The organism is Siminovitchia fordii DSM 16014 = CIP 108821, assembly GCF_000374565.1.
Lineage (GTDB): Bacteria > Bacillota > Bacilli > Bacillales > Bacillaceae_C > Siminovitchia > Siminovitchia fordii.
In genome coordinates this window covers 1-54754 of the sequence record NZ_KB894707.1, presented here as the reverse complement: position 1 = coordinate 54754, position 54754 = coordinate 1, and the positions used below count along the sequence as shown (strand labels likewise).

The 54754-nt window shown below is 44.1% G+C and carries 49 protein-coding genes; 42 read left to right on the top strand and 7 right to left on the bottom strand.

What is annotated here, in order from left to right; all coding sequences use genetic code 11:
* Nucleotides 1-37: 37 nt before the first annotated feature.
* The 4 genes from C509_RS25760 to modA form a co-directional block, all read right to left on the bottom strand.
* A protein-coding gene (locus tag C509_RS25760) for an IS3 family transposase (RefSeq protein ID WP_154654392.1) occupies nucleotides 38-1398 on the bottom strand; the annotation gives its coding sequence in 2 pieces (ribosomal slippage) (nucleotides 38-942 and nucleotides 942-1398; 1362 coding nt in all).
* Nucleotides 1399-1481: 83 nt separating this feature from the next.
* Nucleotides 1482-2135, bottom strand: coding sequence for an ATP-binding cassette domain-containing protein (locus tag C509_RS0119895; protein ID WP_018708693.1), 654 nt, complete (start codon nucleotides 2133-2135; stop codon nucleotides 1482-1484).
* A 13-nt stretch (nucleotides 2136-2148) separates the two neighbouring features.
* A complete protein-coding gene (gene modB / locus C509_RS0119890) occupies nucleotides 2149-2823 on the bottom strand; it encodes a molybdate ABC transporter permease subunit (RefSeq protein WP_018708692.1) in 675 nt (224 codons plus the stop codon).
* A 23-nt stretch (nucleotides 2824-2846) separates the two neighbouring features.
* Complete coding sequence (modA, locus tag C509_RS0119885) at nucleotides 2847-3650, bottom strand: molybdate ABC transporter substrate-binding protein (RefSeq protein WP_018708691.1); 804 nt, start codon at nucleotides 3648-3650, stop codon at nucleotides 2847-2849.
* 123 nt (nucleotides 3651-3773) lie between these two features.
* On the opposite strand from modA, the gene C509_RS0119880 reads away from it, so the two are divergent.
* Entirely contained in the window at nucleotides 3774-4682 is a 909-nt protein-coding gene (locus tag C509_RS0119880; protein WP_018708690.1) for a helix-turn-helix transcriptional regulator, read from the top strand.
* A 14-nt stretch (nucleotides 4683-4696) separates the two neighbouring features.
* Nucleotides 4697-5566, top strand: coding sequence for a sulfite exporter TauE/SafE family protein (locus C509_RS0119875; protein WP_018708689.1), 870 nt, complete (start codon nucleotides 4697-4699; stop codon nucleotides 5564-5566).
* A gap of 152 nt (nucleotides 5567-5718) precedes the next feature.
* On the opposite strand, the gene C509_RS0119870 is transcribed toward C509_RS0119875, so the two are convergent.
* Nucleotides 5719-7002, bottom strand: coding sequence for a DUF4179 domain-containing protein (locus C509_RS0119870; RefSeq protein WP_018708688.1), 1284 nt, complete (start codon nucleotides 7000-7002; stop codon nucleotides 5719-5721).
* Entirely contained in the window at nucleotides 6995-7522 is a 528-nt protein-coding gene (locus C509_RS0119865) for an RNA polymerase sigma factor (RefSeq protein WP_018708687.1), read from the bottom strand. The genes C509_RS0119870 and C509_RS0119865 overlap by 8 nt, the downstream gene beginning before the upstream one ends.
* 522 nt (nucleotides 7523-8044) lie before the next feature.
* Between C509_RS0119865 and C509_RS0119860 the strand changes: the two genes are divergently transcribed.
* The 17 genes from C509_RS0119860 (at nucleotide 8045) to C509_RS0119780 (ending at nucleotide 24827) form a co-directional block, all read left to right on the top strand.
* The gene (locus tag C509_RS0119860) at nucleotides 8045-8914 is read left to right on the top strand and encodes a 5-oxoprolinase subunit B family protein (RefSeq protein ID WP_018708686.1); all 870 of its coding nucleotides are present in this window, start codon (nucleotides 8045-8047) and stop codon (nucleotides 8912-8914) included.
* The gene (locus C509_RS0119855; RefSeq protein ID WP_018708685.1) at nucleotides 8911-9900 is read left to right on the top strand and encodes a 5-oxoprolinase subunit C family protein; all 990 of its coding nucleotides are present in this window, start codon (nucleotides 8911-8913) and stop codon (nucleotides 9898-9900) included. The genes C509_RS0119860 and C509_RS0119855 overlap by 4 nt, the downstream gene beginning before the upstream one ends.
* A 2-nt stretch (nucleotides 9901-9902) precedes the next feature.
* A complete protein-coding gene (locus tag C509_RS0119850) occupies nucleotides 9903-10145 on the top strand; it encodes an acetyl-CoA carboxylase (protein ID WP_018708684.1) in 243 nt (80 codons plus the stop codon).
* A 33-nt stretch (nucleotides 10146-10178) separates the two neighbouring features.
* Nucleotides 10179-11528 carry an acetyl-CoA carboxylase biotin carboxylase subunit gene (locus tag C509_RS0119845; protein ID WP_018708683.1) on the top strand — a complete coding sequence of 450 codons (1350 nt, stop codon included), beginning with the start codon at nucleotides 10179-10181 and terminating at the stop codon, nucleotides 11526-11528.
* A 5-nt stretch (nucleotides 11529-11533) separates the two neighbouring features.
* Complete coding sequence (locus tag C509_RS0119840) at nucleotides 11534-12301, top strand: LamB/YcsF family protein (RefSeq protein WP_018708682.1); 768 nt, start codon at nucleotides 11534-11536, stop codon at nucleotides 12299-12301.
* 23 nt (nucleotides 12302-12324) lie between these two features.
* Nucleotides 12325-12777: an SRPBCC family protein gene (locus tag C509_RS0119835; RefSeq protein ID WP_018708681.1), complete on the top strand. Its 453-nt coding sequence runs from the start codon at nucleotides 12325-12327 to the stop codon at nucleotides 12775-12777.
* Between the two features lie 29 nt (nucleotides 12778-12806).
* Nucleotides 12807-13334, top strand: coding sequence for a (2Fe-2S)-binding protein (locus tag C509_RS0119830; RefSeq protein ID WP_018708680.1), 528 nt, complete (start codon nucleotides 12807-12809; stop codon nucleotides 13332-13334).
* Nucleotides 13334-15682 (top strand): xanthine dehydrogenase family protein molybdopterin-binding subunit, encoded by a 2349-nt coding sequence (locus C509_RS0119825; RefSeq protein ID WP_018708679.1) that lies wholly within the window; start codon nucleotides 13334-13336, stop codon nucleotides 15680-15682. Before C509_RS0119830 ends, C509_RS0119825 begins: the two co-directional genes overlap by 1 nt.
* Entirely contained in the window at nucleotides 15679-16536 is an 858-nt protein-coding gene (locus C509_RS0119820) for an FAD binding domain-containing protein (RefSeq protein WP_018708678.1), read from the top strand. The genes C509_RS0119825 and C509_RS0119820 overlap by 4 nt, the downstream gene beginning before the upstream one ends.
* Before the next feature lie 224 nt (nucleotides 16537-16760).
* Nucleotides 16761-17654: an AAA family ATPase gene (locus C509_RS0119815; protein ID WP_026319987.1), complete on the top strand. Its 894-nt coding sequence runs from the start codon at nucleotides 16761-16763 to the stop codon at nucleotides 17652-17654.
* A 14-nt stretch (nucleotides 17655-17668) separates the two neighbouring features.
* Entirely contained in the window at nucleotides 17669-18862 is a 1194-nt protein-coding gene (locus C509_RS0119810; protein WP_018708676.1) for a vWA domain-containing protein, read from the top strand.
* A 4-nt stretch (nucleotides 18863-18866) separates the two neighbouring features.
* On the top strand, nucleotides 18867-19979 hold the full coding sequence (locus C509_RS0119805; RefSeq protein ID WP_018708675.1) for an XdhC family protein: 1113 nt from the start codon (nucleotides 18867-18869) through the stop codon (nucleotides 19977-19979).
* Between the two features lie 15 nt (nucleotides 19980-19994).
* On the top strand, nucleotides 19995-20612 hold the full coding sequence (locus C509_RS0119800; protein ID WP_018708674.1) for a nucleotidyltransferase family protein: 618 nt from the start codon (nucleotides 19995-19997) through the stop codon (nucleotides 20610-20612).
* 53 nt (nucleotides 20613-20665) lie between these two features.
* Nucleotides 20666-22702, top strand: a complete 2037-nt coding sequence (locus tag C509_RS0119795) for a sigma 54-interacting transcriptional regulator (RefSeq protein WP_018708673.1) — start codon at nucleotides 20666-20668, stop codon at nucleotides 22700-22702.
* Between the two features lie 2 nt (nucleotides 22703-22704).
* A complete protein-coding gene (locus C509_RS0119790; RefSeq protein ID WP_033370404.1) occupies nucleotides 22705-23595 on the top strand; it encodes a 5-oxoprolinase subunit B family protein in 891 nt (296 codons plus the stop codon).
* A gap of 1 nt (nucleotide 23596) precedes the next feature.
* Nucleotides 23597-24574 (top strand): 5-oxoprolinase subunit C family protein, encoded by a 978-nt coding sequence (locus C509_RS0119785; protein WP_018708671.1) that lies wholly within the window; start codon nucleotides 23597-23599, stop codon nucleotides 24572-24574.
* 28 nt (nucleotides 24575-24602) lie between these two features.
* Nucleotides 24603-24827, top strand: coding sequence for a hypothetical protein (locus C509_RS0119780; RefSeq protein WP_018708670.1), 225 nt, complete (start codon nucleotides 24603-24605; stop codon nucleotides 24825-24827).
* A 102-nt stretch (nucleotides 24828-24929) separates the two neighbouring features.
* On the opposite strand, the gene C509_RS0119775 is transcribed toward C509_RS0119780, so the two are convergent.
* Nucleotides 24930-25841 (bottom strand): LysR family transcriptional regulator, encoded by a 912-nt coding sequence (locus tag C509_RS0119775; RefSeq protein WP_018708669.1) that lies wholly within the window; start codon nucleotides 25839-25841, stop codon nucleotides 24930-24932.
* A gap of 270 nt (nucleotides 25842-26111) precedes the next feature.
* Here C509_RS0119775 and C509_RS0119770 point away from each other — a divergent pair, with 270 nt between their 5' ends.
* The 23 genes from C509_RS0119770 to C509_RS0119650 all read left to right on the top strand — a co-directional run bounded on the left by C509_RS0119770 (nucleotide 26112) and on the right by C509_RS0119650 (nucleotide 54414).
* Entirely contained in the window at nucleotides 26112-27230 is a 1119-nt protein-coding gene (locus tag C509_RS0119770; RefSeq protein ID WP_018708668.1) for an ABC transporter ATP-binding protein, read from the top strand.
* Nucleotides 27227-28171, top strand: a complete 945-nt coding sequence (locus C509_RS0119765) for an ABC transporter permease (RefSeq protein WP_018708667.1) — start codon at nucleotides 27227-27229, stop codon at nucleotides 28169-28171. The genes C509_RS0119770 and C509_RS0119765 overlap by 4 nt, the downstream gene beginning before the upstream one ends.
* A 3-nt stretch (nucleotides 28172-28174) precedes the next feature.
* Nucleotides 28175-28954, top strand: a complete 780-nt coding sequence (locus tag C509_RS0119760; RefSeq protein WP_018708666.1) for an ABC transporter permease — start codon at nucleotides 28175-28177, stop codon at nucleotides 28952-28954.
* Nucleotides 28955-28980: 26 nt separating this feature from the next.
* Entirely contained in the window at nucleotides 28981-30051 is a 1071-nt protein-coding gene (locus C509_RS0119755) for an ABC transporter substrate-binding protein (protein WP_018708665.1), read from the top strand.
* Nucleotides 30052-30154: 103 nt separating this feature from the next.
* Nucleotides 30155-31309, top strand: coding sequence for an N-methyl-L-tryptophan oxidase (gene solA, locus C509_RS0119750; protein WP_018708664.1), 1155 nt, complete (start codon nucleotides 30155-30157; stop codon nucleotides 31307-31309).
* Nucleotides 31306-31956, top strand: coding sequence for a GNAT family N-acetyltransferase (locus tag C509_RS24330; protein WP_018708663.1), 651 nt, complete (start codon nucleotides 31306-31308; stop codon nucleotides 31954-31956). Before solA (C509_RS0119750) ends, C509_RS24330 begins: the two co-directional genes overlap by 4 nt.
* 60 nt (nucleotides 31957-32016) lie before the next feature.
* Nucleotides 32017-33294 (top strand): NAD(P)/FAD-dependent oxidoreductase, encoded by a 1278-nt coding sequence (locus C509_RS24325; protein WP_018708662.1) that lies wholly within the window; start codon nucleotides 32017-32019, stop codon nucleotides 33292-33294.
* A gap of 29 nt (nucleotides 33295-33323) precedes the next feature.
* The gene (locus C509_RS24920; RefSeq protein WP_018708661.1) at nucleotides 33324-34607 is read left to right on the top strand and encodes an NAD(P)/FAD-dependent oxidoreductase; all 1284 of its coding nucleotides are present in this window, start codon (nucleotides 33324-33326) and stop codon (nucleotides 34605-34607) included.
* Between the two features lie 178 nt (nucleotides 34608-34785).
* On the top strand, nucleotides 34786-35916 hold the full coding sequence (solA, locus tag C509_RS0119730; RefSeq protein ID WP_018708660.1) for an N-methyl-L-tryptophan oxidase: 1131 nt from the start codon (nucleotides 34786-34788) through the stop codon (nucleotides 35914-35916).
* Between the two features lie 596 nt (nucleotides 35917-36512).
* Nucleotides 36513-37604, top strand: a complete 1092-nt coding sequence (gene pdhA / locus C509_RS0119725; RefSeq protein ID WP_018708659.1) for a pyruvate dehydrogenase (acetyl-transferring) E1 component subunit alpha — start codon at nucleotides 36513-36515, stop codon at nucleotides 37602-37604.
* Nucleotide 37605: 1 nt separating this feature from the next.
* Nucleotides 37606-38598, top strand: a complete 993-nt coding sequence (locus tag C509_RS0119720; RefSeq protein ID WP_018708658.1) for an alpha-ketoacid dehydrogenase subunit beta — start codon at nucleotides 37606-37608, stop codon at nucleotides 38596-38598.
* Nucleotides 38599-38610: 12 nt separating this feature from the next.
* The gene (locus tag C509_RS0119715; protein ID WP_018708657.1) at nucleotides 38611-39861 is read left to right on the top strand and encodes a dihydrolipoamide acetyltransferase family protein; all 1251 of its coding nucleotides are present in this window, start codon (nucleotides 38611-38613) and stop codon (nucleotides 39859-39861) included.
* Nucleotides 39862-39882: 21 nt separating this feature from the next.
* Nucleotides 39883-41025 (top strand): Leu/Phe/Val dehydrogenase, encoded by a 1143-nt coding sequence (locus tag C509_RS0119710; RefSeq protein ID WP_018708656.1) that lies wholly within the window; start codon nucleotides 39883-39885, stop codon nucleotides 41023-41025.
* Nucleotides 41026-41658: 633 nt separating this feature from the next.
* On the top strand, nucleotides 41659-42078 hold the full coding sequence (locus C509_RS0119700; RefSeq protein WP_018708654.1) for a PaaI family thioesterase: 420 nt from the start codon (nucleotides 41659-41661) through the stop codon (nucleotides 42076-42078).
* A 105-nt stretch (nucleotides 42079-42183) separates the two neighbouring features.
* The gene (gene nhaC / locus C509_RS0119695) at nucleotides 42184-43623 is read left to right on the top strand and encodes a Na+/H+ antiporter NhaC (protein ID WP_018708653.1); all 1440 of its coding nucleotides are present in this window, start codon (nucleotides 42184-42186) and stop codon (nucleotides 43621-43623) included.
* A gap of 656 nt (nucleotides 43624-44279) precedes the next feature.
* Nucleotides 44280-45293: a hydroxyectoine utilization dehydratase EutB gene (gene eutB, locus C509_RS0119685; RefSeq protein ID WP_018708651.1), complete on the top strand. Its 1014-nt coding sequence runs from the start codon at nucleotides 44280-44282 to the stop codon at nucleotides 45291-45293.
* Nucleotides 45294-45314: 21 nt separating this feature from the next.
* A complete protein-coding gene (locus tag C509_RS0119680; protein WP_018708650.1) occupies nucleotides 45315-47012 on the top strand; it encodes a PucR family transcriptional regulator in 1698 nt (565 codons plus the stop codon).
* Between the two features lie 694 nt (nucleotides 47013-47706).
* Complete coding sequence (locus C509_RS0119675; protein WP_018708649.1) at nucleotides 47707-49665, top strand: DUF2207 domain-containing protein; 1959 nt, start codon at nucleotides 47707-47709, stop codon at nucleotides 49663-49665.
* Between the two features lie 367 nt (nucleotides 49666-50032).
* A complete protein-coding gene (gene ehuB, locus C509_RS0119670; RefSeq protein WP_018708648.1) occupies nucleotides 50033-50932 on the top strand; it encodes an ectoine/hydroxyectoine ABC transporter substrate-binding protein EhuB in 900 nt (299 codons plus the stop codon).
* A gap of 92 nt (nucleotides 50933-51024) precedes the next feature.
* Nucleotides 51025-51669 carry an ectoine/hydroxyectoine ABC transporter permease subunit EhuC gene (gene ehuC / locus C509_RS0119665; RefSeq protein WP_018708647.1) on the top strand — a complete coding sequence of 215 codons (645 nt, stop codon included), beginning with the start codon at nucleotides 51025-51027 and terminating at the stop codon, nucleotides 51667-51669.
* Nucleotides 51666-52364 carry an ectoine/hydroxyectoine ABC transporter permease subunit EhuD gene (gene ehuD / locus C509_RS0119660; protein WP_018708646.1) on the top strand — a complete coding sequence of 233 codons (699 nt, stop codon included), beginning with the start codon at nucleotides 51666-51668 and terminating at the stop codon, nucleotides 52362-52364. Before ehuC ends, ehuD begins: the two co-directional genes overlap by 4 nt.
* On the top strand, nucleotides 52364-53197 hold the full coding sequence (ehuA, locus tag C509_RS0119655) for an ectoine/hydroxyectoine ABC transporter ATP-binding protein EhuA (protein ID WP_018708645.1): 834 nt from the start codon (nucleotides 52364-52366) through the stop codon (nucleotides 53195-53197). The genes ehuD and ehuA overlap by 1 nt, the downstream gene beginning before the upstream one ends.
* Before the next feature lie 23 nt (nucleotides 53198-53220).
* Nucleotides 53221-54414: a M24 family metallopeptidase gene (locus tag C509_RS0119650; RefSeq protein WP_033370400.1), complete on the top strand. Its 1194-nt coding sequence runs from the start codon at nucleotides 53221-53223 to the stop codon at nucleotides 54412-54414.
* Nucleotides 54415-54754 lie beyond the last annotated feature (340 nt).

Genomic DNA, 54754 nt, shown 5'->3' with positions numbered 1-54754 from the left:
CTGAAGTGACCCCAAAAAGTTAGACACGGTTATTTCGTCAGGCGGCATGTTGGGCATGAACCCGGTATTGTATCGGGCTCATGCCTTTTAATTTGGCCTTAATCCGTTTGTGATTATAGTATTTTATATACTTTTCTAGTTCTAGTTTAAAGTGTTCCACACTTTCAAACTCCTTAAGATAAAGAAATTCAGACTTCAGGATACCGAAAAAGTTTTCAATAACGGCGTTGTCATAACAGTTGCCTTTACGTGACATACTTTGCGTAATCCCGCGTTTCTCTAGGGTATGCCGGTATTTTTTCATCTGATAATGCCATCCTTGATCTGAATGAAGCAGGAGTTCATCCTCTTCTGATAGTCGCTTAAATGCCTGATCCAGCATGGTGGAAACTAGTGAATAGGTTGGTCTTGGCCCGATTGTATAAGTGATGATTTCCCCATTAAACAAATCCAGTATGGGTGATAAATACAGCTTCTCCCCAAATAATTTAAATTCCGTAATATCGGTAACCCATTTCTCATTTGACTTTTCAGCCTGGAAGTTACGGTCTAAGATATTCGGCGCGATCTCACCAACCGTCCCTTTATAGGATTTATATTTTTTGATGCGGACTATACATTTAATCCCCAGTTCCTTCATGAGGCGCTGTACTTTTTTGTGGTTTACCTTATACCCACGATTTCTGAGTTCATCGCGTATACGGCGGTAACCAAAACGACCTTCATGTTCATCATAAATAGACTGAACCAATTGTTTCAGTTCTTTATCAGGGTCTGGCCGGCCAAAATTTTTTACGTTGTAATAATAAGTGCTGCGTGGAATACCTGCTAGTTTGATTAGTGCCTTTACCGGAAATTCATGCCTTAGTTCATAGACTACTTGTGCCTTGTCTTGTTTGGTGACTTTTCCTTGTTTTGAACTAAGGCGTTCAACTTTTTTAAATAAGCATTTTCCATACGCAAACGTTCTACTTCTGCCTGTAAAGATTCTACGGATCCTTCGGCTGAACGTTTTTTATTCAGTTGCTTTTCATCTTTTCTTTTCATGGCTGGACGCCCCTTTTTCTTTGGAATAAGGGCATCTATCCCACCAGACTCCAGGAGTTTTTTCCAGCTCCGTATCAAGTTGGTGGTAGGAAGGTTGAAAATCGCAGATGTTTCTCGGATAGACGTCCCGTGTTCATTTATATAGTTTAGTACGTCTAGTTTATAGTCTGCTGTATAGTTTGTATAGCTCTTTATAAATGCTTGTTCCCCATGGTACTCATAACGCTTAACCCAAAGACGAAAATCTCCACAATCAACTCCAAGAGAGTTTGAAATATCCTGATATGACTCCTTTCCTTCTAAATAGCGAAGAACAGCAGTATGTTTATTTGAATCTGATATTTTTACCATCTAAAAAAGCACCTCCAAATGTTCGAGTATGTGTCTAACATTCGGGGTGCAGTTCAAACCCGAGGGGCTTTCGTTTGGTTTCTTTATGGGAATACAAGTGTCCCTGAATCTTTTCTTGGGTTCTTCTCAACAATCTTGCCTTCCTTTAAATATAAAATCCGATTCCCCAGTTTTTCCGCCTCGTTATGGTTATGGGTGACCAGGATGATCGGAATCCTCCATAGCTGATGGACACGGAGCAGTTCTTCATGGCTTTTTTCCCTTGTATCATTATCCAATGCAGAAAAAGGTTCATCCAAAAGAAGGGCGGCGGGTTCAGTGGCGATGGCCCTAATCAGAGCAACACGCTGTTTTTCCCCTCCTGAAATTTCAGAGGGGTATTTCGCTGTTAGATGTTCAATCCGAAGTTCCTGTATCAAGTCCTTGGCAAATGCTTCATTTTTCATACCGTAGGCAATATTTTTCCAGACAGTCATGTGTGGAAAAAGGGCATATTCTTGAAACAAATATCCAATATTCCTATTTTGGATGGTTACGAGAGGCTTGCCGTCAAAAAAAGTAGTTTCGTTTAAGCGGATGACGCCTGAATCAGGTTGATCCAGTCCAGAGATACAATTAAGAATGGTAGTTTTACCCGAGCCGGAAGGACCGAACAGGACGATAATTTCATTGCTTGCCGAGAATTGTATATTCAGATAGAAGTGGGGCAGTTGTTTTTGAATATCGACGGTTAGCACAGACATACCTCCATCAGGATTTCGAATGTTTCATCATGTTCCTCTTACTCCACCAGTTCAGCCATAAGATGGCACTGAATCCGAGAGCGACGATAATGATGACCCAAAATTTTGCCAGTTCCATATTTCCAGATTCCACCGCAAAATAGATGGCAAGCGGAATCGTGTCGGTTACGTTCGGGATATAGCCGGCAATCATCAGCGTGGCACCGAATTCACCAAGGGCGCGGGCAAAGGAAAGGACGGTCCCTGCCAGCAACCCCGGCCAGGCAAGGGGAAAGGAGATTGTCCAGAATACTTTCCATTTCGAAGCGCCCATCGTGTAAGCCGCATTTTCAACGTTCGGATCATATTGTTTAAATGCAGCGGCAGCACTTTGGTACATTAATGGAAAAGAAACGAAAACAGCGGCAATGAGAACTCCATACCATGTAAAAACAATCTGGAAATCAAACCAGTCGAGCAATAGCTTTCCTATGAATCCGTTTTTCCCAAAAACATATAAGAGCCCAAAACCGATAACTGTAGGGGGAAGCACGAGCGGCAGCAAAATGATTGCTTCCACAACGCTTTTCCCATAAAAAGAGTTGCGCCCGATTATTCTTGCTAGGATAACCCCTGTAATAAAGACGATCACCGTTGAGATAGCAGCAGTTTTAAATGATAGTAACAGCGGAGAATAGTTCATACATCTATCATACCTTACAACAATTATTTCTTAAAACCGTATTTTTCCAAAATGCTCTGTGCTTCTTCAGTCCCCAGGAATTTCAGGAATTCTTCCGCCTCTTTTTCATGTTTTGTTTCAGCTAGAACGGCCCCCGGGTAAATGATCGGATCGTGCAGCGACTCATCGACAGTCGATAAAATCTTGATTTTATCGGAAGTCATCGCATCACTTTCATAGACAAGTCCGATGTCGGCGTTTCCAGTTTCAACATACGTCAATACTTGACGCACATCTTTCGCCATGACAAGCTTCTTTTCTTTTTCTAGCTCATCCCACTTTTTCAAGTTATGTAAAATTTCTTCCGAATATTGCCCTGCTGGAACACTTTCAGGATTGCCAATCGCGATTTGATCCACATCTGCCGCAGAGATTTCATCGATTGATTTATAACCGATTTTGGAGTCTGCCCCTGTGATCAAAACGATTTTATTGCCCGTGACATCTTCTCTTGTCGAGGTATCGACAAGGTCATCTTTTTCGAGAGTATCCATCCATTCCTGGTTGGCCGAAATAAAAATGTCCACTGGGGCACCTTGCTGAATCTGCTGGGCCAGTGTACCTGATCCACCTAGATTAAAGGTCAATTCTACAGGGTGTTCTTTTTCATACATTTCTTTAATCTCTTCCAATGCATCAGTCAAACTGACCGCAGCGGAAACGGTCAACGGGGTTTTTTCCTCAACCTTTTCTTCTGAATCCCGGTTGGTTTTACTGCTTGTATCATTGCTGCATCCCGCAAAAAGCAATGAAGCAATAGTCAACATGAAAATTGCAAATTTTTTCATCATCATCCCCCTAAAAACAGTTCTGATTATATCTAATTATAATTGGATATAACTAATTATAATTAGCCTGCTTGTTTAAGTAAATGATAAAATAGAATTATTAAGAATATTGAGGTGTTTTTCTTGGTATACAACGAATCTTTTACTACGGAAGAAATTGCCCAGCTTTTAAAAGTCTCCAAGCTAACAGTCTATGATTTAATCAAAAAGGGCGAGTTGAAGGCTTTCCGGGTTGGCAGGCAAATGCGGGTGGACGCAAAGGAACTGGAAAATTATAAGTCGCGGGGGCAGGAAGTGAGGAGTGTCCAAGGAACGGAATCTTCAGGAATGGCACGTCAAATCGTGATCAGCGGTCAGGACAGCAGTCTTGATATTTTGGCACGTCAGATTGAATCAAAAACTAGTGACTTGCGGCCGCTTCGCTCCTACAGTGGCAGTCTTGACAGTCTGATTGCGATGTATTTGGGAAAAGCGGATGTGGTGAGTACGCACCTGCTCGACGGGGATACGCTCCAATACAATATTCCATACATAAGGAAAATGTTGGTCAGTCAATCTTTTATAGTCATTCACATGCTCCAGCGGAAAGCGGGACTCTATGTGGCAAAAGGCAATCCACATGGATTTCAAACATGGAAGGATCTGGCCAAGCAGGGCATAAAGCTGATAAACCGTGAAAAAGGGGCAGGAGCGAGGGTCCTTTTGGATGAACAGCTGCGGATTAATGGGATCTCGAAAAATCAGCTGAATGGATATGAAGATATCCAAACAAGTCATCTGGGTGTGGCCAGCGTTGTTGCAAACGGCCGGGCTGATATCGGCGTCGGTATCGAACAGTCAGCAAAGGTGGCGAATATTGATTTCATCCCGCTCGTCACAGAAAGTTATGATTTGGTAATGTTGAAAAAAGAAGACAATGCTCGGCTTATCAATATGGTTTTGGAGATTTTAAATAGCGAAGAATTTAAAGAAGAATTGCGATCGCTTGGATATGGCGTGGAAAAAACAGGAGAAGTCCTGTACAAGCAATAGGTTGGAGGATTTGCATGTGGATTATAGCATTTTTGATCGGATTATTTTCAGGAATCATTTCCGGCATGGTGTCAGTTGGCGGAAGCATCATCGTTACGAGCATGCTGATTCTGATATCTGCTGTTTTTCAATTGAAACTGGATATGAAACAGATAGTAACGACAACTGCTTTTTACACACTGTTTACGACAATTTCAGGAGCGATCTATTTTTGGCTGCAAAAACTCGTTGTCAATAAGATTGTCCTATACTTTGGTATACCTGCAGTGATTTCCAGTTTCATTTCATCCTTGATGGCCAACTCATTCAACGACAATGTGCTGCAAGGAATTTTTGCTTTTTTTGCACTGCTGGCTGCGGTGGCGATCGTTTTACCGAGCCGTGGAAAGGAACTTGATGCGGAAAGCAAGTTTCCATATTTCACAGCAATTTTTCTCAGTATAATCGTTGGAGCAGTAGGAGGCATGATCGGTGTTGCAGCCGGATTTCTATACATGCCGATATTCCTGCGGCTATTCCGTTTAACTGTCAGGCAGGCCGTCGGCACCGGTATGGTTGTCGGAGGGATGCTGTGCGTAGGGACTATTTTGGGGAAGTTGAGCGGAGAATATATTCGGATGGATGTCATTGTGCCGCTTGGAATCAGCGGTGTTATAGGAGCGGTGATTGGCGGAAAATTAACAGCGTTGATCAGTGAAAAATCGCTGAGCCTCTTGATGTGCCTGATCATGGCTGCCATTGCCGTCCAGACAATTACTGTATTTCTGGCGGATTCATTAATGATTTCAATGCCGGTGCTCATTGTGGTTGCTTTGGCAATAACAGTGGCATTCGTTTGGCTTATTTTTGGGTTAAATAAAAAATATGTAAGGACAAAGACATAATTTGGCGGCTGGGCAACATGTTAAAAGTGAGGTAGTTTAATTTTCGAAAAATGCACAAACTTGGCCTAAACGAACTCAATCTGCAATTACACGAATCCCAAATGAATAAAGCCTGCTTTTTCCCCAAGGACAAAGCAGGTTTACCCGATTCTCTATTTTACCGGTATCTTAATTTTTTTGTTATAATCCTTTAGGTAATGCATTCCTTCTATCAGCAATAACTCCGGTTTGTCTTTCGTATCGAACAACAGGGTCCGTTCCTTCATGGTCCGGCCGTCTTCATTTTCGGAATCAACTTGGTTCACAGTGGTCAATAAGGGGATTTCTCCACTTTTTGTTTCAATTGATACACCATCGAGCATAATGTCCTCGTCAGTTGCAATGGTGATTTCCGTTCCTTCGGAAGTTAATGCTACGTTTTGGATGATCAAATCTTTGCCTCCCACTGTAAAATTTTTCTGGGAAGTAAGTTTTATTTTTTCCTCAAGTTTCTTATATCCCGCAAACTCTTTTACTACTAATTCCAGTGAATCAAGTTTTTTCGGCAACGCATCGAAGCGAAGGTCAAACTTCATACCGTTAATGGCTGACCGATGGCCGCTTCCAATTGTATCGACAGGCACTCCATTGGCGACTAATTCTATGCCATCCAATGCTGAAGGAACCCTGTCAAAGTTTCCAACATTAAGCTTTCCATCAATCACTGTCAAGGTTGGTGAGGCAGTGATTGATTTGAAGGAAATTGTCCCTTTATCGACTCTTACGTTCTTATATATTTTTTGTTTTAGCTCAGTCTGCATAGCTTTGTTTGGGTCGTAAGAAAAAGTGATACTTTCATCTTTCATTGTGCCACTCTCAACGGATTCCCAATAATGAAAGGTAAGTTTTTTGGAAAATGGACTGACGGGTTCGAAGTACAGCGTTCCTTTGATTTCGGTATTTTCATTGTTGGACATATAAATACTGCTTTCGAAATTTGATCTTGTTAAAAAACCAGTAATTTTAAGTGGCTGAAAACGGTCAATGGTTTCTTCATCTAGCCCTTTTGGATTGCTTAACGTGTAATACATGATCATCTGGTTTGAATCCGTCATGATTCCATCGATAGTAAGGACAGTTCCATCTATCAGGGTCGCTTTCTTTTCAATGGTTTGGCCCAACCCTTTATTGTTCAGATCCTGTAAGGTGCTGTTAATTATTTCATCGAACCCGAGCAGTTTTTTTCCGTAGTAGGCCAAGGCATTATATTGATATCCGGCTGCCACTATTAACACGAGGGCGACGGCCGCCAGCTTCATAAAAACTGAAGTCCTCCTGGGCCTTTTTTTCGGGGTAGTCTGTAAAGCACTCCTCAGCCTTGACTCCAGTTCTTCGGGCGCGGTGATGGAGCTCAGGCGTCTTTTTTCTTCATTCAGCTGTTTTTCAATATCATTCATTCGAATCACCCCCGAAAAGTTCCCTCAGTTTTTTCAAACCTTCGAAAATCCTCGATTTGGCTGTGCCAATTGAAACATCGGTAATTTCAGCTATTGTTTTGTAATCCAGATCATGTAAATATTTCAGTTGAATGGTTTCCCTTTGGTTTTCATTCAGATGGTCCAGCATTTGCTGGATATCCATACGCTGTTCGCTGATTAGATAGGGAGCCTGATACGAATTTTGACCGTCGGGCGCACTCTCCAGCAGGACCACTTTCTTTTGTTTGAGGAGCATGGATTTACAAAGGTTCACTAAAATCGTTTTGCTCCAGCTGTAAAAAGCATCAGCTTTTTTGAGATGATCAATTTTTTCGTACAATGTAAGGATCATTTCCTCCATGGCATCCATTGCATCATGCTCATTTTTCATGTAAGTAAAAGCAAGCCTATAATAAGCATCCTTTTCTGCCATGATCAACTGAAGCAATGCTTCCTTGTCTCCCTTTTTTGCCTTTTTTACCAACCGGCCTGCACCCATGGCCTCACCTCACTTATCTATAAGAGAAATCATAGATGAAAAAAGTTCATTTTTATATAAAATTTTATTATTTAAGATCACTATGTGAAGGCTCATAATGAATGAAAACTGTAAACATCATTCTAAAATGAAAAACACCCCAACCTCCATTCCCGCATATGATGCTTTATTCAAGAAGGTTCAGCCGTATTTTAGGGCACCATTTTTACTCGTCAGTAAACCTGAACTTAACTAAGCCCGAAGATCGATTTCCATCTCGGGCTACAAAAAAATCATTCAAATAATGGATTTTCGGGCAATTATTCGTTTTTTCGGTTCATTGTGTCAGGTTTCGGAAAATCCCGAGTTTTCATGATGCCATTAGAATCTCAATGTAAATTTCAAATACGAAAATAAAAATTTCATTTTTGAAATTTTTATTGGCAGATAATATTGAAAATACTAATGAATATCACTTTTTAATATTGGCATGGATATTGCAATATTAATTGGCATATAGAGTAAATGAGAGGTGAAGTGCTTATGGTCCGTTACGAATACGGTGGAGATGAGTTTATTTTTGTCGAACTGTCAGAAGAGATGAGCCTTGAAGTGAACTTTCAGGCAATGGCAATCACGAAACAATTAAAGGAAGAACAGATTCCAGGCATTTTGGACATTTGCCCATCGAATGCTTCCTACATGGTCCGGTTTGAACCTGAAAAAATCCATCCGGACAAGCTGATTTCAAAATTGAAAGATTTGGAACAAACGATTTCCATTGATGACTTCGAATTATCATCAAGAATGGTCGATGTTCCTGTTTTATTTGAAGATCCATGGACACATGAGGCATTGATGAGGTTCAGGGAACGGCATCAGGATCCAAATTCGACGGATTTGGAATACACCGCGCGAATCAATGGCTTTGATTCAACTGATGCATTGATTGATGCAATGACGGGGTCTCCGTATCTTGTCACAATGATCGGTTTTGTTCCAGGGCTACCATGGTGCTATCAAATGGTTCCGAGAGAGCAGCAGATTGAAGCACCGAAATATGTCCGGCCGAGGACTTTTACTCCTGAGCGGGCGTTTGGACTTGGTGGAGCATTCACCGTAATCTACCCTGTAGATGGAGCCGGGGGGTACCAATTATTCGGAATTGCTGCAGCTCCAATTTTTGAAAGAGACAGCAGGTTATACGACTTCCAGGAAACGATGACATTTCCGAAACAAGGTGACATTTTCAGATACCGGAGTGTGAGCAGGGAAGAATACGATTCAATCAGAAAAGAAGTGGAAGACGGGACTTTCCGTTATCTGACGAAGGAGATTACTTTTACTCCGAAACAAGTACTCGAAAATCCGAAAGCGTTTTCTGAAGAAGTGTTAAGGAGGTTGTACTCATGATTAAAGTGAAAAATCCCGGTTTGCAAACAACTGTGCAGGATGTTGGCCGGATTGGATATTATGAGGTCGGGATGCCGCCTTCCGGGGCAATGGACCAGTTCTCATACAAAGTGGGCAACCTTCTTGTTGGAAATGATGATGGAGCGACATCGTTGGAGATTACATATATGGGGCCTGTCCTTGAATTTGAAGAGGATGCAGTCATTGCGTTGACTGGAGGAGATATTCCTCCAAAAATTAACGGGGAACCTGTTCCCATGTGGGAAACATTATCAATCAAAGCTGGCGATTTATTGTCATTTGACTTTGTCAAAGGGGGAGCCAGGATCTATCTGGCCGTAAAGGGAGGAATCGATGTTCCTCCGATCATGGAATCACGATCAACTTATACATTATGTGGAATCGGAGGGGTGGATGGGCGTCCTCTTCAGGAAAATGACGAATTGAAACTCGGAAATGATGTCAAACAGCAGGTGAAAATCGGAACCCGCATTCCGGACGAATTAATCCCTGAATATACTAAGCATCATGAAATCCGAGTTATTATGGGCCTATGCAGTTACCGATTAACAGAAGAGAGCAAGAAACGTTTCTTTTCTTTGGACTGGACCATCACTCCAGAAGCAAACCGCGTCGGTTATCGTTTTAAAGGAGAGCGGTTGAATTTTGTGGAAAGAGAGCAGCCATTTGGCGCTGGAAGTAATCCATCAAATGTTGTGGACCTGGGCTACCCCATCGGTTCCATTCAGGTGCCGGACGGTGTCGAGCCGATCGCTTTGCTGAATGATGCTGTTACAGGTGGCGGGTATGCAACGATTGCTACGATCATTAGCACTGATTTGAACAAAATGGCTCAGGCAAAAACGAATGAAAAGGTGCGCTTTATCTCTTGCAATATTGATGAAGCACTTGAAGCAAGGAAAGCAGAAAGAGACAAAATAGAACAAATAAGAGAACAAATTCAGTCTCAACAACAGGAGGTCTAATCATGGAAGAGAAAAAAACAATTGTTTCGCCGATTCCGGGTGTATTTTATCGGAAACCGTCACCAGATAAAGAAGTTTACGTCAACGAAGGGGATGCGGTCAAAGCGGGTGATGTGATCGGGTTGGTCGAAGTCATGAAAAATTACTACGAGATCAAAGCCGAAGTTGATGGAGTGATCGAACGTTTCGTGTCGGACAATGAGCAGCTTGTGGACGCCGGACAGGAAGTTGCCATTTTGAAATAAACATTAACCTGTTTTTAAAAAGGAGAAATGCCTGTGCTTTTTAAACGAATATTAATTGCAAATAGAGGAGAAATTGCCCGGAGAGTCATACGTACATGCGAACGACTCGGAATTGAAACCGTTGCCGTTTATTCGGAGGCGGATGCCGGGATGCCGTTCGTCAAAGAAGCGACGACCGGTGTCTGTGTAGGACCGGCTCAAGCCAAGAAAAGCTATCTTGATATAGATAACATCATTCAGGCGGCCAAAGAGACAAATGCAGATGCTATCCACCCCGGATATGGATTTTTATCAGAGAACCCGGCATTTGTTCGTCGCTGCGAGGAAGAAGGGATCACCTTCATCGGACCAACTGCAAATGCAATTGAACTGATGGGGAGCAAGCTCGAAGCCCGAGCGCAGATGCAGGAGGCGGGAGTTCCGGTTGTCCCTGGATCGGAAGGGCGGTTGGCGTCTGTTGAGGAAGCAGTGAGCCTTGCTGACGAAATTGGATATCCTCTCATGCTGAAGGCCAGTGCAGGAGGAGGAGGCATCGGAATGCAGCTTGTTCATAATGCGGATGAGCTGGCAAAAGCCTTCGATTCTACGAAACAAAGGGCCGAGTCTTTCTTTGGTGACGGGGATTTGTTCCTGGAAAAATGGATCAACGAACCTCGTCATATTGAGGTGCAGATTGCGGCTGACGACTATGGAAACGTCATTCATCTGTATGAGCGTGAGTGCTCCGTTCAAAGGAGAAATCAAAAAGTGGTAGAGGAAAGCCCTTCGCCGTATTTGGATGAAAAATTAAGGGAAGAGCTTCTGCAGACGGCAATCCTCGGTGTACAGCATATCGGGTATACGAATGTCGGTACAATGGAGTTCATTTTTGATGGTGAGAGAAACTTTTACTTCCTTGAAATGAATACGCGCCTTCAGGTTGAGCACCCTGTCACCGAAGAAATAACCGGTTTAGATCTGGTGGAGTTGCAACTTCAATTGGCTGCAGGTAAAGAACTTCCTTTCCAGCAGCAAAACATCAAAAAGGAAGGTCATTCAATTGAATGCCGTTTGTATGCGGAAGATCCGAACACTTATTTTCCATCTCCGGGGACAATTAACCGGTTGGTTTTACCAAACAGGGCACGTCTTGATTTTGCCATTGAAGAAGGAAGCCAAGTATCACCTTTTTATGATCCGATGATCGGTAAAATCATTGTGCATGGCGAAGACCGTCACCAAGCCATTGGAAATATGCAGGCAGCATTGGAACAGCTGGAGGTTGAAGGTATTACAACAAACCTCCCGCTTCTATACGACATTATGGAAAATGCCAGTTTTAGAAAAGGCGAGTATACAACAAAGTTTTTGGATGAATTCCAGAAGGAACGACAGGTGAGGTGATAAATATGTACAAAGTTGATTTAAACTGTGATATGGGTGAGAGCTTCGCTCTTTATGAGCTGGGCAATGACAAGGAAATGATGAAGTACATCACCTCTGCGAATATAGCATGTGGATTTCATGCAGGTGATCCACAAGTGATGAGACGGACTGTTGAAATGGCAAAAGAATACGGAGTGGGAATTGGGGCCCATCCCGGCTTCCCAGACCTGCTGGGGTTCGGCCGCCGTTATATGACGTGCACTGCGCAAGAAGTCAAGGATTACATCACATACCAGACAGGGGCATTAAGGGAGTTTGCCCGGTCTGCTAATGTTGATATCCAGCATTGCAAACCGCACGGCGCATTGTTCATGAAAGCGATGGAAGACAGAGAGCTTGCCCGGGCCGTTTTAGAGGCTATCCACGAAGTGAATCCCGAAACGATCATCTTTGCCCTGAACAATTCCGAAGTATGGGAAGAAGCGAATAGAATGGGAATCCCAGTCGCCCTAGAAACATATTCGGACCGTGAGCATACAGAAAACGGGTCGATCGTGCTGACAAGGAAGGGGCAGACAATCCAAGATTACGATGAAATGGCACGGCGGGTTGTCCGCATGGTCAAAGAGGGAAAAGTCACTACCCATGACGGAAAAGAGGCTTCCGTCAAGGCACAGACAATTTGCATCCACGGAGATACACCGGGTGCACCCGAGCTAGCCAAAGCAATCGTCCGGGCATTGAAGGCAAATGATGTGGACATTCTACCAGTAAGGGAAGTCATTGGTTAATAGAGAACTAGAGGTGATCAACAGTGAAAATAGAAAACTCTCATACGTTTAAGGGCATTTCTGTCGAAACGCTTTGGAATACGCTGCAAAATAAGGAGGTGTTGCGAGGGGCTTTGCCGGGATGCAAATCGTTTAATGAAGTGGAAGGTGATGTATATGATGCCGAACTTGGGATCAATGTAGGCCCCGTTAAGGGGCTCTTTACGGCTGAAGTCCGCCAAGTGGAAAAAAAGGAGCCGGAATTTTACAAACTGATCGTTCATGGAAAAGGAAAACCAGGTGAGATTGATGCAAACGCAGAAATGAGATTGGAAGATTCAGAGGCAGGGGCGATTCTTACTTGCAGTGCTGATGTAAAGGTGACCGGAATTCTTGCTTCAGTCGGACAGAGAGTCATGGGAGGCGTAGCCAAGCTGTTGTTGGGACAATTTTTCAAAGATATTGAGAAAGAAACTAAAAAAATCGCAAACCTGTAACAGACATTTCTAATTAGGAGGAGCGGTTCATGACAAACAATAAAATGAAGGTGAATATGACTGTCAATGGCCGGGAACGAAGTGCAGAGGCTGAACCACGAATGCTGCTTGCCCACTTTTTGCGCGATGAGCTCGGTTTGACCGGTACGCATATCGGCTGTGATACAAGCCAATGCGGGGCCTGCACAGTGATGGTAGACGGTGCTGCCGTGAAATCCTGCACGATGCTTGCTGTGCAGGCGGATGGAACAGAAGTGACGACTGTGGAGGGAATCGGCACGGCCGACAACCTGCATCCTATGCAACAGGGATTCTGGGAGGAACACGGTCTTCAATGTGGTTACTGCACTTCAGGGGTCATGATGGCCATGATCGGCCTGTTGAACGAAAATCCGAATCCGACTGAGGAAGAGATCCGCGAAGGGCTGGAAGGTGTCATCTGCAGGTGTACAGGCTATCAATTTATCGTTAAGGCTGTTCAAAAAGCGGTACAGATCATGGCTGAAACCGATCGTCCGCTTCCGGCTAAAGAAGTTGTTGGGGAGGTGCGCTCATAATGGGGACTGTAGTTGGAACCAGTGTGAAAAGGAAAGAGGATCCTAAGCTTCTTACTGGGACAGGATATTTCTCTGATGATATTAAATTGCCTGGCATGCTCCATGCCGTCATATTAAGAAGCCCCCATGCCCATGCGAAAATCAAGAGCATCAATGTAGAAGAGGCTATGAAATCACCGGGTGTTGTAAAAGTTTATACCGGCAAGGATCTGGAAGGAAAAATCGGTAGAATCCCTTCATCCTGGCTTGTTCCGGACAGTAATTTAAAAGAAGCTCCCCAATATCCGCTGGCTATAGATCGGGTCCGGTATGTAGGTGACGGTGTGGCCATGCTGATTGCGGAAGACCGGTATGCTGCGAAGGATGCACTGGATTTAATTGATGTGGAATATGAGGTTTTGGCGCCGGCCGTTCATCAAAAGAAGGCGATGGAAGAAGGAGCTCCGCTTGTTCACGATGATGTTGAGAACAATATCGCTTTCCATTGGAAAGCAGGGGAAATCCCGGAAGAAATATTTGAATCCTCAGAAGTGGTTGTCAAGGAGAGCTTCCATGTTCAGCGGGTCGCGCCGAGCCCCATGGAAACTCGAGCGGCAGTAGGACAATATCACCCGGCTACGGGAGAATTGACACTCTATTGTACTTCACAAAACCCGCATATCCACCGGATGGTTCTTTCAGGAGTTCTGGGAATTTCGGAAGCAAAACTTCAGATCATTGTTCCTGATATGGGAGGCGGTTTTGGCGGGAAAATCGGAGTGTATCCGGATGAAGCACTTGTGGGCTATGCAGCGCGTGATCTGCAACAGCCTGTCAAATGGATCGAGCAGCGCAACGAACATTTTATGGCATCGAACCATGGCCGGGATGAAGTTATTGAGGTGGAGCTTGCAGGGAGCCGTGACGGAAAATTAACGGCAATCCGAGTGAAGAATACAGCGAACATGGGAGCTTACCTTTCTACAATGGGGCCCGGGGTTCCAACCATTGACTTTGGTCTTATGATTACAGGTGCTTATGATATTCCGCATGCATCCTGTGAAACATTCGGAGTCTATACTAACACGACACCGACGGATGCATACCGTGGAGCCGGAAAACCCGAAGCAACCTATCAGATTGAACGAATCATTGATTTGTTTGCAAGGGAAATCGGTATGGATCCGCTTGAGCTCAGAAAAAAGAATTTTGCTCCAAAGGAAGCTTTTCCATATACGAATGCCCAGGGGCTTATCTATGACAGTGGTGACTATGAAAAGCCATTGAAGAAAGCCTTGGAAATCATCGATTATGGAAAACTCCGCAAAAAGCAGGAAGAACTCCGCAAAGAAGGAAAGCTCATGGGTATCGGCTTGTCTACATATGTGGAGTTGTGCGGCTTTGGTCCATCTGCAGTCGCCGGGGCCATCGGATTCCAGGGAGGAGTCTGGGAAAACTCCACCGTCCGTGTCCATCCTTCAGGGAAAGTAACTGTTTTTGCAGGGACTTCTCCTCACGGGCAGGGACATGCGACAACATTTGGCCAAGTGGTGGCAGACAAGCTGGGCATTCCAATGGATGATATTGAATTCGTTTTCAATGATACCAAAGCAGTTTCTATGGGATGGGGAACATACGGATCTCGTTCAACAGCTGTTGGCGGTGGTGCTGTTGCATTTGCTGCAGAACGTGTCGTGGAAAAGGCCAAAAAGATTGCTGCGCATGAACTTGAAGTGGCTACAGATGACATCGATTTTGAAAATGGTGTATTTAAAGTGAAAGGCGTTCCAGGTCGCGAGCGCACTTTTCAAGAGATCGCAAAATCAGCCAACTATGCATGGAATCTTCCAGAAGGGATGGAGCCTTCATTGGAAGGACAAGCTTTCTTCGACCCAGAAAACTTCGTTTATCCGTTCGGCACGCATATCGTTGTTGTCGAAATTGATCAGGATACAGGAGAAATTGAGCTTAAACGCTATATAGCTGTCGATGATGTCGGACGAGTCATCAATCCCCTTACAGCATCTGGACAAGTCCATGGAGGGATAGCACAAGGAGTAGGGCAAGCCATGTGGGAAGGCATCGTTTACAACGATGAAGGTCAGCTAATGTCGGGTACCTTCATGGATTATACAATGCCGAAAGCACGTTTCTTCCCTGAAATTGAAAATTCATTCACAGAAACTTTATCTCCTGTCAACCCATTGGGCTCCAAAGGAGTGGGAGAAACAGGTACGACTGCTTCCATTCCAGCTGTCATGAATGCGGTGGTGGATGCACTCGCTCCGTTTGGCATCACGGATATCGATATGCCGCTTACTCCGGAAAAAGTATGGCGGGCAATTCAAAAAGGGAGGGAACAAGCATGATTCCTGCTAAATTTGATTATGTTCGTGCCGAGTCCATTGAACAGGCCGTTCAATTGTTACAGGAGAGCGACGGAGAGGGAAAGCTGATTGCCGGTGGTCATAGCTTGCTCCCCCTGATGAAGTTCAGACTAACAGAGCCTGGAAAATTAATTGATATAAGCCGGATCTCAGAATTAAAGGGTGTCCGCAAAGCTGGAGAACGCATTATTGTCGGGGCGATGACGACACATCGCGAAGCGGCAGTGGACCCGGTTATTAAAGAGCATATTCCGGTCCTGGCGCAAGCTGCGCGACAGGTCGGAGATATTCAAATCCGGAACCGGGGAACGGTGGGAGGAAATATTGCACATGCCGATCCGGCGGCAGATCTGCCTGCAGCTGCAATTGTACTGGATGCGGAGTTGACGATCCAAGGTGAAGACGGGGAAGAAACGATGAGTCTCGACAGCTTCATCATTGGACCATTGATTACGATGATGCCAGAAAACAGCATCGTAACGAATGTGACATTTGCTATTCCGCCTTCCCATACGAAATCAACATATTTGAAATATTTTCATCCTGCATCAGGTTATCCTGTAGTAGGTGTTTCCGTAGTTGCAGGTACGAGTAGTGATGGAAAAATCGATTATATCAAGGTGGGCATCACTGGAGCAGGAGACATGGTATTCCGGGCGGAAGCGGTGGAAGATGCGCTTATGGGACAAACACCATCTGAGTCGGTCATCGAATCGGCAGCTGGTCTTGCTGCCGAAAGCGCGGATATGGGAAGCGATCTGTTCGCATCCGAAGAATATAGAGAGCAGCTATGTAAGATTTATACAGCACGTGCATTAAAATCCGTTTTACTGTAAAGAGTTAGGGGCTGCGCTTTAATGGTGCGGCCCTTGGATTTTCAACAAAATGAATTTTGTCCGGTGAACCAAGCTTGTTGTTTAAATATCTGACTCGCATTTCTAAAAGTGCAAGGTTCCGGATTAATGTAAACATAAAACAGCTTATACGGGTTCCAATTTATCGTCCGAGTATTCATTTGTGCTAATTCAAAAGTGCACTAAATTCATTTTATCTAAATGAGGTGGTTCTAATTAGCTGTCATACACAATCAATCGAAGAAGCCTTCAGGGAACAAGGGTATATTACAGATCCGGAGATATTGACAGCATTACACCTTGTTACGGCGCTGAAAAAGCCCCTTTTGATCGAAGGTCCGGCAGGTGTAGGAAAGACGGAACTTGCAAAAGTGTTGGCAAAATCTTTGAATACCCGCCTGATCCGTCTCCAGTGTTATGAAGGGCTTGACATGAATTCAGCCTTATACGAATGGAATTACGCTAAACAAATGCTCCATATCCGTTTGACCGAAAACAGCGATGCTTCTTTAGCAGAGAGAGAATCTGCTATTTTCAGCAAACCATTCCTCCTTACACGCCCCATTCTTGATGCTTTGACTGACGGACATTCATCACCCGTTCTTTTGATTGATGAGGTGGACAGGGCTGACGAGGAATTTGAAGCTTTTTTACTTGAAGCCCTTGCTGAATCTCAAATTACTATACCGGAATTGGGTACCATTCGTGCGAAACATCCACCATATGTCATTTTAACGTCCAACCGGACGCGTGAATTGAGTGATGCGCTGCGAAGACGCTGTCTATATTATTGGGTCACCTATCCGGATATTGAAAAAGAGTCCGCCATTCTGCAAGCCCGAATTCCAAATATCAATAAAAAGCTGACAGAGCAGATCGTCAATATGATGCAACTTATCCGGAAGATGCCGCTTTCGAAGGTTCCCGGAATAGCCGAAAGTTTGGATTGGGCTTTTGCTCTGATGGCACTGAATCAAGGTGAATTGGACAAAAAAGTGGTACTTCAAACTTTGGGATGTTTTATAAAGGATCAGGAGGACTGGGAAACCGTTGAAAAAGAGATCAAGGAAGGGAATCTTCTTTCTATGGCCAAGGTCTGAAGGGAGGCAGGCGCATGCTGACACAAACACTTTCCAACCATATACTAAAATTTTGCTTCCACTTGCGGGAACGGGGTTTTTTGATTGGCCCGCAGGAAACGATGGACAGCATCCGAGCGGTCCAAGTGATCGATATTTTCAACAGGGACCAATTTCAGGCATGTTTAAGGCTTGTCCTCTGCACCAGCAAGGAAGAGCAGCCGATTTTTGACCATGCGTTTAAAGAGTTCTTTTTAAACATAAAAGAAAATAGATTAAGCGAAGAAATGCTTCATTATTTGAGTGACAATGAAAAGAGCGTTCGAAAAGAAGCATCCGACTCGGGCAAACAGCAGGAATACGAGAAGGAAGCAGAGAGTAAACAGGGAACGGCTCCTATAGGGCCGCAAGGAAAACAAACGCAGGACGGTGAAACAACCGGAAAAGAGCGGAGTTTATCATGGGTTGCTTCAAGAGCAGCCTTTAAGCAGTCTGAAGAATATCAAGCTTATATCCCTCCCGATGAATTGGGAGATATGGAAAAAGCGGCTAAAATGCTTATAAGAAAAATAACTCTGAAAAGAGAGCATTCCTATCAATCTGCGAAAAAGGGCATTAGGCTCAACTTTCGGAAAACGATGCGAGGAAGTCTTCAGACAGGTGGCCATCCTGTCCATTTATATTGGAAAAAAAGAAAAAAGCAGGGCGCTAAGTTTGTACTTTTATGCGATGCAAGCCGTTCCATGTCCCTATATGCCCATCGCTTTCTGCAATTTGCTTATGCGTTGTCAAAATTTACAAAGCATATGGAAGTATTTCTTTTCTCTACGAAAATCAAACGAGTGACGGATCAGCTCTTGGATAAACGTATGGCTCTTCCGGTTTTAAGTCAACTGGGTGATTCTTGGGGCGGGGGAACGTGCATTGGAGAATCGATCTATTCATTTGTACAGGACTACGGTCCACGTTTGCTTCATCAGGACACAGTGGTAATGATCGCCAGCGACGGCCTGGATGCCGGGGATATCAGCCATATGGACTGGGCGATGGGAGAAATTCAAAGAAAGACATCCGCCGTCATTTGGTTAAATCCATTATTGAATATTGAAGGTTATGAACCTTCGGCCCGCGGAATGAAAGCGGCCTTGAAGTATATAGATCTTTTTACCGGAGCCTACGATGCACATTCATTCCTAAAACTTGCAAAAAAGATAAAGGTGAGGGGGTAAGACGTTGACTGAAAATGAACAAATCATACAGGCTGTCATCGAAACACGGGAAAAAGGTGTAAGAGCCGCGCTAGCGACAGTTGTCCGTGTATATGGATCAGCTTACCGCCGTGAAGGGGCTAAAATGCTAATTGATGAAGATGAAAATCGAACAGGAATGGTTTCCGGCGGCTGCCTGGAAGCGGACGTTGCAGAAGTGGCAAAGCAGGTAATCAGTTCCGGAACACCTATATTGAAAACATATGACATGGATGAAGACCTTGTTTGGGGGCTTGGGCTTGGGTGTCCGGGAACAGTCGACATTTATATCGAACCGGTTCCCCAAAAACAGGATGCAGCTTTTGACCTCTGGCTTACAACTATAATGGAAGGGAAACCTTGCGGGATTGCGACTATTTTACAAGAGGGTGGACGTGTATTCATTCCAAAAAAGGGTGAAACAGCAGGGGATTTTTCGGATTCAACCGTACAGGAGCATGTCATTAGGATGGTTCAGCAAAAGATGAAAGAAAAAAACCCGAAATCTTTTTCAAAGTCTTTTACAATGGAAAACGGTAAGGAGATCGATGTTTTCATTGATGTGTATACGCCGCCGGCTCAACTTGTCATTTTTGGCGCTGGTCATGATGCCATCCCGGTGGCCAAATATGCAGTGTCGCTTGGGTGGAAAACAATTGTAGTCGACCCGAGGCCATTCTATAACAGTGAGGATAGGTTTCCTGGAGCGGAAAGGATTCTGGCTGATACTTCCAATTTTAAGGAGGAAGTGCAAATCGGCGGGCATACATATGTCATCGTTATGAATCATCATATAGAAAGGGATCGGGAAACGCTCAAATTTGTCATGCCTTCTTCGGCGGCTTATATCGGGGTTCTCGGTCCGCGAAAGAGACGGGTCCGGATGCTTGAAGCCATTAAAGAGGAAGGAATCCGGTTTACGGAAAAACAGATTAAGCGGATGCACAGCCCGATTGGACTCGATATCGGTTCGGAAACGCCTGAAGAGATAGCCATCAGTATCATGGCTGAAATTATCGCGGTTCAGAAAGGGCATGAGGGAGGATTTTTACAGGATTCAAAGAGGATCCACCAAGGTGGAGCTACAGTGAACTCATGATGGGAAGGGACTTATATGGAACAGACGAGTGCAATCATTCTTGCCGCAGGCACTTCATCCAGAATGGGGACAGCGAAACAATTACTGCCTTTGGGAGACCGTCCCATCTTGGCGCATGTTGTTGAGCATGTACTAGCGGAAAACTTTTCCGAAGTCATCGCAGTGGTCGGGCATAAGGCGGAAGCCATCCAATGTGCTATTCCCATACAGGATAAGCGGTTTCGCTGGGTACTAAACAAAGATTACAGACAGGGGCAGGGCACCTCTTTAAAATTGGGGTTAATCGAAATGAATAAGCTACACTCCAGCTTTATGGTGTTTCTTGCAGATCTTCCTTTCATTTCACAAAAAACAATCCACAATGTCTTTGAAAAGGGACAATCCATGCTTCAAAAGGTAAATTTGTCGTTTGTTTTACAACCAAGTTTTCAAGGGACTGCAGGTCACCCCGTTTTTTTCGGTCATGTAAAACCTGAATGGTTTCAGCAAATTCAAGGCGATCATGGTGCAAGAGCCATCATGGACCGTTTTTCAATCAGGGAACAGTTTCCTGTTGAAGACAAGGGGATTTTATTTGATATCGATACACCTGAGGCTTTTGAGGAGGCCCAGAAAATCTATCGGCAAATTTAACTGAAAGCGGTATAATAGAAGAAACATCTCTTCCCGGAATAAGGAGGGATCCCTTGATTCTTTGGAAAGATATCCTGAAACCGATTGCAGCAGTGGTCGGACACGATAATTCTATCAAATCAGTTATTCAAAAGATTACTAGTGAGCAAGCCGATATCGCTTTTGTTGAGGACCAAGGGGTCTTGATCGGCTATATTACAAACAGCCAATTGCTTGAGCAGATCGATACGGGACAAAGTCTGGATGAACCGATTCAATATAAGGATGACATGTTGAAAGTTCCCGATTCTCTTCCGGTTGAGTTTTTTCATAATGTGACAACGGTCATCGGAGTGGATTCAAGTGGAGGTGTCGCTGGGTATAGTACAGTAAAGAATGCCCGCCATCAAATCAATGAGCTACAATTGGTCCATTTGAATGAGATCATCCATGGAGCGGGTGTAGGAATTATAAGGACGAACAACCTATATGAAATTGAATTCATGAACGAGACAGCAGAAAAATTTTTGGGCCTGCCAAGGTCTTTTCTTTTATCCCGCAATTATAAAGCCCTGTTGACGATGGAAAAAGACCTGAAGAGGGTATTGGACGGAGAAACGCTTGTAAGTGTGAACAGCACAATTAATTTTAAACAAATGAGCGGAAACTTTTATCCCCTAAAAATAGAGGGTGAAATCTCAGGTCTTGTCCATATGTTTTACCTTCGGGAAGAGTTCGAGGAGGCGGTCCAGGAATTGGACTTTGTCCGCCACCTGTATTCCGACCTGCAGGCGGTATATGATTCCTCAAATGAACAGATTCTGGTGATTGATGAAAAAGGGAAAATCCTTCGGGTGGCCGGAAAATTTTTGAGCAGTTTTTGGAAAACGAAAGAAGCGGATCAGATTATCGGAAAGCAGATCGGAGACTTTACAAGACGGAATATTTTTCAACCAAATATTTTTGAATTATGTGTAAAACAAAAGAAGAAGGTGACTTCCATTCAGGAGTCATCCAATCAAACCAGGGTTTGGTCAGTAGCTACGCCTGTTTATCATGAAGGAAAGTTGGAAAAGGTGGTCATTCTTTCCCGTGATATCACATCGAACGCCTCTCTTCATGCCGAAACAGATCAGGAAGACTTGAATACGCATACCTTTGAAACAGAGAAGAAAAAATTGGTTTACCGTTCGGGTAAAGTCGCCTCACTTCTGAGTAACCTTCGGAGAGCCGCCAAGATGAATTCAACGATTCTTCTTGAAGGCGAATCAGGAGTGGGCAAGGAGATTTTTGCGCATGAAATCCACTTTGCCAGCCCTCGGAAGGATTGCCCTTTTATCCGGGTCAACTGCGGTGCCATTCCTGAACAGTTGATTGAAAGTGAGCTGTTCGGTTATGAAAAAGGGGCATTTACGGGGGCTGACCGCAGGGGGAAAGCCGGCCTGTTCGAGCGTGCCCATACAGGAACGATTTTTCTGGATGAAATTGGCGATCTTCCGTTAAATATGCAGGTGAAATTGCTCCGTGTCATACAAGAACGGGAAATGGTGCGGATTGGCGGTACAGAAACAATCCCGATTGATGTCCGAATTATCGCTGCCACCAATAAAGACTTGAAATTAATGGTATCAAACGGGGATTTCCGGGAAGACCTTTTCTACCGCTTGAATGTCATTCCTCTTCGCATTCCTCCACTGCGTGAAAGGAAAGAAGATATTTTTCCACTTGCGGTTTATTTCCTGGAGCATTTCAAACGTATGTACAACATTGAGAAAAGTTATACTCCCGATGCGATTTCAGTGCTGGAAATGTACGGATGGCCGGGAAACATCAGAGAGCTTGAAAATATTGTGGAAAGATTAATTGTATTCAGCCAGGAAGAATGGATTGACCGCGAAGTAGTTTTGAAGGTGCTGTACGGTGAAGAGGAATCCAAGAAAAAACAGCCGCTTGTATTGGAGATGATGCCGCTAAAAGAAGCGGTGGCAGAGCTGGAAACGCAGTTGATTGAGCTGGGCATGAGAAAATATGGCACAGCGGCGAAAGTGTCTGAAATACTTGGGGTAAGTCCAGCCACCATCAGTAGACGGATGAAAAAGATCAAAAAATAGAGGTGGAGACATTGTTTACATTGCCTGAAACGAATTTTAATTTTGGCGGTGATGAGTATATATATGCCGAAATTTCCCGCGATATGAGGGTAGAAAGTAACTTTAAGGCATTGGCAATTACCACGGAATTGCGAAAAAGGAACATTCCCGGCATAACGGACATTGCCTCCTCCAACGCCTCTTATTTGGTACGTTATAACCCGGACATTATTTCAGCCCGGGATCTTCTGGACTATCTAAGGGAAATCGACTTGACGAAAAGCGACCCGAAGGAATTGAACTTGTCTGTTCGGATTGTAGAAATTCCAATCTGGTATGATGATCCCATAACCGGGGAATATTCCGAACGGTTCAAAAGCAGGCATGATTCCTCCGAAAAAACAAACTTTGAATATGTGATGCGGTTAAACGGATTCAAAAATAAGGAGGCTTTTATTGAAAAGCATTCAAGTACACCCTATTTGATTACGATGGTCGGCTTTCTTCCCGGAACCGCCTGGCATTTTCCGCTGGGTATCCAGCCTAAGGAGATGATCCAGGCACCGAAATACGCAAGTCCCCGGACAGATACGCCTGCCCGAAGCATTGGAATCGGAGGAGCCTTCAATGTCATATACCCGGTTAATGGCCCGGGGAGCTACCAACTCATCGGCATGTCCGCCATCCCTGTCGTGGATCATGAAAAATATTTACCTGAACTGGAGTCTTATTTTTTGGCGCGTCCGGGAGACATTTGGAAATACCGGTCGATCGATGAATCTGAATACGGACGGATTCGTGAAGCCGTTGAGGCAGGAACATATAAATACCGGATGAAAAATATAGATCTGTCCCCATTGGAATATGCCGAAAAAGGAAATGAATATATCCGTGAATTGACAGGAGATTTTTAACATGATAGAAATCATTGAACCGGGGTTATGGACCACTGTACAGGATTTGGGACGGCTTGGAAACTATCATTTGGGAGTACCGCCTTCAGGTGCAGCAGATAAATATTCATTCATTGCAGGGAATCTTCTTGTTGGCAACCCAGTTGATTTCCCTGGATTGGAAATGACTTTATTTGGCGGAAAAATGATATTTCACAAAAATACAGTGATAGCTATGACTGGAGCTCCGATGGATGCTTTTGTAAACGGCCGTTTAGTGAGTTTTTGGGAAGCGATAGTGGTTCATGAAGGGGATGTCCTTACTCTTAATGCGTGCCGGGACGGAGTGAAGGCTTTTTTATGTGTGTCCGGTGGGATAGATGTCCCGGAAGTCCTCGGCAGCAGATCAACATATGAACTAAGTAAAATTGGCGGATATAAGGGAAGAAAACTGGCCAAAAGTGACAAGGTGAACATCAATGAACCCTTGCCCGGAGTTTTCAAACAAGCAGGCAAATCGGTTCCGGAAGAATTTGTCCCTGGCTTCGGACGCTCACAGGAAATCAGAGTGACGATGGGAATCAAAGGGCATATGATCAGTGATGAGGGCTTAAAGGCATTTTTAAATTCGGAATGGAGCGTTTCGCCTGAATCAAACCGGGTTGCCTACAGGTATAAAGGGGCAAAAGTTTCTTTTATAGAAGAAGATCCACCATTCGGAGCGGGGAGCAGCTTTACGAATGTAGTGGACTTTGCCTATCCGATAGGCGGAATCATGTTCCCGAATGAAGAAGAACTAATTGTTCTGCAAAATGATGCAACAACCGGGGGCGGTTTTGTCACCATCGGAACAGTGATTAGCCAGGATCTGGATCTGATCGCCCAATCCCGTCCGCTTTCCACATGCCGGTTTGTGTCCATCACACTGGATCAAGCCATCGAGGCGAGAAAAGAGAGGAACGAAAAGTTGGCAAGACTGGAAGAAATGTTGAAACGATAGGAAAACAACGAATGGAAAGGTGATAGAAATGGGAAAATGTAATATTGACCATTCACGTGAAAGTGTAGTGGCAAAGCTTGAAAGCCAAGAAGAATTTCTGCCGAAAAGTTTGGCAGAGGATCTGGGACAATTTTTAAAAAGAGAGCAGCCGCAGGAAACCCTGAATGAGGTATTCCACTTATTGAAAAAATACGACTTGGCATCTGAGAGTGAGCGGGAAGAAAGAGAACGAAAGTTGAAACAGTTTATATAAAACTAGATCATAAAAATTTACAGCCTCCGGTAATCAGGGGCTGTTTTATTTTGTTTGGAATGCCATGTTCCTGTACGTTCGTGATGGACCCTCATTCCACTTTTAAATCCCAAATTCCTCTTCCATTTCCTCAATAACTTCTTTAGTAATCGTTAAAAAAAGATCGACCGCTTCCTTTTTCACTTTGTTTTTCACTGTCACCATGTTCAAAGTGGTGGTAATGGCAGGATCTGAAAGCTCTACCAATGGAGGCAGATCGATACCTATGCTTTTAATGACAGATTTGGGAGGGAAGGTAATCCCCATGCCGGCTTTGACCATCCCCAACATCGGCAATGTTTCGGTTCCCCAATAGATGATATTCGGTGTAAATCCTCTTTTTTTACACTCCATGATGATGGTGTCCGAAATATTATACTCGTATGATGAGTGATGAAGTAAAAAGTTCTCATTGTTTAACTCTTCCAGTGTTATCGATTTTTTTCCGGCAAAGGGATGACTTGGCGGGAGTGCAACCATTACAGGTTCTGTCAATAACTTAGTAGTTATTAAATCACTCCTATTGTATACATTCCTCACAATCCCAATATCCAATTTGTGAAAGCGCAGATGTTCCAAGATAAAAGGAGTTGAACCCTCCTTTACGTGAGTGGATATATTAAACGATTGATCTTGCATCCGCTTAATTATTTCAGGAATCAATGAAAAGTTTGATACTGTCGCACATCCGATAGATACATTTCCACGGTGATCCTGCTGATATTCCCTTGCTTCCTGAAGAATGGCTTCAGAGCTTGCCAACAGTTCAATCCCCCGTTGATAGACAAATTGACCAGAGTCTGTCAGAAATAGGCGCTTTCCTTCTCTTCTGAATAATTGTACTCCAATCTCTTCCTCGAATTTTTTTAAAAGCATGCTTAAAGGAGGCTGGGTCATGTTAAGGGCCTTGGCTGCTTTGGAAACGGTTCCATTATCAACAACAGCAATAAAATATTTTAGCTTTTGGAAATCCATTTATATCACCTTTATATACAAAATATATAATAATTAATTTTATTATATATTTTACATTTATTAAAATTCAAGCTATTATTTATAAACAAATAAATTAAAATAAATGTCGTATTTTGATGAAATTGTATTTTTAAAAAATAGTACAGATTTATGTAAGCGTTTTTGGAATCCGGCATACCGGCTATTCCCAAATTTTATTGGTTTTTGAAAATCTCACTTATAATTTTTGGAATATTTTAGTTTTTTAATAAAAAAGGGAGGGGCAGTCCTATGGCAAGCAACTTAGAGATACAAAATGTCTCGAAGTATTATAAAAAATTTAGAGCAGTTCACAATGCGAATGTAAGTGTTGAACAGGGAGAGTTTTTCACGATTCTTGGTCCAAGCGGATCAGGAAAGACGACGCTATTGAAACTGATAGCCGGATTCGAAGAAGTCAGTTCCGGAGCGATTATGTTAAGTAATGAGAACATTTCTGCCAAAAAACCTTATGAAAGAAACATCGGGATGGTTTTTCAAAACTATGCCCTTTTCCCGCATATGACTGTGGCTGAAAATATCGCTTATCCGCTGAAACGGCGCAAAGTGAAAAAGCAGGAAGCCAAACAAAAAGTGGAAGAAGTATTGAAAATCGTCCATCTTGAGCAATATGCCAATCATTTTCCTGCTCAAATGAGTGGAGGGCAGCAACAGCGTGTGGCTTTGGCAAGAGCCATTGTTTTCAGACCGCCTCTTCTATTATTGGACGAACCGCTAAGCGCACTGGATAAAAACTTGAGACAGCATATGCAGATAGAGATTAAAAATATCCAGGAAAGCCTGGGCATTACCACCATATCTGTCACACATGACCAAGAGGAAGCGTTGACGATGTCTGACCGGATCTGTGTCATGAACAACGGAGGAATCGAACAGATTGATACACCTGAAAACTTATACAAATATCCCAAGAATAGATTTGTTGCCGAGTTCATCGGCGAAATCAATCTTCTTAAAGGAATCATGGTAAATGAGGATTCCGAAAACGCCAGCATTCAATTGTCAAATGGGCATGTGGTTACAATCCAGACAAGAGGGAAGTCACATGATACAAAATCGGTCTTGGTCGCACTCCGTCCCGAAAATATCCAACTTGCAGATTACGGAAAGACCTTGAAAAACACAATTCAGGCAAAAGTGATGTCTGTCATTTATGTCGGAGAAGCGCTCATCGTTATAGTCAAAACAAAAAAAGGAGAAGAACTGAAAATAAAGATCCCTTCATTATTATCACATGCCATTACGGTTGGGGAGGAATTGAAATTTGGCTGGAATCCACAGGATGCCACAATTTTGAAGGATGAAACAAAAAATAATGAAAGCGCTGCATTAGAAGCAGTCTCCTCTTGATTGTTAAACAGTCCATTAAAAAAGGAAGTGAGAGTGTGATAAATGTAAAACAGGAGAAACAGCTTATTTCGGGTTACAGCGTTCCGACACCAAGTTTCCTTACAAAAATCCCGGGGCTGAAATGGCTGTTGATGATCATTCCGCTGGTTTATGTTGCAGTATTGCTGCTTTATCCGATGGTTGAGCTGTTTAAGATGGGAATTGCCGACAGCAATGGTTTGACCCTCGAATATTTAAAACATATTTTTTCAAATAAAGTCTATTTGGATGTTATTTGGATCACTTTGAAAATCTCTTTTCTAGTGACATTCATTTCATTGATGATCTCTTATCCAATCGCTTATCTCCTCATCAGGATTGAATCAAATACATGGAAAAACATCATCATTGCCTTGGCTATGATTCCTTTTTGGATAAGCCTGCTCGTTCGCACATTTTCCTGGATCGTCATGTTGCAGGAACAGGGAGTGATCAATCAGCTCCTCTTGGCTTTGGGGATTATAGATGAACCGATCAAGCTTTTATACACCACGACAGGTGTGGTGATTGGCATGGTTCATGTTCTTTATCCATTTATGTTTTTCAGTCTTTATTCAGTCATGAAAGGGATTGACCAACGGTTGTACCAGGCTGCTGAAGGCCTTGGCGCCCGCCCATTGACAGCATTTTTCCAAATTAACTTCCCGCTTTCATTGCCGGGGGTACTGGCCGGCTCTCTCTTGGTTTTCGTCATGAGTCTTGGATTCTTTGTCACACCGGCATTGCTCGGAGGTTCAGGTGAAATGATGATTTCTATGGTCATTGAGAATTACATTAACAAAACTTTAAACTGGCATTTGGCTTCTGCACTATCACTAGTGTTGTTTATTGTAACGATTGTGATTCTAGGTTTGGCATTCCTTGCATTGCGTAACAACGCTGTTTTAAAGGATGTGACATAGAAAATGTGGTTAAAAGGAACGGTTGCTCTCATACTTACAGCTTTAATTGCACCGATTATCATCATTTTCGTTATGTCATTTACGTCTGTTTCTTATTTTCAATTCCCGCCTCCAGGATATTCCTTCAAGTGGTATCAGGCATTCTTTGAAGATGTTTCCTGGATGGAAAGCCTGTTCCGCAGTTTACAGATTTCTTTTTTCACGACCATTTTAGCCGTGGTGATTGGAACCCTTGCGGCAAATGCTGTAGTCCGATTGAATTTCCCAGGGAAACAGCTATTCATGGGGCTAATGGTGGCTCCTATGATCATTCCGGTCATTATTGTCGGTATTGCGCTTTACCGCTTCTTTTCGCCGTTGCAGATGACTGGAACAATGACAGGCATGGTGCTGTCGCATTCCATTCTGTCCATACCGATGGTGTTCGTCACTGTCTTGGCAAGTCTGAAAGGGATGGATCGAAATTTGGAACTGGCAGCAATGGGACTGGGGTCCACTCCAATTGAGGCATTTTTCAAAGTGACTTTTCCATTTATCCGGCCAGCAATATTTTCCGGTGCTTTGTTTGCCTTTCTTACATCATTTGATGAGTTGGTCGTAACGGTTTTCTTGGCGGGACCCACAACAAAAACATTGCCTGTAAAAATGTGGGAAGATTTGCGGACACAGGTGGACCCGACAATTGCAGCAATTTCAACTATCTTGATTATCGGTATTGTTTTTGTTTACCTGCTTCAAGGATGGTTTTCTGAACGGGCAGTTAAAGCAAAAAGCAATCAATAGATATAAAAATTAGAGGGGGAAAACAAATGTTTAAAAAAGCATTATTGGCAGGAATTGTATCATCCTTTTCCTTGTTTGCCGCTGCCTGCGGGACAGGAGGATCAGAAAGCTCAGGATCAGGAGGGGGAAAACCTGAGACACTAGTAGTTGTCGATTGGGGCGGCACAGTTACAGATGCACGCAAAGACACAATATTCAAGCCATTTGAAGAAGAATTCAATGTAAAAATCGAAGTCGAATCCCCAACCGACTATGGGAAATTAAAGGCCATGGTTGAAGGAGGGAATGTCACCTGGGATGTTGTGAATATTGATACATTCTGGGGAGAACAGGCAGGGAAGCAGGGGTTACTGGAGCCTATTGATTACGATGTTGTCAGCAAGGAAGATATCATCCCTGAAATGGCTAATGAATATTCTGTAGGGGCTGAAATGTATTCATCTGTTATCGCATACAGTACGGACAAGTTTTCAGAGGATAATCACCCAAAAACATGGCAGGATTTTTGGGACACAGAAAAGTTTCCTGGGGCACGCGGTCTGTATAATGATCCGCTTGAAACATTGGAGATCGCTCTCCTGGCTGATGGCGTAAAACCTGAAAACCTTTATCCACTGGATGTAGACAGGGCGTTTAAGAGTCTTGATAAATTAAAAGAGAAAACGGAAATTGTTTGGTGGGATGCGGGGGCACAACCTGTCGAGCTTCTTTCCACCGGTACTGTAACTGTATCTACAGCTTGGAATGGACGCATCACAGAAGCTAAAAAGGACGACGCTCCTGTAGACCTTCATTATAATCAAGCAACCCTATCCAGTGAATCCTGGGCAGTTCCGAAAGGATCCAAGAATAAAGAACTGGCAATGGAATTTATTCATTTTGCGACAAGTGCAGAAGTCCAAGCTGCTTTTTCTGAGACAATTGATTATTCACCTGTAAATGAAAAAGCAATAGAGCTGCTGCCTGCTGAAGTCCAGGAAAGACTCGGACAATCTCCGGAACAGGCAGAAAGCCAAGTCATTATGGACCCCAAATATTGGGCTGAGAACTATGAAGAAGTCAGTCAAAGACTGCAGGAATGGCATCTCAAAAAATGATTTGAATGCAGAATTGTATGAGTCGGAATATTCTATCTCTTAGTTGCAACTCATCAAAATATAGCGTGATCAGGCACTTGCCTTACACAATGGGAGGGTTTTTATGGATGCAGATATAGGCATCATCGGTTTAGGAACCGTGGGCAGCATGACTTTATGGCAGCTTGCCCGGAAAGGTGTATCGGTCATGGGTTTTGAACAATTCGGAATCGGGCATGACTATTCCGCTGCAGGAGGAGAATCAAGAATCTTTCGTACTGCTTATGGCGAGGGATCGGAATATGTTCCGATCATGAAAGAATCCTACCGGCTTTGGAGGGAGTTGGAAAAGGAATCAGGCAATGAGCTGCTTCATTTGACCGGGGGCTTGATGATAGGAGAGCCTGGGACCCCGTTCATGGATAATGTGCTAAAAAGCATTGAGAGGTTCGGTCTGGAGCACGAAATTCTTGAGGGAGAACAAGCGGAAAAACGTTTTCCGCAGCATCGCCTTCTACCAGGAGAAATCATGGTATTGGATAAATTGGCAGGTGGACTTCGGCCGGAACTGGCAGTTGTATCTGCAGTTAAACAGGCTGAAAAGCTGGGGGCGAAGGTTTTCAGTCACTCCCTTGTAGAAGGTATTGAAAGTGGCAGGAGTGGAGTCAAGGTATTTGTAAATGGAAAAGAATATCAGTTTGGCAAGGTGGTCATTTCAACAGGGCCGTGGACAGGGGTCTTTATGCCAGACTACAAATCCCAAATCACCATTAAACGACTGGCCATGGGATGGTTTGCAGCTAAAGACATTAAGAAATTCCGGGCGGATCGCTTCCCTGTCTATATAAGGGAATCTGGAGAAGACAAGTTTTATGGAACTCCGACCTTTGATGGCAGCATGGTCAAGGCCGCATTTTATATCAATTATGGAATCCTTGAACATCCGAACGACCTGAGCCGCACCATTATGCCGGAAGACCTTGAACTTTTGCGTAATGCTGTGAAGCAATATCTGCCCGATCTTTATCCGGATCCTGTCAGGGCAAGCGTCTATATGGATGGCTTTACACCAGATGAGCATGCTTTAGTCGGTAGTATCGATGATCAAGACCGCATTATTTTGCTCGGCGGATTTTCAGGACATGGCTTTAAGATGGCCACTGCAATCGGAAAAATTGCTTCCGACCTGGTGTTGGAAGGAAAAACAACATTTGAACTGGATCACCTTTCACCGAAAAGGTTTCTAAAAGAGAATGCTAAACAGGAGGGACTAACATGACGACAACAGAAGTAAAAATCATTGTAAGGAATACTACTTTGGAAGATATTGATGAGCTAGTTCCCATGGCCATCAAAGGTTACGGCTATGAGGATATGGCTCCTACGAAAGAGAAATATAAAAGTCACCTGAAGCATTTTCCGGAAGGACAATTTTGTGTAGAGTATGGCGGAAAACTCATTGCATCCTGTTCCAGTGTCCTAATAAATATTGAAGATTATGGTGAAAATCATACTTTTAATGATGTTGCCGGTGGAGGCTATATCGATAACCATAACCCTAACGGCAAAAATCTGTACGGGATTGATGTCGTTGTCCATCCTGATTATCGAAAAATGAAAGTCGGCAAGCGATTATATGAGGCTCGGAGAAAACTGGCAAAAGACATGAACCTGGAAAGCATCATTTTTGGAGGAAGGATTCCAAACTATCAGCAGTATGCGGATCAAATGACAGCGGAAGAATATGTCAGAAAAGTATTGGACGGAGAGATTTTTGATCCTGTCATTGTTTTCCAGACAAGAAACGGGTTTGAATGTAAAGGGGTCATGAAAGGTTATATTCCGAAGGATGAAGAATCTCTTGGATATGCGACGCTGATGGAATGGAAAAACCCGGATTACTCACCTCCTGCCAAGCAAGGTTAAGTATATAAACGACAAAAGATCAAATTAAACTACGAGAGCTTACAAGATGGGGGAATGAACGTGGATTCTTTATCCATGTGGGAAGCAACAGCCGGTGAACGCAAACAACGTCCGACACTCCAAGGCGATCGGCATTGTGATGTGGTCGTCATCGGTGCTGGATACACTGGGCTTTCTACAGCTTATCATTTACAAGAAAAAGGGCATAAAACAGTTGTACTGGAAAAATATCATGTAGGTTTTGGTGCGAGCGGTAGAAATGGGGGTGAGTTGTTAACAGGTTTTCAAGGTACGATGGAATCCTGGGTCGCAAAGAAAGGAATGGAAACAGCCAAGGCCATGTGGCAAATGTCGTTAGATTCCATTGATATAACTGAACATATTATCAAAGAACATGGCATAGACTGCGATTTTGTAAGGAATGGGGACATCCGCCCCGCATTTAAATTATCTCATTTGGATAAATTCAAAAGAGAGCAAGAATACATGGCAAAGGTTTTCGACTTTCATGAACTGAATGTTCTTGATAAGGATGAAATGAAATCTGAGGTGAACACATCCTTTTATCATGGTGCCCGGACGAATGAAAGGGGAGCCCATTTCCATCCATTGAAGTTTGCAAGAGGACTTGCAGACTTGGCTGAAGAAAGGGGAGCCATCATATATGAGCATTCCGAAGCTTTGAAGATTGAGAGAAAAGGCAAAGTGGTTGTCACAACCGAGAAGGGAAGAGTCTTAGCGGATGAAGTTGTTATCGTTACGAATGCCTATGCCGGTAACCTCAATAAAACTATTAAAGGATCTGTTGTACCGGTGGAAAGTATCATGATCGCAACTGAACCGTTGACTGAAGAACTTATGAAGGAAATGATTCCCAACAACCGTGCAGCTTCCGATTCAAAGAACTTGCTATATTATTTCCGGAGAACCAGAGACAATCGAATGGCTTTCGGCGGATCCGGAAGGGCCTTCAGCAAGCGGGATCAACTGCGGCTATTCGATACACTCCAGGATGGGATGGTGGAAGTATTCCCGCAATTGAAGGGGGCAAAAGTTGAATTCCGCTGGGGCGGTAAAGTGGGATTTACCCAGGAGATGCTTCCATACATCGGCCACCTCGAAGATGGAACCCATTTTGCATTTGGATACTGTGGACGCGGAGCAGCAATGGCAGTGATGGCTGGTAAAATCCTTGCAGGGACAATCACCCATTCGGACGATGTGATCAACCCGCTGAGAAAAGAAAAATTGAGACCCATTCCGTTCCATAGTCAACATGCAAAAGCAGTGGGAATCATGAAGTTTTATAAAACATTTCAAGACAAGTATGGTTCCTAACGGAACTGTGGAAGATGGGGGAATGAAAAGTGGATTCTCTATCCATGTGGGAGGCAACAGCCGGGGAACGGAAAAGCCGGCCAACTCTGCAGGGCGAACAACATTGCGATATTGTGATCATTGGCGGCGGTTTTTCCGGTCTGTCTACCTCTTATCACTTGCAAAAAATGGGATACCGAACAATAGTGTTGGAGAAAAATACCGTGGGATACGGAGCCAGCGGGAGGAATGGCGGAGAATTGTTAACCGGTTACCACGGGACAATGGAATCTTTTGCACAGAAAAAAGGTTTTGAAACAGCAAAAAAGATGTGGGAACTGTCACTGGACTCCATCGATTTGGTAGAAAACATAACGAAGGAAAACGGAATCTCTTGTGATCTGGTGAGAAAAGGGGATATCCGACCGGCATACAAAGTTTCCCATCTGGAAAAATTCAAAAGAGATCAGGAATACCTGGCCGAGAAATTTAACTTTCATGAAATATCAATCATCGATCGATCCGAAATGAAAACAGAATTGAACACGGACTTTTACCATGGAGCACGGATTAATGAAAGAGGAGCCCATTTTCATCCACTGAAATTTGTGCTTGGCCTTGCAGATGTAGTGGAAGGCTTAGGCGGGAGTATTTTTGAGAATTCAGAAGCTGTAAAAGTTAAAAGAGATTCTGCGGACAAGGTCACCGTCACAACTCCCAATGGACGGGTCATCGCCGATGAAGTGGTCATCGTGACGAATGCCTATGCAGGAAATCTGGATAATACATTGAAAAAATCGGTCATTCCTGTTGAAAGCATCATGATTGCCACAGAGCCATTAACTGAAGAACTCATACAGGAATTAATACCAAAAAACCGAGCGGTTTCTGATTCAAAGAATCTATTATATTACTTCAGGAGAACGGGCGATAACCGTATGGCATTTGGAGGGTCCGGAAGGGCATTGGGCAAGCGGGCCCAAAGAAAGCTATTTGATAATCTACGAGAAGGCATGACCACTGTTTTTCCTCAATTGAAAGATGCACGTGTTGAATATCGTTGGGGTGGGAAAGTCGGATTTACCCAGGATTTTCTTCCGTATATCGGACAGTTGGAAGACGGAACATATTTCGCCTTCGGATATTGCGGCAAGGGGGCAGCGATGGCAGTGATGGCAGGCAAAGTTCTTGCTGAAACTATCCATCATCCTGATCAGGTGAATAATCCGCTAAAAAAAGAGAGCCTGCGTCCAATTCCTTTCCATAGTCAACATGCTAAGGGTGTTGGACTTATGAAATTTTATATGGCATTTCAGGATAAGTACGGGAAATGAAGCTTGCGGATTCCGCAGGCTTTTTTCTTATTGGTAGAATCCCGTTTTGGTTAATCAGCTCAACCTTTTTACGCGATTATTCATTTTTATCTATCCACTCAACTGAAAGGAAACTCAATCTTGATCATTTAAAAAGCCAAAAATATTTTATAATAGGTAGAGAGAGGGGCTGAATAAATTGAACTTTGAAACGATCATTATAGGTGCAGGGTCGATGGGAATGGCTGCCGGGTATTTTCTGGCCAGCCAAGGTAAGAAAGTCCTGCTGATCGATGCATTTGATCCGCCGCATACGGAAGGTGCCCATCATGGCGAAACAAGAATTATTCGCCATGCCTACGGTGAGGGGGAAAATTATGTCCCCATGGCACTTAGAGCGCAAGAGTTGTGGGTGGAGCTTGAGGAAAAATCAAATAAACATCTGTTTCTTCAAACAGGTGTTTTAAATGCAGGCAATCCTGATTCGCTGTTTATCAAAAATGTTGTAAAGAGTGCGGAGACTTATTCGCTGCCTGTTGAGGTTTTGACGGCGGAAGAGATGAAAGCAAAGTGGCCCGGATTTCGCTTTTCGGATGATTATGTCGGTTGTTTTGAAAGAAATTCCGGTGTACTTATGGTCGAGGATTGTGTTAGTGCTTACCGGGAACTTGCCGAGAAAAGCGGGGCTGTTCTTGAGACAAATACGACTGTACAATCAATTGATTGTACAGAATCTGTTGTTACCGTGACAACGGACAACGGAAAGTTTGAATGTGAAAATTTGATTATCACAGCGGGAAAAGGGACAGGTCCTATCCTTTCCACTTTGGGATTGGAGTTACCTCTTCAACCGGTAAGAAAAACATTTTCCTGGTTTGCTTCTGATGAGGCTGTCTATCGTGCAGGCAACTTCCCTGCTTTTGCGGTTAATTACCCAAATTCGGATGAATTGTATTACGGCTTTCCCAGCATCAATGGTGCCGGAGTGAAAATCGGACGGCACGATAAAGGGCAGCCTGTACAACCGGGTGAAAAATTGGCCGATTTTGGAGCGTTTCCTGAAGATGAACAAGATGTAAAAGAGTTTGCGGAGCGCTTTATGTCTAAAGAAATACGCCTGAAATATGGTAAAACTTGTGTCTATACAAATACACCCGACAGCGATTTTATCATTGACAGGCATCCGGATTTGAACAATATTTTCTTCGCCTGCGGATTTTCCGGACATGGATTCAAATTTGCCAGTGCCGTCGGAGAAATATTGAGCCAATTGGTTTTGAATGGAAAAACTGAATTGGATATTTCCGATTTTTCTACGGAAAGGTTTTAGGCAAATAAAAGGATACCGAAGATAAGATCCAAGAGAATCATAGGTGTATAGCTATTAAGAACCGACCTGAGGTTGGTTTTTTTTTTGTTTTTTGTGTTGAGACAACAGACGAAGGTTTATATCAGACCCGGCGGGGGTAATCAGGCCTCCTTATTTGGTTCATGTCCGGCTTTATTCGACTCATAATCTAGCACAATCGGAATATGAATGAGGGTTGCAAGAAATGCATCTTATGGCACGAATTTGCGTAATAACTGTACGAGTAACCCCTTTGTCATGGATCATCAACCTTTGTGTTTGACAATACCATTTGCTTGTCTCCTATCTACCTTGATCCATCTCAAAATAGTTTGGCTCATATTCTTCTTTCCATCCAGCTCACAATCTGTGCAAATTGTATGTGGACTAATTCCTATGTATATATGAAACCTTCGAGCCAGGGGATAGTAATGCTTTAACAGATTAAAAGGTTGATGCTATAAAGAAAAAACGCGTTGAAGCGTGTGTTTGCGCGGAATTTTCATTTATATTAAGCTGAAAAATAATAAGGGATTTTATAAAAAATGCTCTAAAAAAGGATAAAGGAGCGGTAGAAAATGAGAATGACAGAGACAAGGAAATTTGATGCCGAGTTGCAGTTTCCCATGCTTCAGATAGTGGATCATGAGGGAAACCTTGTGAATAGCACGTATAAAAACGAAATCACGAAGGAAATGGCTCAACTGTTTTACCGCCAGATTAAAACGATGCGGTTATTTGATCGGAAAGCCGTAAACCTCCAGCGCCAAGGGCGCCTTGGAACTTATCCTCCGTTTGAAGGGCAGGAAGCGGCTCAAGTTGGAAGCGCTTTAGCATTGGGTGATGAAGATTGGATGTTCCCGACCTACAGGGATCATGCGGCTATGATTACATTTGCAGGTTCATATTATATTTTATCGAACTGGAATGGACGAATTGAGGGAAATGTAGCGCCTAATGGCAAAAAGATCCTCCCGCCATCAGTTCCGATTGCCACACAGCTTCCGCTTGCAGCAGGTGCAGCCATGGCAGCAAAGTTTAAAGGGGACACCACAGCTTCGATTGCCTATTTCGGTGATGGGGCAACGTCCGAAGGCGATTTCCATGAAGGGTTGAATTTTGCAAGCGTATTCAAAGCGCCAGTCGTATTTTTAAATCAGAATAATGGGTATGCGATTTCAGTTCCGATTGAAAAGCAGATGAATTCAAAAACGATTGCCCAAAAATCGGTTGCTTACGATATACCGGGTGTCCGCATTGACGGGAATGACATCTTCGTTGTTTATTTCGAGACAAAAAAAGCACTGGATCGTGCTCGACGCGGCGAAGGCCCGACTTTGATTGAAGCTGTTACATGGAGATATGGTGCTCATACAACAGCTGACGATCCAAAAAAATACCGTGATCAACAGGAAAGTGATGAGCGGAGAAAGTATGATCCGGTCTCCCGGCTTGAGCACTTCATGAAGAAGAATGGCTATTGGGAGGAATCCTGGGCACGTCAGGTTGAAGAAGAGGCAGCAGAAGAAATTGAGGCAGCGGTGAAAGAAATGGAATTGATGCCTCCGCCAAATGTTAATGATCTATATGACCACATGTTTGAAGAAGCTCCATGGCCGATTGCGGAGCATAAAAAACAATATATGGAACATTTGAGAGGTGAGAAATAGAATGCTTGCTACCAATGTGAAACAAATGACGCTGATTCAGGCAGTTACAGATGGATTGCGAACGATGCTGAAGGAAAATGAGGATGTACTTGTCTTAGGGGAAGATGTTGGAAAAAACGGCGGTGTTTTCAGAGCAACGGATGGACTGCAGGAAGAATTCGGAGAAGAGCGAATCATTGATACTCCGTTGAGTGAAGCGGGAATCATCGGAACATCCATCGGGATGGCGATGTACGGGATGAAGCCGGTCGCGGAAATTCAATTCCTGGGATTCGTTTATCCGGCCTATGAGCAGATCATGACCCATGCGACACGCATGCGCTATCGTTCAATGGGAGAATTCACAGTGCCGATGGTGATTCGCGCACCATATGGCGCTGGAGTGCGCGCCCCGGAAATCCACTCGGATAGTGTGGAAGCATTGTTCACCCATATGCCCGGAATCAAGGTGGTTTGCCCATCCAATCCATATGATGCAAAAGGTTTGCTCATTTCTGCCATTGAAGATCCGGATCCGGTCCTATTTTTGGAGTCCCTTCGGCTGTACCGCTCGGTAAGAGGAGAGGTTCCGGAAGGAAAATATACGGTAGAAATCGGAAAAGGGGCCCGATTAAAGGAAGGGGAAGATGTTACCATCATTGCCTGGGGAGCGATGATACCGATCGCTATGAAAGCTGCCGAGCAGGCAGAGGAAACAGGCATCACCTGTGATGTGATCGACTTGCGGACATTATATCCGATTGACAAAGACATCATTGCGGAATCGGTCCAAAAGACGGGGCGCTGTGTTATTGTACATGAAGCACATGGTACGGGCGGACTCGGGAATGATATCGTTTCGATCATCAATGATACATCTTTCTTATATATGAAATCTCCAATTGAACGGGTCACAGGGGCAGACGTCCATGTGCCGTTCTGGGCTTTGGAAGAGCATTACCTGCCTACTCCTGTACGTGTAAAGGAAGCAATTGATAAAGTCATCCATTTTTAAGGAGGGATTTGTATGATCGAGGTAAAATTGCATGATATTGGCGAAGGGATGACGGAAGGGGATATTTTATCGTACCTTGTAAAAGAAGGCGACAATGTCAGCGTTGACCAACCGCTTGTCGAGGTACAGACGGAAAAGATGGTGGCGGAATTGACGTCGCCAGCAAACGGTACCGTCAAAGAAATTCTGATTGATACAGGGAAAACGATTACTGTCGGTACAACCATATTGACTATCGCCTCTGAGCAAAGTGCAGATTCTACTCCCGCGGAAGAGGAAGCAGCGGCAACAATAGTATCGGCTGCACCTCAACAAAAATCGATGATCATGGAAAGGCCAAAGGGCGATCCGCTTTCCAACAGGGTGAAGGCAGCTCCTTATACAAGGAAAGTAGCAAGGGAAAATGGTGTTGATATTACACTTGTTGAAGGAACGGGCCGTGCGGGCAGGATTACGGTTGAAGATGTCCTTCGCTACGTGGAAAAAAGAAATAACGGCCAGACGAAAACGGAGGCAATACCTGTGGAAACTCCATCCATTGAAAAGGAGACTTCATCACAGGCTGGCGAGCAATTTGACACGATTCCATTCAAAGGCCGGCGGAAGCAAATAGCAATGAAAATGAGCCAGTCGCTTTTTACAATACCGCATGTTTGCCATTATGAAGAAGTCGACATGACTGAGCTTCTCAATTTCCGCAAAGAGTTAAAAGCGATGGATGAAAATATTTCTGTTGCGGCGTTTTTTATTAAGGCTCTTGCCATTGCGTTAAAAGAGTACCCTGTTTTCAATGCCAAATTGGATGAAGAGAATGAAGTGATACGCCTTGAAAAATCCGTCCACATGGGAATCGCTGCGGATGCGGATGAAGGCCTGATCGTTCCTGTCATCCGGGATGCAGATAAAAAATCACTCCGTACCATCCATCAGGAAATGAAGGAATTGAACGAGAAGGCGAAAGAAAATAAACTGTCAGTACGTGAAATCACAGGCAGCACTTTTACAATCAGTAACGTCGGTCCGATGGGGAGTATTGGAGCGACACCGATCATCAATTTTCCTGAGACAGGTTTAATGGCCTTTCATAAAACGAAAAAGATGCCTGTTGTCAATGAACACGACGAGATTGTCATTCGATCCATGATGAATGTAACGATGACATTTGATCACCGTGTCGCCGATGGCGGTACAGCGATCGCTTTTACCAACCGCTTTAAATCCCTGATTGAAAATCCAAAAAAATTAATGCTGGAGCTTGTCTAGAAAATGAATGGAGGAATACAAATGGCAAAACAGCTTGAAAAGTCATCAGTCGGCAATGAGGATATTTTTCAAAAAATAGCGAATCACGAACAAGTCGTCTTCTGCAATGATCCGGCGTCTGGCCTGCAGGCAATCATCGCTATTCACGATACAACACTTGGTCCTGCACTAGGCGGGACTCGGATGTATCCATATAAAAATGTGGATGAAGCACTTGAAGATGTGCTTCGCCTGTCAGAAGGAATGACATATAAGTGTGCTGCGGCCGATATCGATTTCGGCGGCGGGAAAGCTGTCATTATCGGTGATCCGGAGAAGGATAAATCCCCGGCATTATTCCGTGCATTTGGACAATTCGTGGACTCTCTCAACGGAAGGTTCTATACAGGTACTGATATGGGGACAACAATGGATGATTTTGTCCATGCACAGAAAGAGACAAAATTTATCAACGGTATTCCAGAGCAGTACGGAGGAAGCGGAGACTCCTCCATTCCTACGTCCAAAGGGGTCATCTATGCGCTTAAAGCGACAAATCAGTATTTGTTTGGCAGCGACAGCCTTTCAGGAAAAACATATGCCATCCAAGGACTGGGCAAGGTGGGATATAAGGTTGCGGAACATCTCCTGGAAGCAGGTGCCAATTTATTTGTGACCGATATACATGAAGATGTCCTGAATTCAATCAAGGAAAAATCAAAAGAGATCGGCGGTTCAGTAACGATTGTAAAAAGTGATGAAATCTATAGTGTGGAAGCGGATGTATTTGTTCCTTGTGCGATGGGGGGCGTGATCAATGATGAAACGATCCCAAGATTGAAAGTGAAGGCCGTCGTCGGATCAGCTAATAATCAGCTCAAAAATCTCTCCCATGCTGACGTACTGAATGAAAAAGGGATTCTGTATGCACCTGATTACATCGTCAATGCAGGAGGATTGATCCAGGTTGCCGACGAATTATACGGTCCGAATAAGGAGCGGGTATTGCTCAAGACAAAAGGAATTTACCATTCTCTTCTGGAAATTTTTCAACAGGCAGAACTTGATTGCGTTACTACGGTGGAAGCGGCAAACAGAAAATGTCAGAAGACAATTGAAGATCAGCGGAACCGGAATAGTTTCTTTTCTAGAGGCCGCAGGCCGAAATGGAATATAAAAGAATAGTTTATGAAGGCGTAAACATAAATGGAAAACGTAAGCGCCTGTTCATAGACGTACAGACTGAGCTAAAATGTGGAAGACGGCCGTTTAGGGGCGACAAGCGCTGGCCACCTCCAAGCCCCATATCATGTGGAGTCGGTGGCACTAGGACGTCCTGTCCATCGGAGGTCAATCCAGTGAAGTCGTTCTTTGACTTCTTTGGATTGACCGAAGCGACCTCGAGCCCCTGCCGTCTGCAATTAGACTGGAGTGGCTTCGACGAGATAAAGGAACACGGCGACGAAGGCCGCCTCAAAGCGCGACGTCCTGTCGCATCGCTTGCACTAGTACTTCCTGTACGTCGGAGCCGATGTTGACTTATCGTAGGAGAAGGTGCGAAGTCTGTTAGTCGATAGGCGTTGGAGCTAGACAATAGGAAAAGCGGAAACGCCTGATCATCGACGTACAGACTGGAGTTCCTTCGACGAGATAAAGGAAACACGTGGAACGAAGTGAAGCGATGTTGACTTATCGTAGGAGAAGGTGCGAAGTCTGTTAGTCGATAGGCGTTGGAGCTAGACAGAGCACATCTTTTTCTAACAGAGAACTAGTCTAATTTGATGCTTTTTTTAACAGGAAGAGGGAGGAGCTGGTCAGATGAACAAATATGAAACAATTGATCTTATGGAAGTGGCCAATAACGGGGCCACCCCCCCAAATTGCGATCTTACCCTACAAATTAAGCCAGTATTCGCTAAGAATGGAAAATCGAAAGGAATTTGGGAAGTGGATGAAAAGTTCCTAAATGGGCTTGGCGTGACTATGGGTGGATACCTTGCTTCAGCGGCTGATATCATGATGGCATATGCCGTTTCGTCACAACTGGAGGAAAGCCAGACATTTGCCTCCATTGATTTGCATACAACCTTTCACCGGCCGGTTTTTCCGGGAACGGTAGAGGTGTATGCATCAGTTGAAAGGCTAGGCAGAAAAGTGGCCTATCTGACAGCGGAATTGGTTCAGAATGACAAAAAAGTAGGTAACGCCGTTTCATCCGTCATGATCATTGAAAAATAAAGAAGATTTTGGAAAAATGCCAATTGAACTGGAAGACACGAATGAAGTGTATAATATATAGATCAGTTCATTCGTTGTAATAAAAAACGGAGGTCTTCGTTCTTCATGAGTTCTCAAAAGCAATTAAACATATACTTTGCCTTAGCTCCTATTGTGATCCTTACCATTTTGGCGGCGCTGTCCATCTTCAAATGGGATGCAGGCATGTTTATTCCATTACTGGGCGGCATCATTGCCACTGGCATTGTTGGAATGATGGCAGGGTTCAAATGGACAGATCTCGAAAAGTTTATTGCCCAGGGGGTAGCCAGGGCCTTGCCTGCTATTTTCATACTGTTTCTTATCGGTGTCATCATCGGTACATGGATTTTAAGCGGTGTAATTCCAAGCATTATCTACTATGGACTTGGAATTCTCAGCCCGAAAATTTTTCTTCCGGCGGTGGCCCTTATTACAGGGATTGTTTCCATGACGCTTGGAAGTTCATTCACTTCTATTGCAACAGTTGGACTTGCATTGATGGCGATTGGCGAAGGTTTGGGCTTTCCTTCGGCTATCGTGGCCGGCGCGGTCATTTCCGGCGCGTTTTTGGGGGATAAGCTTTCACCATTATCAGATACAACGAATATTGCACCTGTCATGGCCGATACGGACTTGTTCAGTCATATCCGTCATATGCTATGGGATACGATTCCGGCATTTGCGATTTCCCTAGTACTGTATTGGGTTGTCGGTCTTAATTATTCAGCAGGCGCAGCAACGGATGGACAAGTCCAGGAGATCATGCTTGGGTTGGAAAAGTTATTTCTGATTAACCCGCTGCTTCTGATTTTGCCTTTGCTTACATTTTATATCGTTTTCAAACGGATGCCAGCTGTCCCTTCACTTATATTCATCAGTGCGCTGGGGGCACTGATCGCCTTACTTGTACAGGGAAGCAATATAAGCCAAATTGTAAATGTGATGACAGACGGGTATAAAGTGGATTCAGGAATTAAAACGATTGATTCTCTTCTGAACCGTGGCGGCATCACCTCTATGCTTCCGACCATCGGTCTTGTTGTTCTGGCAACAGGATTGGGTGGCATATTGGATGGCACCGGAGCCTTTAAGCGAATTATCGATGCGGTGGCTCATAAGATCAAGAGCACGGGTTCGCTGATCCTGTCCACCATTTCATCAACATTTTTAGTCGGCTTGGCAAGCGGAGAACAGTATTTGTCCATCATTCTTCCGGCAAGGACCTTCCGGGACAAGTTTAAAGAACGCGGCCTGGATACGAAAAATCTGTCCAGATGCGTGGAAGCGGCAGGAACTGTTGGCATTACACTCATCCCATGGAGTGTACCTTCCATTTTTGCCACACAGGTTTTGGGTGTGAGTGCAATGGCATTTATCCCGTTCATCTTTTTCGCTTTTCTTGTCCCTGTCATTAATATCATCTACGGGTATTTGGATATTTCCATCGCAAGAAAAGATTATTCACACGAAGAAATTTCCAATCAAGGACTTGCAAAGAATTCAGCTCTTAAAAGTATCATGTAAGGGTTTCGTTATGAAAGGCCACTCATCCCGGTTTTGGGGTGAGTGTTTTTTGGTTACTATTTTGGTTCTATTAGGAATAGAGATACTATCCGATGTTCAACTAAAACTATTCGTTAAAGAAAGTCTTATTAAAATAATTTTGAAAAATAGACAGGTATGGGACGTTTCCTGTACCTGTTTTGCATGAAGTAGTTTTTAAACTTTTTCCTTCACCTGGCCGGCTAATTCTCATACAACTTGTATAACCTAGTTCAATAAAGTTCGTACAATATGATAATTGTATGGTCGTCTTTCAATAAATATAATGATTGGGAATATTTGATTACTTGATTTTTTTAAGCCACAAAATAGCAACAATTTAAATCCAAAATTGTGTTTAAAACACGGTTTGGGGAGACATTTATTTGTTTATTTTTTTTGAAGTAAAGGATAAACATCTTTTTTGAAAAAAATGGAAAATTTTAATTTGTAAGATTCATTTCTTGTCCAGGTCCAACGCTCTGTCGCCACTAAACGGCCGTCTTCCACATTTCATCTCAGTCTGCACGTCGATGAACAGGCGCTCGAGCCTTTCTTATTTTCAGAAAAAAATTAAGGGGAAAATATGATACTATTAAAATAGCGCTTTCAATTTAAGCGTTCAAGGGGGAAGTGCTTTGAATAAAGTGCAGCGTTTTTCAAAAGTTGATGGTTTGACTTTCCAAAAAGTTTTTGAAGCAAGAAAAAGAGTATATCAAATCGTAAAACCTACTCCATTTTTCCACTCTATTCCGTTGTCAGAACGTTCTTCTTCACAAGCTTATCTTAAACTGGAAAATTATCATGAAATCGGAGCCTTTAAAGTGAGAGGGGCTGCAAATAAAATTTTAAAATTGTCTACTGAAGAAAAAAAGAGGGGAGTGGCCACGTTTTCCACGGGAAACCATGGACTTGCTGTTGCTTATGTAGCTAAAAAGCTTGGTATAAATGCAACCGTATGTATTTCGCGCAGGGTCCCAAAGGCAAAGGTGGATGCCATTAGCAGGGCAGGCGCTCATATTGAAGTTGTCGGAGACAGCCAGGATGATGCAGGAGAATTTTGTTATGAACTGGAACAAAAGCATGGTTTAACGGTGATCAAGCCTTTCGATGATCCGGATATTGTTACCGGTCAGGGGACAATTGGCCTAGAAATGACGGAAGAAGTGCCAGATCTTGAAGCGGTTGTCATCCCGTTATCTGGCGGGGGATTGTTTGCGGGCGTTGCGCTGGCGTTGAAATCATACAATCCTGACATTCAAGTGTTTGGTGTCTCGATGGAACGGTCACCTGTCATGTATGAGAGCATCAAAGCAGGAAAGCCGGTTGTGCTAGAGGAGCAGCCGACGCTTGCTGACAGTCTACTTGGAGGCATCGGATTGGACAATCAGTACACATTTGAAAGCGTTAAACAATATGCCGATGACCTGATCCTTGTCTCAGAGGAGGAAATTGCCGAAGCCATGGGGTTCGTGGCAGACGAGCACCGGATGATTGTCGAAGGGGCAGCGGCTACTGGGGTTGCGGCTATTTTACAGAAGAAGCTGAAATCGGAGTTTGCCAAAGTGGGCACAATCATCACGGGGAATAATGTTGATCTCTCTGTCATTTCAAAGGTCATACAGGAATACGAATATAAACTGCAGAAATAACGATAGACAGGGGTGGACGGTTTGAACTTGTCTTTGATGGATGTTCTTAAGTTTCCTATTTTCGAAACTGCCAAAATTGTCACAGGAAAAAATGAACTCAGGAAGAAATCGGTTGAGTGGGTATCAGTCATCGAAAGTCCAGTTGAAAACTTTGTCCGAGAAAATGAGTTGGTTCTAAGTACAGGCATCGGCTGTTACACGGATCCACATTTGTTTTTTGAATTTGTCAAAGATGTCTATGAATCTGGTGCTTCTGCGCTTGCAATCGCCACGGGGCATTATATTTACCGGATTCCGGAAGAGATCGTCGATTTTGCGGAAGAGAATCAATTTGTCATTTTGGATTTGCCATGGGAAATTCGGTTTGCCGACATTATCCATGAGATAACGAGCGCAATTAATCGGCTGCAGCAGGATGAACTGATCAGGCTGAAAGAAGTGCAGCAAGAGTTAATAGAGATGTTTTTAACAAAAAAGCCTTTTACATCTATCGTTAGCGTCATTGAAAAGGAGCTAGGTCTGCCGGTGCTCGTCATGAATAATAGAGGGAATGTGGCAGGAGGCTCCGCTCATATAAGGGATGTCTGGCGGATGTGGAACGATATGAAAAAAAGCGAGGATGAGGAAGAGTCCCATCATCCGATTTTTTCCAAAATGAGGCGGGGGGAATCGAAAGATGCAAAGCTGTTTCATATGAAAATCCAGTCTAGTGAACAAAATCAAGGTGATTTTTTCGTTGTTGCACCGCCCTCCTATAAGATGAAATTGCGGGAAGCCAATCTCATTGAGCAGGCAGTCATGGTTTGTGCATTGTGGCTGACAAGTGAAAATGCCATAGCCGAAAATAAAAATATGCTGCAAAAAGAATTTGTCCTACGTCTAACGAAAGAAGAGGAAATTCCTGAACAGACTATAAAAGAGAAGGCCCAGGAACTGGGGCTCGAAATAGATTTGCCATATGAGTGTCTGATCGGCTATCCTGAAAATTTGGAATCGCTCTTTTACCAGGAGGCAAATAATAATAATCAGACAAAGAAATCCTGGCTGGAAAATATGATGGCGTATATTGAAATGGAATTGTACGATGCTGCCCTGAGCATAAACCGACAAGCGATGTATGCTCAGGAAGATGGCAAGATGATCGTCTTTTTACAAACGAGTGAGATTGCTGCACAATCCACTTCCAATGGGACAATCAATCAGTTTCTTGATTTGGTCGACCGGAGGTTGAACAAGCTTCTTCCAGGTGTAGTCGTTTCGTGGGGGATAGGCAAACATCAAGAGGGGATCTTGTCTTTTTATAGAAGCTACAATAAAGCCGCTTCCGCTTTGGAAGTGGGCAGAAAGCAAAAAGGGATTGGAAAACGCTACCATTTTGATAATACAAAAATCAGCAGGCTGATCTTAAATTTGTCCCAAAATGAAGAAGTCCAGGAAATCACGATGTCGACCATTTCACCTTTGATCGAATATGACGAGAAGAGGGAAATGGATTTGATTAACACCTTCATTGCCTATAATGAGAATGCCGGAAATGTGAGCCAGGCGGCCCGTGTACTTAACCTGCATCGGCAATCGTTATTATACAGGCTTAGGAAGATTGAATCGTTGACCAATCTATCATTGACGAACCCGGATGATGTATTTTTATTGGATTTCAGCATAAAAATTTGGCTAAGCAGTGGAGACCGGAATCGTTCTGATCAACAAATCATATAGAATTGCGAAAAACGAACTAGGTGTCTGGTTCGCAGGCTGTCGAAAAATTCTCGACAGCCTTATTGGCACGCCATTGAATATACCCATAAGTCATGGACTAAAAAATAATCCTAAAATCTATTTTCTATCTAATGTAAGTGGTGGCGCAGATACTGTAAGCAGATTTGCGTTTACGGGTGGCTCCATAAAGTTCATTTATACCATATGGTAACTAAAAGAGATAACGAATAAGTTCACAAAACGCTTTAAAGGAAAGGTTAAATTCACTGACAACATATTAGTTTAAATGGGATATTCAATGATTTATTTGCTAATATAGAAGATGAATATTTGGAAGCTGAGACTTACTGTGGGATCACCTTGAAGACGAATTGTAAGTCAATACCTTGGAAAATATGATTAAACGGGAAGAATACATAAATTACAAGCCATATAGCATTCAGAAACTTTACCTTTTGACACGGTACCAGGAAAGTTAATGGAACATATTGGTAAAACCTTGCTCAACTTTCGGGTGCTCTTCCTGGATGGACTGCGCTCTTTTTATGTATCGGGCCAAAGTCACTTCTGGGCTTTATAACATAATATAGCTTTAAATTAGATAGAAATATCGGAATTATCCTTATGGAAACAACAACTATATAGAGAGTTTCTGCTAGCCATATGATAGAAAAAGAATAGGGGAGGGGCGGTTTTGAAAAGAATTTATTTGATTACCATGTTTATATTACTTTGTTTTTTATTGGCTGCCTCCCCAGTCGACGCCCGCACTTTTTCTATAGACAAAGTGCATATTAAGGCATGGATCCAGCCAAATGGAGATCTAATTATCAATGAGTTTTTTTCCTATACATTTGACGGCGAATATAACAGGGTGAGGAGATCTGTTCATCTGGATGGTCATGATGGCGTCAAAAATTTTGAGGCCTATGAGCTGCTGAACCAAGATAGGGTACCGGGATTTATCGATAGGGGTGAGTTGCGTCCACTAGAAGTGCAGCAGGACGGCAATGACCTTTTTGCGGAGCTTCATGCCATCAATGAAACCAAAACGGCCCTCTTTATATATGAATTGAAAAATGCAGTCCGTTCATACGATGCATACAGCGATTTGACCATTCCATTTTTTGGGACCGGCAAAAACCATGGTGCTGATTTACAGAACGTAACCATCGATTTTGTTTTTCCTGAACCAGTTGGTACCGACGATTACCATGCTTTCATCCACGAGCCGGACGGTGAGTTATTGGAAAAAACGGAGGAGGTGGTAAGATTTTATACGCCCGTATCTCAAAAGCGCGAACTGACGGAAGTAAGGCTGTTGTTTCCGTCGGCCATTATGAAAAAACAAAGCAAACAAACGGCTCCCGTCAGCCTTGAAAATATCCTCAAAGAGGAGAACAAGCTCGTTCACGCTGAAACAGAAAAAATGGAGGCGCACTCGAAAGTCGTTCGCTTACTATATGCCATCACAGTTCTTTTTGCTCTGATGGCACTTGGACTAGTGTTTCTACCACAGCGTATTGGCCGGGGAAGCGGTAATCACGGCGATCTGCTCATGTACGACCCTCTTGAGCTGTATGTGATTGACCGGGCGGGAAAAAAGGATGATTTTGCTTTTTTGGCCGGTATTCTTTCTCTCGTCGACAAAGGTCTTGTCACCATCAGTGATACGAAAACTCTAATTCGGTTTGCTCAGGACGGGGAAGCACCGGCTCGCACGCTCAGCTTTGCATTCCGTCAAGGTTTAAAGCAAATGTCAGAAAGTGAGAATATACTTCTGGATTGGCTGTTTACACGAAAAGTAAAAGGCGGCATCCGCATTTTTTCCATGAATAATATATACGGGGCAACACAAACAGAGAAAAAAGAAAGAAAAGAAATGTACGGTTATTACTTGAGGCGATTCCGATTTATGCAGATGGAAAGGCGCTGGTTTCACCGCGTCATTCTGAACATAAAAGGCTCGGGACTCGTCCGCGGAACGTTTTGTCGCATCGCAGGCAGGTTTTTGATGATTTCGATCATGGCTGGAATTGTTCTCGCCTACTTCGTGAATTCGGCTCCGGGCTTTGGGATTTTATTGTATACAGCGGTATCAGGCTATCTACTGAAAAAAGGGTGGGCGGCAGAAGGGCGCTCCCAAATGTTCTTGATTTTGGCTATTTCACTGCTCGCCGCTATATTTATTATTGACACAGGTCAACGTGTTCCCTACATTTTGTTCGTATTATCTGGTTCCCTGCTGTTTGCTGCATTGCCGGAATTTTTACTGTCAACTGAGGCGGCCCGAATTCGAGCTGATATCCGGATGTTCAGAAGGCAGCTTAAACAAGAAGGTATACCTTCCATGGAAGATGATGCGAATCTGGAGCGGAGGATGGGACTTGCTCTCATTTTAAGGGCAAAGAAGTTTACAATCCAACCGAAGGAATCGGAAGAATGGATGAAGGCTGCCCCTTTATCCGCCTTTATTCTTTCTGAAGGAAATCCGATGAACTATTTATTCGAAACTTGGAAATTAAGCAAACCCCCGCTCACTTTTTATAAGACGAACAAGCCGCAGGGCAAAGACAACAGTTCATCCTTTGATGGTGGCAGCGGAGGAGGAAGCTATGGCGGCGATTCCGGCGGCGGTGCGGGAGCTGACTGAGGATGAAAGCGGGGTTCATAATGCCTCGCTTTTTATCATGCAGCGCGGGCTCAACGAGCCTTTAATTGTTATTTGGTGAAAGTCCAATATAAGTAAGTGCCAGGACGCTCAGTAGCCGTACAACGTTTTCTTGAGTATTGGTCAATCCTTGAATTATGCTTCCCAGGAAAATGAGAACGAGTTAATCAAATTGTATAAAAGCAGTTTAAAAAAGTTCATACAGTTTCAATAATGTTTTTTACTTACTGAATAATTATAATAAATGCAAATGTAAGCACTTACATATGTTGGCCGCCTGAAAGGAGAGGATTTTTTTAGGGACGGCCTGTTATCGAAGGCTACAAAAATTTATGGGGGTTTTGACGAAATGAAAAAATGGTCATTGATTTTAATTGCTGGTTTATTGATTTTGCTCGGTGCCTGTGGAAACAGCAGTGAAAGTACGGGCGGCAATGATAGCGGCAAAGATTCTAAAGCGCAAACGTCCACACTTGATCGCCTTAAAGAAGAGGGAAAGGTGAAGCTTGGCGTGGCGAATGAAAAGCCATATGGTTATAAAACTTCTGACGGTGAAGTGACTGGGGTTGCTCCTGAAATCACCAAAGCGGTTTTCAAGGAAATGGGCATTGATGTGGTCGAAGGGGAAGTGACGGAATTCGGGTCTTTGATCCCGGCATTGCAAGCGGAACGCTTTGATGTAGTCACCGCTGGCATGGACATCCGTCCGGAACGCTGTGCAGAAGCAGCGTTTGGCGATGTAGAGATTCGCTATGGTGAAGGCATGGCCGTTCAAAAAGGAAATCCGAAGAAATTGCACAGCTACGAAGACATTGCGAAAAATCCTGATGTGAAAGTATCCATTATGGCTGGGGCAAACCAGCATGAATTCCTGAAAGAACTTGGTGTCAAAGACAATCAGATTGAAACAGCTGACAGCATATCCTCCAACATCGCTGCGGTCAGCTCGGGCCGTGTGGATGCAACAGTCATGACGGAAGCTACGCTTCGCGAGGCGGTTGCATCGGCGGACCAATCCAAAGTGGAAGAGGTCAAGCCGTTCACGCAGCCTGAAATTGGCGGGGAAAGTGTCATGAGCTATGGGGCTGCTGTCTTTAGAAAAGAGGATAACGAATTGAGGGAAGCATACAATGCTGAGCTGAAAAAGCTGATCGATTCAGGGAAGATCCTTGAAATTTTCGAGGAGTTCGGATTTGGAGAGGACAACCTTCCGGATGACGTAACGACTGAAGATCGCTGTGCAAAGTAATACAATCAACATAGGCGGGGTCTTTCGAAAGGACTCTGCTTTACTGATTAATACAACTGGATGTAAGGAGGTTGTTAGCGATTGATACTTACATGATGTTTTTGCCGGAGCTGTTACGTGGGGCAGGTATTACGATCAAAGTTCTCCTGCTGTCTGCAGTTTTCGCTTTTCTATTTGCATTTATCGCCGGGCTTGGCCGGGTCTCGCGTTTTTGGATTGTGCGCTTTTTGATGGGCGCCTTGGTGGAGCTGTTCAGGGGAACGTCCTTGCTTGTACAGATGTTTTTCTTCTTCTTTGCGCTTCCGGCTTTCGGAGTGGAGCTGTCTCCGTTTGCCGCAGGTGTCCTGGCTTTGAGCCTAAACTACGGGGCATACGCCTCGGAGATTGTCCGGGGAGCGATCTTGTCAGTGCCCGGCGGACAGACGGAAGCAGGCATCGCGCTGAACATGACTCGTTGGCAGCGCATGAGACTTGTCATTCTGCCTCAGGCGTTCCGCCTGATGCTGCCGGGATTCGGAAACAATTCGATCGAGCTGCTCAAGGGGACGTCGCTTGTTTCCTTGGTCACTTTGGCCGATATGACGTTCCAGGCCCGGATTCTAAAAGACAACTATACCGGAGACCAGGTGGAGATCTTCACCATGCTGCTTCTCCTATACTTTGTCCTTGCGCTGCCGCTCATCTTCGGCGCGCGCTGGCTTGAGAAAAGGGCTGCGAAGGGGGTAGCGGTCAGATGACTTGGGACTGGAATTTTGCCATGGAGATTTTTCCGAGGATTTTCAAGGCGATGTGGATCACACTCGGTGCTACAGTGGCCGCCTATCTGATCGCTTTGACACTGGGTCTTGTGCTTACATTAATTCGGAGGACCAGCTTTAAACCGCTCAAGTGGCTGATGGTCGGCTTCATCGAGTTTGTGCGGAGTACACCGCCGCTTGTACAGCTATTCTTCCTTTTTTATGCATTTCCACAGATTCCGTATATTGGCTTTACGCTTAGTCCATTCATGACGGGAGCCCTCGGACTTGGCATCCATTACAGCACCTATGTGTCGGAAATCTACCGTTCTGGGATCGATTCGATTCCGAAAAGCCAGTGGGAGGCTAGCACCGCACTGAATTTCTCCAAGTCCCACACATGGATGAAGGTCATTTTGCCGCAGGCAATCCCGCCTGTCATTCCAATGCTCGGGAACTATCTGATTGTTCTGTTCAAGGAGACGCCGCTGCTATCTGCAATCCTCGTTGTAGAGATGCTACAGACGGCCAAAATCATCGGCTCGGAAACATGGCGTTACCTGGAGCCGATCACCATTGTGGGGCTGCTGTTCCTGCTGCTGAGCTATCCGGCATCACTGCTTGTTCAGCATGTGGAGAAAAAGGTCAACAGAAGCAGAGGAAGACAACAAACGAATAAAGGAGTGAGCGCGTGATGGCAGCGATGCAGGATGCAATCCGCGAAGAAATGAATGAGATACCTGAAGCCGCGCCGGATCGGCCGGTCGTCCGCTACAGGGACATCCGGAAATCGTTCGGCGACTTCGAAGTCCTAAAAGGGCTGGACCTGGATGTGAAACAGGGGGAGAAGATCACGATCATCGGGCCGAGCGGCTCGGGGAAGACGACGATCATCCGGATGCTCATGACGCTGGAGGAACCGACATCCGGTGTGATCGAAGTGGACGGCGAGCCGCTTTGGCATCAGGAGGTCAAGGGGGAGCTTGTCCCTGCTGGTGAAAAGCATCTGCGGAAAGTGCGCGGTAAGATTGGCATGGTGTTTCAACAGTACAATCTGTTTCCGCATATGACTATATTAAAGAACGTGACGGAGGCCCCGGTCCATGTGCTGGGTATGTCTAAGAAAGAGGCGAAAGAGAAGGCGCTGGCGATGCTGGAAAAAGTCGGACTCAAAGACCACGTACACAAATATCCGATTCAGCTGTCGGGCGGACAGCAGCAACGGGTGGCGATTGCCCGGGCGCTTGTCATGGAGCCCAAGGTGATGCTCTTTGACGAGGTGACATCGGCGCTTGACCCCGAGCTTGTTGGAGAAGTGCTTGGCGTCATCAAAGATATCGCCCATACAACGAACATGACGATGATCCTTGTGACGCATGAGATGGACTTTGCCCGTGAGATCTCCGACCGGGTTGTATTCATCGACAAAGGGAAGATTGTGGAGCAGGGCCGGCCGGAACAGGTGCTGGAAAATCCAAAAACTGAGAGACTAAATTCATTTTTAAGGCGTTTTCGAAACGGGTATTAAAATAATTAGTAGTGAAGGAAGGGATGGATTTGTTATCGTTTAATAAATTGGAGTATAAAGAAAGGCTTGAAAAGACAAAACAACGCATGGTGGCGGAAGGGATAGATGTTCTGCTTGTGACTGATCCGGCAAACATGAGCTACTTGACTGGCTATAATGCATGGTCCTTTTATGTTCATCAACTCCTCGTTGTAATTATTGATGAAGAACAGCCTTTTTGGATTGGAAGGGGACAGGATGCAAGCGCAGCAAAACATACTACGTGGCTTGATGATACCCATATCATTCCTTATGACGATGATTATGTACAATCAACGGTCAAGCATCCTATGGATTTCGTCTGTGATATTTTGAGAGAAAAAAAGCAGGATAAACTAACAATCGGCGTAGAAATGGATGCTTATTATTTTACTGCAAGAAACTATGTACAATTGACGAGTGGACTCCCGAATGCAACTTTTAAAGACGGAACGAATCTCGTGAACTGGGTCCGTATCGTTAAATCGGACCAGGAAATTGAATACATTAAGCGAGCAGCTAAAATTGCAGAAAAAGCAATGGGCGCAGCTGTTGATTCAATTAATGAAGGTGTGCGTCAATGTGATGTTGTTGCAGCTATCTCCCATGCACAGATCAGCGGTACAGAAGATTTTGGCGGAGATTATCCTTCGATTGTTCCGCTATTGCCTACAGGAGAAAAAACCTCGGCCTGTCATTTGACGTGGACGGATGATGTTTTCAATGACGGGGATCCCGTCATAATAGAATTGGCCGGCTGCTATAAACGTTACCACGCTCCATTGGCACGAACAGTTGTAGTGGGGAAGCCGACTGATCAGATGCAACACATTGCCGCTGCAGTAATTGAGGGACTGAACGCTGCGCTGGATGTGGCAAGGCCTGGTGTAACATGCGAGGAAATTGAACTGGCTTGGCGCAAATCTATAGAAAAAAGCGGAATCAAAAAAGAATCGAGGATTGGATATTCGATTGGCCTCAACTACCCGCCTGACTGGGGAGAGCACACAGCGAGTCTACGGCCGAGAGATTACACCATTTTAAAACCGAATATGACGTTCCACCTGATACCTGGAATATGGCTGGAAAATGTCGGTATTGAAATAAGTGAATCTTTCCGGGTCACGGAAAATGGATGTGAAGTACTGGCAGATTTTCCAAGGGAGCTGCTGATCCAACCAAACATCAGGCTGGCGTAGGAGCAGAACGGCGTCACAAAAAAATGAAAAGCAAGTGATCATATGGAAACATGTGACGCTTGTTTTTTGGTGTATGGGAAGGAAAACGACGATGTGTCAGTTTTGAGGAGCGGCATACTTTGGCGAATCAAAGTATGAAGACTTAGATTTAAAGAGTGAAACCTTTAATCCAAGTGTGAAACTTTGGCTTCTGAGATCTCCCGGTTTAATGGAGGATTATTCAGTCTTTATGTCGCTACCCGGGTGCTTCCGCTTTTCTAACTGTCTAGCTCCGGGCTCCAGCGACTAGCAGACTTCGCGGACTTCTCCTACGATAAGTCAACATCGCTCCACTGCGTTC

Excerpts from the sequence above, each read along its gene's own strand:
- C509_RS0119840 (WP_018708682.1), top strand. The coding sequence starts at position 11,534 with ATGTACAAAGTTGATTTAAACTGTGATATGGGTGAGAGCTTCGCTCTT.
- C509_RS0119870 (WP_018708688.1), bottom strand. The coding sequence starts at position 7,002 with ATGAATGATATTGAAAAACAGCTGAATGAAGAAAAAAGACGCCTGAGC.
- C509_RS0119700 (WP_018708654.1), top strand. The coding sequence starts at position 41,659 with ATGAACAAATATGAAACAATTGATCTTATGGAAGTGGCCAATAACGGG.
- C509_RS0119830 (WP_018708680.1), top strand. The coding sequence starts at position 12,807 with ATGACAAACAATAAAATGAAGGTGAATATGACTGTCAATGGCCGGGAA.
- C509_RS0119775 (WP_018708669.1), bottom strand. The coding sequence starts at position 25,841 with ATGGATTTCCAAAAGCTAAAATATTTTATTGCTGTTGTTGATAATGGA.
- ehuB (WP_018708648.1), top strand. The coding sequence starts at position 50,033 with ATGAAAAAATGGTCATTGATTTTAATTGCTGGTTTATTGATTTTGCTC.
- C509_RS0119810 (WP_018708676.1), top strand. The coding sequence starts at position 17,669 with ATGCTGACACAAACACTTTCCAACCATATACTAAAATTTTGCTTCCAC.
- C509_RS0119770 (WP_018708668.1), top strand. The coding sequence starts at position 26,112 with ATGGCAAGCAACTTAGAGATACAAAATGTCTCGAAGTATTATAAAAAA.
- C509_RS0119820 (WP_018708678.1), top strand. The coding sequence starts at position 15,679 with ATGATTCCTGCTAAATTTGATTATGTTCGTGCCGAGTCCATTGAACAG.
- ehuA (WP_018708645.1), top strand. The coding sequence starts at position 52,364 with ATGGCAGCGATGCAGGATGCAATCCGCGAAGAAATGAATGAGATACCT.
- C509_RS0119855 (WP_018708685.1), top strand. The coding sequence starts at position 8,911 with ATGATTAAAGTGAAAAATCCCGGTTTGCAAACAACTGTGCAGGATGTT.
- C509_RS0119755 (WP_018708665.1), top strand. The coding sequence starts at position 28,981 with ATGTTTAAAAAAGCATTATTGGCAGGAATTGTATCATCCTTTTCCTTG.
- C509_RS24330 (WP_018708663.1), top strand. The coding sequence starts at position 31,306 with ATGACGACAACAGAAGTAAAAATCATTGTAAGGAATACTACTTTGGAA.
- C509_RS0119800 (WP_018708674.1), top strand. The coding sequence starts at position 19,995 with ATGGAACAGACGAGTGCAATCATTCTTGCCGCAGGCACTTCATCCAGA.
- C509_RS0119720 (WP_018708658.1), top strand. The coding sequence starts at position 37,606 with ATGCTTGCTACCAATGTGAAACAAATGACGCTGATTCAGGCAGTTACA.
- ehuD (WP_018708646.1), top strand. The coding sequence starts at position 51,666 with ATGACTTGGGACTGGAATTTTGCCATGGAGATTTTTCCGAGGATTTTC.
- C509_RS0119780 (WP_018708670.1), top strand. The coding sequence starts at position 24,603 with ATGGGAAAATGTAATATTGACCATTCACGTGAAAGTGTAGTGGCAAAG.
- C509_RS0119785 (WP_018708671.1), top strand. The coding sequence starts at position 23,597 with ATGATAGAAATCATTGAACCGGGGTTATGGACCACTGTACAGGATTTG.
- C509_RS0119710 (WP_018708656.1), top strand. The coding sequence starts at position 39,883 with ATGGCAAAACAGCTTGAAAAGTCATCAGTCGGCAATGAGGATATTTTT.
- solA (WP_018708664.1), top strand. The coding sequence starts at position 30,155 with ATGGATGCAGATATAGGCATCATCGGTTTAGGAACCGTGGGCAGCATG.
- C509_RS0119715 (WP_018708657.1), top strand. The coding sequence starts at position 38,611 with ATGATCGAGGTAAAATTGCATGATATTGGCGAAGGGATGACGGAAGGG.
- modA (WP_018708691.1), bottom strand. The coding sequence starts at position 3,650 with ATGAAAAAATTTGCAATTTTCATGTTGACTATTGCTTCATTGCTTTTT.
- C509_RS0119860 (WP_018708686.1), top strand. The coding sequence starts at position 8,045 with ATGGTCCGTTACGAATACGGTGGAGATGAGTTTATTTTTGTCGAACTG.
- modB (WP_018708692.1), bottom strand. The coding sequence starts at position 2,823 with ATGAACTATTCTCCGCTGTTACTATCATTTAAAACTGCTGCTATCTCA.
- C509_RS0119650 (WP_033370400.1), top strand. The coding sequence starts at position 53,221 with ATGGATTTGTTATCGTTTAATAAATTGGAGTATAAAGAAAGGCTTGAA.
- C509_RS0119875 (WP_018708689.1), top strand. The coding sequence starts at position 4,697 with ATGTGGATTATAGCATTTTTGATCGGATTATTTTCAGGAATCATTTCC.
- pdhA (WP_018708659.1), top strand. The coding sequence starts at position 36,513 with ATGAGAATGACAGAGACAAGGAAATTTGATGCCGAGTTGCAGTTTCCC.
- nhaC (WP_018708653.1), top strand. The coding sequence starts at position 42,184 with ATGAGTTCTCAAAAGCAATTAAACATATACTTTGCCTTAGCTCCTATT.
- C509_RS0119865 (WP_018708687.1), bottom strand. The coding sequence starts at position 7,522 with ATGGGTGCAGGCCGGTTGGTAAAAAAGGCAAAAAAGGGAGACAAGGAA.
- C509_RS0119825 (WP_018708679.1), top strand. The coding sequence starts at position 13,334 with ATGGGGACTGTAGTTGGAACCAGTGTGAAAAGGAAAGAGGATCCTAAG.
- ehuC (WP_018708647.1), top strand. The coding sequence starts at position 51,025 with ATGATGTTTTTGCCGGAGCTGTTACGTGGGGCAGGTATTACGATCAAA.
- C509_RS0119760 (WP_018708666.1), top strand. The coding sequence starts at position 28,175 with ATGTGGTTAAAAGGAACGGTTGCTCTCATACTTACAGCTTTAATTGCA.
- C509_RS0119850 (WP_018708684.1), top strand. The coding sequence starts at position 9,903 with ATGGAAGAGAAAAAAACAATTGTTTCGCCGATTCCGGGTGTATTTTAT.